Consider the following 57671-nt stretch of genomic DNA (forward strand, 5'->3'; position numbering starts at 1 on the left):
CCTTTGAGGGCGCTTCCCTCTCCGCCCGCGCCATGGCTGCGCGCCCCAAACCCTATCTGGATGGGCTGAACCCAGCCCAGCGGGACGCCGTGGAATGCCTGGACGGGCCGGTTCTGATGCTGGCGGGCGCCGGCACCGGCAAGACTAAGGCGCTGACCACCCGGATCGTGCATCTGCTGACCTTGGGACAGGCGCGCCCGAACGAGATCCTCGCCGTGACCTTTACCAACAAGGCCGCGCGCGAGATGAAAGAGCGGGTCGGCCGGATGCTGGGCCAGCCTGCCGAGGGCATGCCCTGGCTCGGCACCTTTCACTCGATCTGCGTCAAGCTGCTGCGCCGCCATGCAGAACTGGCCGGGTTGAAATCGAATTTCACCATTCTGGACACCGACGATCAGATCCGCCTCCTGAAGCAACTGATCCAAGCCGCCGGGATCGATGACAAACGCTGGCCGGCGCGGATGCTGGCCGGGATCATCGACGACTGGAAAAACCGCGCCCTGACACCGGAGAGCGTGCCAGTGGCCGCTGCCAGCGCCTATAACCATCGCGGCACCGAGTTCTATGCCCAGTATCAGGCCCGCCTGAAAGAATTGAATGCCGTCGATTTTGGCGATCTGCTGCTGCATATGGTGACGATCTTCCAAAACCATCCGGATGTGCTGTCTCAGTATCAACGCTGGTTCCGCTACATCATGGTCGACGAATATCAGGATACCAACGTCGCGCAGTATATGTGGCTGCGGCTGCTGGCGGCCGGGCACAAGAATATCTGCTGTGTCGGCGATGACGATCAGTCGATCTATGGCTGGCGCGGAGCCGAGGTGGGCAATATCTTGCGGTTCGAAAAAGACTTTCCCGGTGCCAAGGTGGTGCGGCTAGAGCAGAACTATCGCTCGACCGAACATATCCTTGCGGCGGCCTCCGGCGTGATCCGGGGCAATGCAGGGCGTCTGGGCAAAGAGCTGTGGACCGAGGCAACTGGCGGCGAAAAGGTGCGCCTGATCGGCCATTGGGATGGTGAGGAAGAAGCGCGCTGGATCGGGGAAGAGATCGAAGCCATGCAGCGCGGCACCCGTGGGCAGGATCCGGTGGATCTGAACCAGATGGCGATTCTGGTGCGCGCCAGCCACCAGATGCGCGCCTTTGAGGACCGTTTCCTGACCATCGGCTTGCCCTACCGTGTGATTGGCGGGCCGCGATTCTACGAGCGGCTCGAGATTCGCGACGCCATGGCGTACTTTCGGCTGGTGGTCTCGCCGGAGGACGATCTGGCCTTTGAGCGCATCGTCAACACGCCCAAGCGGGGCCTTGGCGACAAGGCGCAGCAGAAGATCCAGATCGCGGCGCGCGAGAATGGCGTTTCGCTGCTCGAAGGGGCACGGCTGGCCGTCGACAGCGGTGAGATCAAGGGCAAGGGCGGCGCGGCGCTGCGTCAGCTGACCGAGGATCTGCGCCGCTGGGGTCGGATGGCAGGCGATTCCGACATCAGCCATATGGAGCTGGCCGAGATTATCCTCGATGAAAGCGGCTATACCGCCATGTGGCAGATGGATAAGAACCCGGATAGCCCGGGCCGTCTGGAGAACCTCAAGGAACTGGTGAAGGCGCTGGAGAATTTCGAGAACCTGCAAGGCTTCCTCGAACACGTCAGCCTGGTGATGGACAACGATAAACAGGACGCCGAGCAGAAGGTCAGCATCATGACCCTGCACGCGGCCAAGGGTTTGGAGTTTCCGGCCGTCTTCCTGCCGGGCTGGGAGGATGGATTATTCCCTTCGCAGCGGTCGATGGATGAAAGCGGTCTCAAAGGGCTCGAGGAAGAGCGGCGCCTTGCCTATGTGGGCATCACCCGGGCGGAGAAGATCTGCACGATTTCCTTTGCGGGTAACCGCCGGGTCTTTGGACAGTGGCAGTCACAGTTGCCCTCGCGGTTCATTGATGAACTGCCCGAAGAACACGTGGAGGTGCTTACGCCGCCGGGGCTATACGGCGGCGGCTATGGCGCAGCGGCGGGCGGTACGCCAGTGCAGTCCCGAATCGACGAACGGATGGCGCAGGCGGATGGCTATAATTCGCCGGGCTGGAAGCGCATGCAGGCGCGGGCCGGGGAGCGCGGGTTGTCGCAGCCAAGGGAAAGCCGCAATCAGGTGATCGACCTGACGGCGACCTCCAGCTTTACGATTGGCGAGCGGGTGTTCCATCAGAAATTCGGCTATGGCGCGATCACCGGCATCGAAGGTGACAAGCTGGAAGTGGATTTTGAAAAGGCCGGGGTGAAAAAGGTGATCGCGAAATTCGTCACCGCCCATGACGATGTGCCGTTTTGAGCTGTGCCGGAGCCAGTCTGCTTTCTGGCTGCCCTGAGCATATTAATCTGAAAATGGAATGATGCGGTCGGATCGCGTTGCGATCCGATCCGGGCGCGGGGGCGCTGGCAGCGATGCTGCCAGCGCCCCCGCGCCATTGCCCCGTTGCAACGGCTGCGGCGCGAAAAGGGCGGGCGCGCAGCGGCTGGCGATGGTGTCGGGTGATTTCTGGGGGGCGTTAAATGCAAAAACGGCGGTGCCAGGGAGGAGGAAGGCACCGCCGTTCTTTTCAACATTCGGCCAAATGGGAGGAGAGACCGAATGTATCAGCGTCCGGGTCTGATCCCGGTATGAGGTGCGGCGACACCAGGGAGGAGGAGAGGTGCCGCCGCTCTGAACAACATCTGGCCAAATGGGAGGAGGGCCGGATGCATCAGGTCCCGGGTTTGATCCCGGTATGAGGTGCGGCAGCACCAGGGAGGAGGAGAGGCGCCGCCGCTCTGAACAACATCCGGTCAAATGGGAGGAGAGACCGAATGTATCAGCGTCCGGGTTTGAACCCGGTATGAGGTGCGGCGACACCAGGGAGGAGGAGAGGTGTCGCCGCTCTGAACAACATCTGGTCAGAAGGGAGGAGAAGACCGGATGTATCAGATCCCGGGTTTGATCCCGGTATGGGGTGCGGTGACATCAGGGAGGAGGAAGATGTCACCGCGGAACACAGGCCCTTTAGGGAGGAGGAGAAAAGAGCCTGATCTCGGTTATGCGTTTTCGTATGCGGCCTGGTAGGCCAGACGTTTGATCATCGAGCGGTTCAGCCCCAGATCCGCCAGTTCGCGGTTCGACAGGGCGGAGAGCTCATTCAGGGTTTCGCGATACAGACGGTAACGCGCGATTTTCAGTTTCATCTCGTCGATCAGGCCCAGGCCGTTTGCGGCCAGCGAGCCCTTGTGGGCGGTGATGTGATTTACTGCAGCCATTGGGCAGATCCTCAGTTCCGTAAATTTCCGTGTGCCGTTAAAGGCGTTTCTTGAACACCAATTTAGGGAAATGCTGCAACTGCACAATCCCAAGAGTCAGCATTTCTGCCATGCAGCATTTGCATGGGTCATCTGGGGGAAGTGCGGAAAATTGGTGTGGTTTTGTGCGGGGTTGGAAAAATTGCCTATTCTTGCGGCGGTTTATGTCTGGGATGCGTAAAGCTGCCGTTACGGCAATCGCGCTTGGGCTGGCGCGGACGCTCCTATATAGGGTGGGCGCCCAAAGAGGGGCGGGAAAGACAGGAGAGCGCCATGCCGGTGACCCACGATCAGATTCGCGCCGCGCTGGAGCGGCTGGCCTTGCCGGATGGGGGCACCCTGGTGTCCCGGGATATGTTGCGGGCGCTCAGTGTCGACGGTGACACCGTCCGCTTCGTGATCGAAGCGCCCAGCCCGGCGATTGCCCAGCAGATGGAACCCCTGCGCCGCGCCGCCGAAGCGGCGGTCCTCGCTCTTGATGGCGTGTCCAGCGTGACGGCGGCGCTGACCGCGCATACTCCGGTGGCATCCGCACCCGGTGGCGGGCAGGGGGCGCCCTCGCTCAAGGTCGGCGGCCACCCGAAACCGCAACAAGGGCCCATAAAGCCCGCTGGGGTGGCGCGCATTCTTGCCATCGCTTCGGGCAAGGGAGGCGTCGGTAAATCTACAGTCAGTGCCAATCTCGCGGTGGCCCTTGCGCGGCAGGGGCGGCGGGTTGGTCTGCTGGATGCAGATATATATGGTCCCAGCCAGCCGCGCATGATGGGGGTAACGGGCAGGCCTGCCAGCCCGGACGGCAAGACCATCGAGCCGCTGCACGCCCATGGCGTCACGGTGATGTCGATTGGCTTCATGGTGGATGAGGCAAAAGCCGTGGTCTGGCGCGGTCCGATGCTGATGGGCGCGTTGCAGCAGATGCTGGGGCAGGTCAATTGGGGAGAGCTGGACGTGCTGATCGTAGATCTGCCGCCCGGCACCGGTGATGTGCAACTGACGCTGTGCACCAAGGCAGAGCTGACCGGCGCCATCGTTGTCAGCACCCCGCAGGACGTGGCGCTGATCGACGCACGCAAGGCGCTGGACATGTTCAGCCAGCTGAAAACACCGGTTCTGGGACTGATCGAGAATATGTCCTTCTTCACCTGTCCCGACTGCGGCGGCGATCATCACATCTTTGGTCATGGCGGGGTGGCGGCCGAGGCTGAAAAGCTGGGCTTGCCGCTTCTGGGGGCGCTGCCCATCGATCTTGAGACCCGCCTGGCGGGGGATGGTGGCACGCCTGTTGCCGCGGGCGAGGGGGCCATGGCCGAGGCCTATGGCCGGATTGCCTCTGGTCTGGTGCAGGGCGGTATGGCCTGACCCAGTTTTCCGGTCAGTCTACATCTATCTGAATGCATAATAGGTGCCGGGCTGCGCAGGCGGTCCGGTGTCTTCATTTTGTCGTGCAGGCCTGCCTCTGCCGTGATGTCCCGCCCCGGATGGGTCGCTGTTGCGGTCCCTGTTGCCTCTGCGAGGCGTCACCGCTCTGTGCTGGTGGGATGCGATCCCTTTGTCTGGGCGCGGGGCGGGCGGGGCCTGCCGGGGTGCGGCTTGATCTGGTGCGATCAGGCTGCGGTTTTGTGCCTCTGTCCCATGTCATCCCATTAGGACATCCCAATTTTTCGCCCCGACCCTCGTGTAGTCGCGGTCGATGGGAAACCATGGGCTGCACTGCAGAGGTCGGGTCGTGGGAAATCATGGGCTCGCTGCGGTGGTTGCGGGTCCCGCCGCGAATCACATTTGCCCAATTCCATGGGGCCAAGGGGTGTTTTGCCTCTCCCTGCCCGGGTTGTTGCAGAAAAGGGTGGGGGTGTACCGTGAACATAGGTGTGCCCCGCGAGGCTCTTGAAACTTTTTCTGGGAAACTATGGGTCATTTTGGGGCGTTGTTGTGGCCACTATATGTAGTTACTTATCATTAACCTTGCCCAAATTAGGCGGAATTTGGCCGAATTGTTAATCAAGGGTTAACGGAAATTGAGGCATCTGGCCCATGCTTGCCCACGTTGCCGTGAAGAAATTAGTTGCCGTACCCTGAATTCCCATAGTATCCCTTTCTACATCGACGGAGAGCAAGGATGGGGCGCCAAACGACCCCGTAAAAATCAAAAAAAGCAGGTTTCATACAGGCCTTCGCTTTCATCGAACAAAGAGATCCGGCGCGCGGGCGAGCAGACATCCCCCCAGATGGCGTGCGCAGTCGGACACCCCCGCACAGCGGGACAGGCGGCGGGTTGATCAGTGGCAGCAGATCAGCCCGCCCCTTTTACTTTCGGGGGGCAGATATCTCGCGAGGGACGCGAAAAAGGGACGGTAAATTGGGCCGCAGGTTCAGAGGCGAAAGCCACCATAAGGTGGACAGCAAGGGGCGGGTGTCGATACCCGCCACCTTTCGCCGTGTTCTTGAGGCCAGTGATCCCAACTGGCAGCCCGGGGACAGCCCCGAACTGGTAATCGTCTACGGCGATGAACGCCGCAAATTCCTGGAATGCTACACCATCGAGGCGATCGACGAGGTCGATGCCAAGATCGCAGCCCTGCCGCGCGGCTCGCGCGAGCGCAAGATCCTGGAACGCATGTTCAACGGCCAGTCCCTGCCGACAACGGTGGACGAGACCGGGCGTCTGGTGCTTCCGGCCAAGCTGCGCAACAAGATCGGGCTGGAGGGTGAGGCCTTCTTTATCGCGGCGGGCGATACCTTCCAGATCTGGAAGCCGCAGACCTATGAAGAGGTCGAAATGGCCGAAGCTGAAAAGCTGATGGAAGATCTGCCCGAAGATTTCGACCCACTGGAATTCCTTGATGGCGCCGGAGGGGTCTGAGGCATGACGACCGAGCACACATCCGCATCTGGTCCTCATATCCCCGTCTTGCTGCGCCCGCTGTTAAAGGCAGTGGCGCCGGTGACCGGGCGTTGGCTTGATGGCACATTTGGGGCCGGGGGCTATACCCGCGCTTTGCTGGAGGCGGGCGCCGATCAGGTGATCGCGGTGGATCGCGACCCGCTGGCCTTTGAAATGGCCAAGTCTTGGGCGGGGGGGTATGGCGACCGGCTGGTGCAGCAGCAGGGCGTGTTTTCCCGTATGGATGAATACGCGCAGGATCTGGATGGCGTGGTGCTGGACCTTGGTGTTTCTTCGATGCAGCTCGATCTCGCCGAACGCGGCTTTTCCTTCATGAAGGACGGCCCACTGGATATGCGCATGTCGCAGGAAGGCCCCTCGGCCGCCGATCTGGTTGCCGAGCTGAGCGAAGCCGAGTTGGCCGACATCCTGTTCTACTATGGCGAAGAACGCGCCAGTCGCCGGATCGCCCGCGCCATCGTCAAGGCGCGCGAAGTTGAGCCGATCACCACAACGTTGCAACTGGCGAGCTTGGTGGAATCCTGCCTGCCGCGCGCCAAACCCGGACAATCCCACCCGGCGACGCGCAGCTTTCAGGCGCTGCGCATTGCGGTGAACGCTGAATATGACGAGCTGTTCGAAGGTCTTCTGGCCGCCGAACGGGCGCTGAAACCCGGAGGCCTTCTGGCAGTGGTCACCTTCCATTCGGTCGAGGACCGCATGGTCAAAAGGTTTTTCCAGCACCGTGCTGGCAAGACAGGGCGTGCGAACCGTTATGCCCCCGAAATCGAAGAGCTGCCCGCGCAGTTCGAAATTGTCACCCGCAAGGCGGTCGGCCCGGATGATCAGGAATTGGCGGAAAACCCGCGCTCTCGCTCGGCCCGCCTGCGTGTGGGGCGGCGAACCGATGCGGCACCTGCACCGATCTCGGCCCGCGATCTGGGCATGCCACAGCTAAAGGAGGCGCGGAAATGAAGACGCTTTTATACGCTGTCACCGCTCTGGCGGTCTTTGGTCTGGCCTTCTGGGCCTATCGCGAAAACTACGCCACGCAGCAGGTCCTGAAGGAAACCCGCAATCTGCAACGCGAGATCGGCGCCGCACAGGTGCGGCTGGGCGTTCTGCGCGCGGAATGGGCCTATCTCAACCGCCCCGACCGTCTGATCGGTCTTGCTGAGCTGAACTTTGACCGGCTGGGCCTTCTGCCGCTGCGCCCCGATCAGTTCGGTCGCGTGGACGAGGTGTCGTACCCGCTTGAGCAGGACTTTAGCATTGCAAACGGTGTCGATGTTTCCGGGTTGAACCGGGATCGCGGTACAGGAGAGCAGCCATGATCCGCACGCCGCTGCGCCCTCTGGCCCGTATTCTGAACGCCCGCGCTACCGGGCAGAACCCGGATGTGATCGAAGAAGAAAACATCCGCCTGCGGCATGAAGAAATGCAGGCGAAATCGCGCCAGCGTGCCGAGGGGCGGCTTCTGGTGCTTGGGGTGTTTTTCCTATGTGCCTATACTGCAGTGATCGGCCGGATGGGGGTCCTGGCCACCTCTGAGCCGAGCGAGCCGGTAGCCAGCGCCGCAGGCAGCGCCATCGCTGCGCAGCGCGCCGATATCGTCGACCGGCAGGGCCGTATTCTGGCGACCAATTTCGAGACGCACTCTCTTTACGCGCAGCCGCCGCAGATGATCGACCCTGAGGGCGCCGCTACGCGCCTGGCCGAAATTTTCCCGGATCTGGACCGCGAAGATCTAGTTGAAGATTTCACTGGCAAACGCAAGTTCCTGTGGATCAAGAAGAAAATCAGTCCCGAACAGAAGCAGGCGGTGCATGATATCGGCGATCCCGGCCTCTTGTTCGGCCCGCGCGAGATGCGGCTTTACCCCAATGGCAGCGTCGCAGCCCATGTTCTGGGCGGCGCCGGTTTCGGCAAGGAAGGCGTTTCGGCAGCCGAGGTGATCGGTGTGGCCGGGGTAGAAAAGCAGTTCGACGATTACCTGCGTGACCCCGGTAATGGCGATAAGCCGCTGCAACTCTCGCTGGATCTGACCATCCAGGCTGCCGCCGAGCGGGTGCTGGATGGCGGCATGAAGCTGATGAACGCCAAGGGGGCCACCTCGATCCTGATGGATGTGCACACGGGTGAGGTGATTTCGGTGGTGTCGCTGCCGGATTTCGATCCCAACGAACGTCCGCGTCCACCCACCTCGGGGTTCGACCCGTCGGTAAGCCCGCTGTTCAACCGTGCGGTGCAGGGCGTTTATGAACTTGGCTCGACCTTCAAGATTTTCGCAGCAGCGCAGGCGATGGATCTAGGGTTGGTGACACCGGAGACCGTGATCGACACCCGTGGGCCGCTGCGCTGGGGCAAATTCGCGATCCGGGATTTCCACAACTACGGCAACGAGTTGTCGGTGACCGAGATCATCGAGAAATCCTCGAATATCGGCACCGCACGGCTGGCGCAGCAGATTGGCGCCGAGCGGCAGAGAAGCTTCCTCGGTGAGCTGGGCATGCTGGAGCCAACACCATTCGAGATCGTCGAGGCCAGCGGCGGCACGCCATTGACCCCGAAGAACTGGTCCGAGCTTTCTGCGATGACCATTTCCTATGGTCACGGAATTTCGACCACGCCGATGCATCTGGCGGCGGGTTATGCCGCCATTGCCAATGGCGGCTATCACGTCAGCCCGACGGTTCTGAAACAGCGGGGCGCTCAGCACGGTGAGCGTGTGCTTTCTGAAGAAGCAGCGAAGGCGGCCCGCACCATGCTACGCCGCGTGGTGACCGAAGGCACCGCCAGCTTTGCCCGGGTGCCCGGCTACCAGGTGGGCGGCAAGACCGGGACCGCGGACAAGCCACGCCCGCGCGGCGGCTATTACGAGGACAAGGTGATCGCCACCTTCGCCTCGATCTTTCCGGCGCAGGATCCCAAATACGTGCTGGTCGTGACGTTGGATGAACCCTCGGTCTTCGCCTATGACGAGGAGCGCCGCACGGCAGGCTGGACCGCTGTGCCGGTGGCCGCCGAGATGATCAAGCGGGTCGCGCCTCTGCTGGGGCTGAGACCGCAAGTTGAACCCACCGAGGTGGCTGATATAACCCTCACCTCTAACTGACTCAGGTGAGGGCGCCTCATGAGCCGCAATACCCCGCAAGACAGACCGGACCCACGTCCCCTCAGCCAACTGGGGCTGACCGCCCGCGGCGGCGCGGACCCGATGATTTCCGATCTGGTGGTCGACAGTCGCCGGGTGGGCGATGGCGCGCTTTTTGCGGCTCTGCCCGGCAGTCAGGTGCATGGCGCCAATTTCATTCCCGCTGCCCTGCAGCAGGGCGCAGCGGCAATCCTGACCGATGCCGCCGGGGCCGAGATTGCAGCCCGCCCCCTGTCAGAAAGCCACGCGGCGCTGATCGTCGTCGAGGATCCCCGGCAGGTGCTGGCCTATACCGCCGCCCTGTGGTTCGGCGCCCAGCCGCAGACCATGGTTGCGGTGACCGGCACCAATGGCAAAACGTCGGTTGCGACCTTCGTGCGGCAGATCTGGATGGCGCTGGGCCATGAGGCCGTGAATCTTGGCACCACTGGGGTCGAAGGCGCTTGGAGCTACCCTCTGGCCCACACCACGCCCGAGCCTATCACTCTGCACCGCGCCCTTGCGGCAGCGGCAAAGGCCGGTGTCACCCATGCCGCGATGGAGGCGTCTTCGCACGGGCTGGATCAGCGGCGCCTTGACGGGGTGCAGCTGGCGGCAGCGGGTTTTACCAATTTCACCCAGGATCATCTGGATTATCACCACACCTTCGAAGAGTATTTCGCAGCCAAAGCGGGTCTCTTTCGCCGGGTGCTGCCGGACGAGGGCGTCGCGGTGATCAATATGGACGATGCCCGGGGCGCCGAAATGCGCGCCATCGCGGCGGGACGCGGACAAGAGGTGATTACCGTGGGGCGCGGCCTTGGCGATCTTTCGCTGGTGGGGCAGCGCTATGACGGCACCGGGCAGGACATAAGGTTCTCGTGGCACGACAGACCTTTCATGGCCCGGTTGAACCTCATTGGCGGCTTTCAGGCGGAAAACGTGCTGATGGCCTGTGGGCTGGTGATCGCCAGCGGCGAAGAGCCCGAACGCGTTTTTGAAACGCTGCACGAGCTGACGACGGTGCGCGGACGGATGCAGTTGGCGGCGACCCGTGAGAACGGCGCCTCTGTCTTTGTGGATTATGCCCATACGCCCGATGCAGTCGCTACCGCGATCAAGGCGCTGCGCCCGCATGTTTTGGGCCGTCTCGTTGCCATCGTCGGCGCCGGCGGTGACCGGGACGCGGGTAAGCGCCCTCTGATGGGGCAGGCGGCGCATGACAATGCTGATGTGGTTATCGTCACCGACGACAACCCGCGCAGCGAAGATCCCGCAGCGATCCGGGCTGCCGTCAAAGGCGGCGCACCAGAGGCGATTGAAGTGGGCGACCGCGCCGAGGCGATCCTGCGCGGCGTTGCAATGCTGGAGCCGGGTGATGCGCTGCTCATCTGCGGCAAGGGGCACGAAACCGGACAGGTTGTCGGCAGTGATGTGCTGCCCTTTGATGATGTGGAACAGGCGAGCATGGCGGTGGCCGTACTTGATGGGAAAACCGTATGAGCGCCCCGCTGTGGACCGCAGCCGAGGCCGCCGCTGCAACCGGCGGTGAGGCACGCGGCGATTGGCAGATCAATGGCGTCTCAATCGATACGCGCACCCTGCAGCCGGGTGATCTCTTCGTGGCGCTGAAGGCCGCGCGGGATGGCCATGATTTTGTTGCGCAGGCCTTGAAGGCAGGCGCAGGCGCGGCGCTGGTTTCACGCATTCCCGAAGGCCTGCCCGAGGACGCGCCGCTGCTGCTGGTCGAGGATGTGCAAAAGGGGCTGGAGGCGCTGGGCCGCGCCGGACGCGAACGCACCAATGCGCGCGTGGTGGCAGTGACCGGCTCGGTCGGGAAAACCTCGACCAAGGAAATGCTGGCGCGGATCCTGTCGGATCAAGGTCGTACCCATGCCGCCGTCGCCAGCTATAACAACCACTGGGGCGTGCCGCTGACTCTGGCGCGGATGCCACAGGATACGGATTTTGCGGTCATCGAGATCGGCATGAACCATCCGGGTGAAATCGAGCCCCTGGCCCGGCAGGCCCGCCCGCATGTGGCGATGATCACCACGGTGGCCGCCGTGCATCTGGAGGCCTTTGATGATGTCGCCGGAATCGCTCGTGAAAAGGCGGCCATTCTGGATGGGCTGGAGCCGGGCGGTATCGCCGTGCTCAACGCCGATATCGACGAGGCCCCGGTCCTGCGGCAACGGGCGGAACAGCTGGGCGTTTCGGCGCAATGGTTTGGCGCAAGGGCACCCGATGCGCGGCTGCTCGCAACGCAGGTGACAGGTGAGGAAACCGTGGCCAGGGCCGAGATCCTAGGTGCTGAGGCCGAGTTGCATATCCAGTCACTGGGCGCGCATTTTGCCATGAATGCGCTAGGGGCGCTGCTTTGCGTCAATGCGCTGGGCGTTGATCTGGCAGAGGCCATTCGCAGTCTGGCACTGTGGTCGCCGGTGACCGGGCGCGGCGCGCGCGAAATGGTGGAGCTGTCACAGGGGCAGGTTCTGCTGCTGGATGACAGTTACAATGCCAATCCAACCTCGGTGAAGGCGGCGCTGGACGTGCTGGCGGCCACCCCGGTGGCAGAGGGCGGGCGTAGGATTGCCTATCTTGGCGATATGAAAGAGCTGGGACCGGAGGAGGTCGCACTGCATGCGGATCTTGCCCGCCATCCTGCCATCGCACAAGTTGACCAGATCCATTGCATCGGGCCGCTGATGCAGCATCTGGCAGAGGCCTTGCCGGATGGAAAACGTGGCGGCTGGCACGCAGACAGCGCGGCAGCAAAGGCCGATCTTCCGGGGCAGATTGGGGCTGGCGACGTGGTTCTGGTCAAAGGCTCGCTCAGCATGAAGCTCGCCTCCATCGTTGACGGCATCCGCGATTTGGGTCATGGCAGCCGGAACTCTGATGCAAATTCTACCAAGTGAGGACTGGCTGATATGCTTTATTGGCTGACGGCGCTGTCGGATGGCGGTGATTTTTTCAACCTCTTCCGCTACATCACCTTCCGGGCCGGAGGGGCCTTCATGACGGCGCTGGTCTTTGGCTTCCTGTTCGGCAGGCCGCTGATCGATGTGCTGCGCAAGCGGCAGGGCAAGGGGCAGCCGATCCGCGACGACGGACCCGAAGGGCATTTCTCCAAGGCCGGGACCCCGACCATGGGCGGTTTGCTGATCGTCGGCGCCTTGCTGACCTCGACGTTGCTCTGGGCGCGCTGGGACAATCCCTTTGTCTGGCTGGTGCTGTTCGTGACGCTGGCCTTTGCGCTGATTGGCTTTGCCGATGATTATGCCAAGGTGTCGAAACAGAACACCGCTGGTGTGCCGGGCAAGCTGCGGCTGGGGCTTGGCATTCTGATCGCAGTGGTCGCGGCGGTCTGGGCCTCGGCCTATCACGGGGCAGAGCTGCAGAACCAGCTGGCGATGCCGGTGTTCAAGGATACGCTGATCAATCTGGGCCTGTTCTACATTCCCTTTACCGTCTGCGTTATCGTCGGCTCGGCCAATGCGGTGAATCTGACCGATGGTCTGGATGGTCTGGCGATTGTGCCGGCGATGATCGCCGGTCTGACGCTGGGGGTGATCGCCTATGTCGTGGGGAGGGCCGACTTTTCCCAGTATCTGGACGTTCACTACGTCAAGGACACCGGCGAGATCTTTATCTTCACCATGGCACTGTTCGGCGCCGGGCTTGGCTTTCTTTGGTACAATGCGCCGCCCGCAGCGGTGTTCATGGGGGATACCGGTTCATTGGCCTTGGGCGGCGCGCTGGGCGCTATCGCGGTGGCCACCAAGCATGAACTGGTGCTGGCCATCGTTGGCGGGCTTTTTGTGGTCGAGGCGCTGAGCGTGATCATTCAGGTGCTCTATTTCAAGCGCACCGGCCGCCGGGTGTTCCTGATGGCCCCGATTCACCACCACTATGAGAAAAAGGGCTGGGCGGAGCCGACCATCGTGATCCGGTTCTGGATCATCTCGCTGATCCTGGCGATGATTGGTCTGGCAACGCTGAAAGTGCGCTGAGCGGCAGCGATCCGAAGACAGGAAAAGGGGGCTGCGGCCTCCTTTTTTATGCGGGTGTCCTTGCGCTAGGCACGGGGGGCTCTCCCGCCCCCTTCGGCGGCCAGGCCCGCCTGCCAGGGTTGGGCGTGGCGCGCGCAAAATGCGCGCGCGGGGGTGGTTTGCGGCGGCTTGCAAAGGCCGTGATGGCGGTGCACTCTGCGCCGAAATTTGATCAAAGGATGAGGGTGGGCATGATCCCGGTCAGAGGGTTTGAAGGGGCGCGGGTCGCCGTTCTTGGATTGGGGCGCTCCGGCCTTGCTACGGCGCGGGCCCTCAGGGCTGGCGGCGCCGAGGCGATCTGCTGGGATGACAACCCGGAGGCGCGGGAACGGGCCGAGGCAGAGGGGTTCTCCTGCGCCGATCTGAGCCGGGCTGGTGCCTTTGACGGGATCGCCAGCCTGATCGTGTCCCCGGGTATTCCGCATCTCTACCCAAAGCCCAACCCGGTTGTGCGCGCGGCCCTGATGGCCGGGGTGCCAGTGGACAATGATATCGGGCTGTTCTTCCGCTCAGTCGCGACGGGAGAATGGGACAAGTTCGATCAGCCGCCCAAGGTGGTGGCCATCACTGGATCGAACGGCAAATCCACCACCGTGGCGCTGCTGCAGCATATTCTTGAGCAGGCGGGGCGCGACAGCCAGATGGCGGGCAATATCGGCCGCGGGGTTCTGGATATCGACCCGCCGGGCAATGGCGGCGTGATCGTGCTGGAACTGTCCAGCTATCAGACCGAACTGGCGCGGGCGCTGACCCCGGATGTGGCGGTCTTCACCAACCTCAGCCCGGATCATCTGGACCGGCATGGCGGTATGGGCGGCTATTTCGCGGCCAAGCGGCGCCTGTTCGCAGAAGGCGGCCCCGATCGTGCCATTGTCGGTGTCGATGAGGATGAAGGGCTGTTTCTGGCCGGACAACTGTCCGAGGCCGCCAGTGATGACCGGGTGATCCGCATCTCGGCAGCGCAGAAGCTGACAGGGCCGGGTTGGCAGGTGTTTGCCCGCAAAGGGTTCCTCAGCGAATATCGCAAGGGGCGGCAGGTGGCCTCGATCGATCTGCGCCCGATGCAGGGCTTGCCGGGGGCGCATAACCATCAGAATGCCTGCGCCGCCTATGCCGCAGCGCGGGCGCTAGGGCTGGCGCCGCGGATGATCGAAGGCGGGTTGGAGAGCTATCCGGGTTTGCCGCACCGCAGCCAGACCATCGCTGAGGCGGGCGGGGTGCGCTACGTCAACGACAGCAAGGCCACCAATGTGGACAGCGCAGTGAAGGCGCTGAGCGCCTTTGGCAATATCCGCTGGATCTGCGGCGGACTGGAAAAGGATGGCGGGCTGGAGGCCCTGAAAGGTCACACAGGTTCGGTGCGCCGGGCCTATGTGATCGGCCGCGAGGCGGCGACCTTTGCCATGCAGTTGGATGTGGACGCTGTGGTCTGCACCACCATGGGTGAGGCAGTGGCGCAGGCGATGGCAGAGGCCGAGCCGGGCGATACGGTTTTGCTCGCCCCGTCAGCGGCCAGTTTCGATCAATATGACAACTTCGAGCAGCGCGGTGAGGATTTCATCGCTGAGGTCACGCGCAGATTGGAAAACGGTTAAGGGCTTCGGGCTCACCCAAGCGGAAATCCGTTTCGGTTCCACCCTCGTCCTGCTTCTGCCCTGCCAAACCCGCCTTTGCGGCGCAAGCAAAATGGCCGTCTCCCCGCCGCTGGCTGGGCCCCTCGGCAATTTGACTGGCGCCCCTGCGACGGGTTTGACTGCCGGGCCGCAGGCGAGGGCGGCTCCGAAGCGGATTTCCGGGCGCTCGATCAATGGTGGCGATCAGCGGGTGGCGGCGATGGCCGTGCCTGCGGCATGGCCCGAGGCCCAGGCCCATTGGAAGTTGTAGCCGCCAAGCCAGCCGGTCACATCCACCGCCTCGCCAATCGCGTAGAGACCGGGGCGGGATTTGGCCTGCATGTTTTTTGAGGAGAGCGCATCGGTGTCGATGCCGCCCAGGGTTACCTCGGCGGTGCGGTAGCCTTCGGTGCCGCCGGGTGTCAGCTGCCATTGGCTGAGCTGATCGCAGAGGGCTTGCAAGGCGGCGTCGGATTGATCGGCGAGGCGGGCCGTCAGGTCGCAGCCGGGGGCGAGGGCCTCTTTCAGGTAATCCACCAGCCGGGCGGGCAGATAGCGGGCCAGTTCGGTGGCAATCGCTCGCTTGCCTGCGATCTGCCGCTGGCTGCGTAGCGCCGCGAAGATATCGCTTTCGGGGGCGAGGTTGACTGTGATCTCCTCTCCTTCGTGCCAGTAGGAGGAGAGCTGCAGTACCGCGGGGCCGGAAAGACCGCGGTGGGTGAAGAGCAGCGCCTCGTCGAAACTGGCGCGTGCGTTGGAAAGGCGCGCGGGCAGGGAGACACCGGCCAGGGCGGAAAAGCGTCCCTCGGGGAAGGTGAAGGGGACAAGACCGGGACGGGTGTCGGTTACCGGCAGGGCGAACTGGCGGGCGATGTCATAGGCCAGACCGGTGGCGCCCATCTTGGGGATGGATTTGCCGCCCGTCGCCAGCACCAGATTGCGGCAGGTGACGCGGTGGTCCTTGCCGTCTTTGGTCAGGGTCAGAGCAAAACCGTCATCGGTCTGCTCAACGGCACCGACGCTGGTCTGCAGCCACAAGTCAGCTCCGGCCTGTGCCATCTCGGTCGTCAGCATTGAGACGATCTGTTTCGCTGAGCCGTCGCAAAAGAGCTGCCCGAGGGTTTTCTCGTGCCAGGCGATACCGTGGCGGTCGACCAGCGAGATGAAATCCCATTGCGTGTAACGCGCCATCGCGGATTTGCAGAAATGCGGATTGCCGGAGAGGTAGTTGGACGGTTCTGCGTAAAGGTTGGTGAAGTTGCAGCGCCCACCGCCGGAGATACGGATTTTTTCGCCGGGCGCCTTGGCGTGATCCACCACCAGCGTGCTACCGCCACTGTGGGCTGCGCACATCATACCGGCGGCGCCGGCGCCAAGAATCACGGTGTTTACCTGCATGAGGGCATCGACCACGGAATGATGCCTCGCGCAAGGGCGGGGGGAGGGCGCAAAATCCTGCCGCGCCAGGATCAAGACTCTGGTCTGATCACGCGTTTCGCGTTACTGTTGTGCTACAGACCCCGAAAAACGGGGCGTATCACGAGGCAAAGAGCGGCGGTGTTTCCATGACTGAGATGGTCTATGGTGCGGTTCCTGTACAATCAGGTGAACCTATTCTTCCCAAGTGGTGGCGGACTTTGGACAAATGGACCATGTCCTGCGTCCTGATGCTGTTCGTGCTGGGCCTGCTTCTGGGGCTTGCCGCCTCGGTGCCGCTGGCCGAGCGCAACGGGTTTGGCAATTTCCACTACGTGCAACGACAAGCGGTGTTTGGCGGAGCGGCTTTGGTGGCCATGGTGCTGACCTCGATGATGTCTCCGACGCTGGTGCGGCGGCTAGCAATCGTCGGCTTTGCTCTCGCATTTGTGGCGCTGGCGCTGCTGCCCATTTTCGGTACCGATTTCGGCAAAGGCGCGGTGCGCTGGTATTCGCTGGGCTTTGCGTCGCTACAGCCCTCGGAATTCCTGAAGCCCGGGTTCGTGGTGGTTGCGGCCTGGATGATCGCTTCGAGCCAGCAGATCAACGGACCGCCGGGCACGCTGATTTCCTTTGGCCTGTGCATGAGCGTGGTGCTGATGCTGGTGATGCAGCCCGATTTCGGTCAGGCCTCGCTGACGTTGTTCGGATGGGGTGTGATGTATTTTGTGGCAGGGGCGCCGATGCTGCTTTTGGTTGGCATGGCAGCGGTTGTGGTCATGGGCGGTGTGCTGGCCTATTCCAGCTCTGAACACTTTGCCCGCCGCATTGACGGCTTTCTGAACCCGGATATCGATCCCACCACCCAGCTGGGCTATGCCACCAACGCCATCCGCGAAGGCGGGCTGTTTGGGGTTGGTGTCGGTGAGGGGCAGGTGAAATGGTCGCTGCCTGATGCCCATACCGATTTCATCGTCGCGGTTGCTGCCGAGGAATACGGGCTGGTTCTGGTCACGGTGCTGATCGGGCTTTACGCCACGGTGGTTGTGCGCTCGCTGTTCCGTCTGATGCGCGAGCGCGATACTTTCGTGCGGCTCGCGGGGACAGGCTTGGTCTGCATGTTCGGGGTGCAGGCCATGATCAACATGGGGGTTGCGGTGCGGCTGTTGCCGGCCAAGGGCATGACCCTGCCGTTTGTCAGCTATGGTGGCTCTTCGCTGATCGCGACGGGCATTGCCATGGGAATGCTGCTGGCCTTTACCCGTTCGCGCCCGCAGGGTGAGATTGCAGATTATCTGCGTGGCCGCGGTCGCGGCTGACGCATTAGGTACGAAACGACGCGGGTTTATGACACAGAAACTGCTATTGATGGCGGCAGGCGGCACCGGGGGGCACATGTTCCCGGCGCAGGCCCTGGCCGAAGAGATGCTACGCAAGGGCTGGCGGGTGAAACTGTCGACCGATGCGCGCGGCGCCCGCTATACCGGCGGCTTTCCTCATACGGTGGAAATCACCGAGGTGTCCTCGGCCACCTTTGCCCGCGGCGGACTATTGGCCAAGGCGCTGGTAGGACCGAAGATCGCCGGGGGCATTGCCAGCATGGCCCTGCAGATGCGGCGTGACCGCCCCGACGCGGTGGTGGGCTTTGGCGGCTATCCGTCGATCCCGGCGCTGGGCGCGGCGACGCTGCTGGGGCTGCCCCGGATGATCCATGAACAGAACGGCATTCTGGGCCGGGTCAATCAGCTTTTTGCCAAACGCGTGGCACAGGTGGCCTGCGGCGTATGGCCGACCGAATTGCCTGAGGGCGCCACGGGCGTGCACGTGGGCAACCCGGTGCGCCGCGCCGTGCTGGAGCGCGCGGGCGCGGCCTATATTCCACCGGGCGATTATCCGATGTCGGTGCTGGTGATGGGCGGCAGCCAAGGCGCGCGCATCCTGTCCGATGTGGTGCCCGGCGCGATTGCAGCCCTGCCCGAAGGGATCCGTCGCCATCTGCGCGTGGCCCATCAGGCGCGCGATGAGGATGGCGAACGCGTCAGCGCCTTCTACGCCGAACATGGCATTGCTGCCGATGTTCAGCCTTTCTTTCACGATGTGCCCGCACGGATGAGCGAGGCGCAGCTTGTGATCTCGCGCTCCGGGGCCTCGTCGGTTGCCGATATCTCGGTCATTGGCCGCCCGTCGATCCTGATCCCATTCGCCGCCGCGGCGGGAGACCACCAGAGCGCTAATGCGCGTGGGCTGGTTGATGCGGGCGGGGCGGTGCTGATCCCCGAAAGCGCCCTTGACGTTCAGTCATTGTCAGAGCAGATCTCTGCCGTTCTGAGCGCCCCCGACGCGGCCGCCCAGATGGCCCAAGCAGCATTAAGTGTCGGCGTTCCCGATGCCACCAATCGTCTGGTGGCGCTGGTCGAACAGCTGGCGGAGGAAGGATAGACCATGACGCCCGCAACCAAATTGCCCGGAGATGTTGGCCCGATCCATTTTGTCGGCATCGGCGGCATCGGCATGTCCGGCATCGCCGAGGTGCTGCTCAACCTTGGCTATGTGGTGCAGGGGTCTGACCTCAAGTCGTCAAAGATCACCCAGCGGCTGGAGAGCCTTGGTGCGCTGGTTTTTGAAGGTCAGCGGGCTGAGAATCTGGAAGACGCCGAAGTCGTCGTGATTTCCTCGGCGATCAAGCCGGGCAACCCGGAACTGGACGAGGCGCGCCGCCGGGGGCTGCCCATCGTGCGCCGGGCCGAGATGCTGGCCGAGCTCATGCGGTTGAAATCCAACATCGCCATTGCCGGCACCCATGGCAAAACCACCACGACCACGATGATGGCCGAGCTGATGGTGGCCGGGAATTTCGATCCCACCGTGGTTAATGGCGGCATCATTCACGCCTATGGATCGAACGCCCGCATGGGGCAGGGCGAATGGATGGTGGTCGAGGCGGACGAAAGCGACGGCACCTTCAACCGTCTGCCAGCCACCATTGCGGTGGTGACCAATATCGACCCGGAACACATGGAGCACTGGGGCGACTTTGATACCCTGCGCGACGGGTTTTACAACTTCGTCTCGAACATTCCTTTTTATGGTGTCGCGGTCTGCTGTACCGACCACCCCGAGGTGCAGGCGCTGGTGGGGCGCATCACCGACCGCCGCGTCGTCACCTATGGTTTTAATGCACAGGCGGATGTTCGTGCCGTGAACCTGACCTACAAGGCGGGCGTTGCCCATTTCGACATCCTATTGCAGGCGGAAGGTCAGAAGATCGAAGGCTGCACTCTGCCGATGCCGGGGGATCACAATGTCTCCAACGCCCTGTCGGCAGTGGCCGTGGCGCGCCATCTGGGCATGAAAGGCGAGGAAATCCGCGCTGCGCTGGCTGCATTCGGCGGGGTCAACCGCCGTTTCACCAAGGTGGGCGAAGTGAACGGTGTTACCGTGATCGACGATTATGGCCACCACCCGGTGGAAATCGCCGCCGTGCTGAAGGCCGCGCGTCAGGCCGTTGGCGCTGATAGCAATGCTCGTGTCATCGCCGTGCATCAACCGCACCGCTATTCACGCCTGTCTTCCCTGTTTGATGATTTCTGCGCCTGCTTCAACGATGCCGATGTGGTCGCCATCGCCGAGGTCTTTGCCGCCGGTGAGGACCCGATTGAGGGCGCCAGCCGCGACGATCTGGTGGCGGGGCTGATCCGTCATGGCCATCGCCACGCCCGCGCGCTGCTGAACGAGGACGATCTGGAGCGTTTGGTGCGTGAACAGGCGCGCCCCGGTGACATGGTCGTCTGCCTCGGCGCAGGTACTATCAGCGCCTGGGCCAACGGGCTGCCTGAGCGGCTAAGCAAAAGCCAATAGCCCCCGCGAAAGGACACTGCCATGGCTGAGCCGCTGAAACGCCGTATTGGCCTTGGTCTTCTGACCGCCTACGGCGTCGGCGTCATGGTCGGGGCCGGGATCTATGTGCTGGTCGGAGCGGTTGTCGCCGACGCCGGGATCTGGGCGCCGCTATCCTTTGTTTTGGCAGGGCTGATCGCCGCGCCCACTGCGCTCAGCTATGCGGAGTTTTCCTCACGCCTGCCCGAAGCTGCCGGAGAGGCTGCCTTTGTCGGGCAGGGCTTCGGATCGCAGTCCCTTGCCTTGCTGGTGGGGCTGGCCGTGGTTGTGGCCGGAACTGTCTCTGCCGGCGCGGTGCTACGCGGCGGCGCCGGGTATCTGACGGCGGCAACCGGCGTGAATGGAACCCTTGCGATCATCGCCATGGGGTTGGCGCTGGTGGCGGTGGCCGTGATTGGCGTTCTGGAAAGCCTGTCGTTGGCGGCGGTTTTTACCGCGATTGAGCTGACCGGGCTGGCGCTGGTGATCTGGGCCGGGGGTACGGGCGATGTGTCGCCGGATTGGGCCCTGCCGCAGGACCTGCCGGGCATTACCGTCTGGGCGGGCCTTGGCCTTGGTGCGGTTCTGGCCTTCTTTGCCTTCATCGGGTTTGAAGACATCGTCAACATGGCCGAGGAGGTCTCGGAACCGACCCGCACCATGCCGAAGGCGATCCTTTTGTCGCTGACCATCACATCGATCATCTATGCGCTGGTCTGCTGGGCTGCGGTTCGTACTGTCCCAGTGGCCGACCTTTCGCAATCCAGCAGCCCGCTGGCACTGGTCTGGCAGACAGCGCGCGGATCGAACCCCGATTTCCTGTCCTATATCGCGGTCTTTGCTGCGCTAAATGGGATCCTGGCGCAGATCGTCATGGCCTCGCGGGTGCTGTTCGGATTGGGTAAACGCAGTCCGGCGCTGGCCCTGTTCCATCACGCCCACCCCCGGTTCGGAACGCCGGTGCTGGCCACGCTGGTATTGGGTGCGGCGGTGATCCTGACGGCCCTGTTCTTCTCGGTGGATCGGCTGGCCGAGGTCACGTCCTCGGTGTTGCTCTCGGTCTTTGTGTTGGTGAACCTCGCGCTGATCTTGCAGAAACGCCACGCGCCTGGCGCGCCCTTTCAGGTGCCGATGACGGTGCCGATTGTGGGGCTTGTTCTGTCCACCATCGCCCTGATTACAGCCGTGGGAGGTATGTTGTGAGCCTGTCCCTGATCCTTGCCGCGCTTTGGGCGCTGACGGCCAATGTCCTTGCCATGATACCCAGCCGCGACAATCACTGGCGCCGCGCCTATGCACTGATCGCCGTCGGCATCCCGATCCTTGGCTATGTCACCTATGAAAACGGTCCATGGTGGGGGCTGGCGGTGCTGGCCGCAGGGATGAGTGTGTTGCGCTATCCGGTGGTCTATCTGGGCCGCTGGCTGCGCCGGGTGGTCCTGCGCGGCTGATGGCGGGTTCTACGCGGGGTATGCGTGAGCTCGGCGGTCCTTTCTTCCCATTCGGGTTTGCCTTAAACCCTGCAGGAAACCGAACGAGTGGCACATCATGACCGAAATCACTAAATCCCTTCCTGCCGTGCGTGGACGCCTGACCGAGGGGCGCAGCCTGTCGGAGCTGACCTGGCTGCGTGTGGGCGGGCCTGCGGATGTGTTGTTTCAGCCTGCTGATCGTGATGATCTTCAGGACTTCCTGCGGGCCCTGCCAGCGGATGTCGAGGTCTTTCCCATGGGCGTCGGCTCGAACCTGATCGTGCGGGATGGGGGTATCCGCGCGGTGGTGATCCGGCTGGGGCGTGGCTTCAACCAGATTGAAATCGACGGCGACGCCGTGACCGCAGGCGCGGCGGCGCTGGATGCCCATGTGGCGCGCAAGGCGGCTGATGCGGGGCTGGATCTGACCTTCCTGCGCACCATCCCCGGTTCCATCGGCGGTGCGGTGCGGATGAACGCGGGCTGCTATGGCTCTTATACCGCCGATGTGTTCCACACCGCCACCGTGGTGACGCGGGCAGGGGAGCTGCAGATACTTGGTCCGGAAGACCTGAATTTTGCCTATCGCCAGACCACTTTCCCCGAAGGCGGGGTTCTGGTCTCGGCGACCTTCAAGGCACCAAAAGGCGCGCCCGAGGCGCTTCATGCCCGGATGGAAGAGCAACTGAAGAAGCGCGATGAGACACAGCCGGTCAAGGATCGTTCGGCTGGCTCCACCTTTCGCAATCCGGCGGGGTTTTCCTCGACCGGGCAGGCGGGGGATGTGCACGATCTAAAAGCCTGGAAAGTGATCGAGGATGCCGGTCTACGCGGTGCCCGCCTTGGCGGTGCGCAGATGAGCGAGAAACACCCGAATTTCCTGATCAATACCGGGGATGCCACCGCCGCCGATCTGGAGGCGTTGGGAGAAGAGGTGCGTCGCAAGGTGCTGGAGAATTCCGGCATTACCCTGCAGTGGGAAATCATGCGGATCGGCGAAAACCTGCCGGACTAAAGTGGCGCCAGCCCTGTCAGTGTCACCCGTAATCCACGCCGCGCTGGGCGAGTGTGGGTAATTCGCAATCATTCGCCCCGGCATGATTGTTTTGGCTGGAACGGCGTGTGAAATTCGGGCAAGAAAGAGACATCCATTAAGGTTGGTAAAGAGGACGTTAAGGTCCCGGTAACTCTTTGGGCAGTATGATGACCTATGGGACGTGATTTGCCGCGCCCCACGGCATGATTGCCTTCTGATGCAAGCAAAAGGATCTCTGTCGCCGATGCGGTGATGATCCCAGAATAATGAACGCGGCCGAATAACGGACGCGAGAAACAGGGGCGTTAAGCCCGATGAATTGAGGCACTTGTGGTGAGTGAGTCGAGCAGGACACTCCCGACAGTGGCGGTATTGATGGGCGGCCCCTCGGCTGAGCGTGAGGTGTCCCTGTCCTCCGGGCGTGAATGCGCCGCCGCGCTAAGGGGCGAAGGCTATCAGGTGATCGAACTGGACGCGGGTCCGGATCTGTGTGCGCAGCTTGAGGCTGCGGCACCTGACGTCGTGTTCAATGCGCTGCACGGTCGCTGGGGCGAAGACGGCTGCGTGCAGGGCCTTCTGGAATGGATGCGTATTCCCTATACCCACTCTGGTGTGCTGGCCTCGGCGCTAGCGATGGACAAACAGCGCAGCAAATCCCTGTTCCGCAGCGTTGGCCTGCCGGTGGTCGCCAGCGAAATCTTTGCCCGCTCCGAGGTCGAGGCGTCCCATGTGATGGCGCCTCCCTATGTGGTCAAACCCAATAATGAAGGCTCCAGCGTTGGAATCTACCTGGTGCATGAGGCCGCCAATGCGCCGCCGAAACTCTCGGACGACATGCCCGATCAGGTGATGGTTGAAACCTATGCCCCGGGGCGCGAGCTGACCGCGACCGTGATGGGCGACAAGGCACTGACAGTGACCGACATTCTGACCGATGGCTGGTACGATTATGATGCGAAATATCAGCCGGGCGGATCGCGCCATGTGCTGCCTGCGGATCTGCCGCAGGAGATTTTCGATCTGTGCCTAGAATACGCCAAACGCGCCCATGATGCACTGGGCTGCCGGGGCGTGAGCCGCACCGATTTCCGCTGGGACGAAAGCCGCGGCGCTGAGGGGCTGATAATCCTGGAAACCAACACTCAGCCCGGCATGACGCCGACTTCGCTGGCGCCCGAGCAAGCCGAACATTTCGGCATCACCTTTGGGCAGCTTTGCGCATGGATGGTGGAGGACGCCTCATGCGGTCGCTGATCCGGCGCAAGAGCAAGGAGCACAGCGGAGCGTCCGATCCGGCGCCTTCGCGCCTGAAATACCGGTTGCAGCGCTGGATGCTGACGCCAGGGATCCGGTTCGGTCTGCGTGTCGGGGTGCCGATCTGCCTGCTGGCTGCGGCGGGAACCGCGTTTCTGGCGGATGAAGGGCGGCGCGACGCCTTGCAGGGCACGATCAATTCGATCCGCGCCTCGATCGAGGAGCGTCCTGAATTCATGGTCAACGTCATGGCCATCGACGGGGCAGGGACCAGCGTCTCCGAAGACATCCGCGAGGTGGTGCCGCTCGATTTTCCGATCAGCTCCTTCGATCTGGATCTGGGCCAGATCCGCGATGTGATCGAAGGACTTGATCCGGTCCGCACCGCCAGCGTGCGGATCCGCCCGGGCGGCATTCTTCAGGTCAATGTGGAAGAACGTAAACCGGCGCTGATCTGGCGTAGCCGCGACGGGCTGGCGCTGCTGGATGAAACCGGCGCCCATGTGGCCGAGTTGGGACAGCGGAGGCTGCATCCTGATCTGCCGCTCATTGCCGGGCGTGGGGCCAATCGCGAGGCCGAGGAGGCGATGCGGCTTCTGGCGGCAGCCAGCCCGCTTGGCGACCGGCTGCGGGGGTTGGTACGGGTTGGCGAACGGCGTTGGGACGTGGTTCTGGATCGCGGTCAGCGGATCCTGCTGCCCGAGGACAACCCGGTGCAGGCGCTGGAGCGGGTGATCGTCGTCAGCGAGGTCAAGGATCTGCTGGAACGTGATGTCGCCGCCGTGGATATGCGGATCGCGGCGCGGCCGACGGTCCGGATGACAGAAAATGCAGTGGAAAACTGGTGGCGGATCAGGGAAATGAACGGGGGTGGGCTGTAAGATGACGGATCTTTATCAATCGCAGCGTGCCATGCGGCAGATGCGGCGGCAGGCATTGCAGCGCGGTGTCGTGGCCATTCTGGATGTAGGCAGCTCCAAGATTGCCTGTCTTGTCCTGCGATTTGATGGCTCTGCCCAACCTAATGAAGACAGCGCCATTGGATCGCTTGCCGGTCAATCCGGCTTCCGGGTTATCGGCGCCGCGACCACCCGCTCGCGCGGGGTGCAGTTCGGCGAAATCTCCGCCATGCAGGAAACCGAACGGGCCATCCGCACCGCCGTTCAGGCCGCGCAGAAGATGGCAGGTGTGCGTGTCGACCACGTGATCGCCTGCTTCGCCGGGGCCAACCCGCGATCTTACGGGCTGGATGCAAAGGTCGAACTTCAGGCGCAGGAAGTGTCGGAGAACGAGATCGCCCGCGTCCTGGCTGCCTGCGAGGTGCCGGATTACGGCGCCGGGCGTGAAGTGGTCCATGCTCAGCCGGTGAATTTCGCGCTGGATAACCGCTCGGGCCTGTCGGATCCGCGCGGTCAGATGGGGCAGACCCTGTCGGTGGACATGCATATGCTGACGGTGGATTCTGCCACCGTGCAGAACCTGATGCGCTGCATTCAGCGCTGCGACCTTGAACTGGCGGGCATTGCCTCGTCGGCCTATGCCTCGGGCTATGCGGCCCTGGTTGAGGATGAGCAGGAACTCGGCGCGGCCTGTATCGACATGGGCGGCGGGTCGACCTCGATCTCGGTCTTCATGAAGAAACATATGATCTATGCCGATGCGGTGCGCATGGGCGGCGATCACATCACCAGCGACATTTCCATGGGGCTGGGTGTTCCGATGGCGAATGCTGAGCGGATCAAGACCTTTTGCGGCGGCGTTCATGCCACCGGCGCCGATGATCGCGACATGATCGATATCGGCGGGGATACCGGTGACTGGGAGCACGACCGGCGCACCGTCAGCCGGGCCGAACTGATCGGTATTATGCGTCCCCGGGTCGAGGAGATCCTGGAAGAGGTGCGGGTCCGTCTGGATGCGGCCGGGTTTGAATATCTGCCCAGCCAGCAGATCGTGCTGACCGGTGGCTCCAGCCAGATCATGGGGCTTGATGCCCTGGCCAGTCGTATCCTTGGCCAGCAGGTGCGCCTTGGACGTCCACTTCGCGTGCACGGTCTGCCGCAATCGGCGACCGGGCCGGGCTTTGCCTCGGCTGTGGGGCTCAGCCTCTTTGCTGCGCATCCGCAGGACGAATGGTGGGATTTCGAAATGCCGGTGGACCGCTATCCGGCCCGCTCTCTGCGCCGCGCGGTGAAGTGGTTCAAAGACAATTGGTAAGGCCTGCGCCCACCCCGGTTGAATTTTGGTGACCTGCACCGCACGCGAGGCGATATTGAGCCTGAAAAAAGTCGCCTTTGTGGGCCTTGCCCCCCGTGACAGCGCCGCCCGAAACCGTTAGTTTCGGGTTAACGGACGCATTAAGCGACGAGTCTGAAGGCCGGGCAGTGGCCAGACCGCGATAACTCAGAATAGGAATTCGGTGCCTATGGGCGTCGGGGTTTTCTGGTGTTTGTGGGGGAGCTGCTAATTAACCGCTAGATCTGTCGTCTTAGGCGAAATACCGCAGATTTCCATGGATCAGGGGCCATATTTTGTAGCCGCCGACGCTTTTTGGGATGACGCGACTCCGAGGCTGCGGTACAATTTCCGCAGAAAAGTCAGGAAAAGGCCCTTGCGGGAGGGCTATCAACACAGGCGGAAAGAGCATGACATTGAACCTTTCGTTGCCCGGACAGGAAGAGCTGAAGCCAAAGATCACCGTATTCGGTGTCGGTGGCGCGGGTGGAAACGCGGTCAACAATATGATCGAGAAGGCGCTGGAAGGGGTCGATTTCGTCGTCGCCAATACGGATGCGCAGGCCTTGCAGCAAAGCGCCTCGAAAAGCCGGATCCAGCTGGGTATCAAAGTCACCGAAGGTCTGGGCGCAGGTGCCCGTCCGCAGGTCGGCTCGGCCGCGGCTGAAGAAAGCATCGAACAGATCGTCGATCATCTGGCCGGGGCGCATATGTGCTTCATCACTGCCGGGATGGGGGGTGGCACCGGTACCGGCGCCGCGCCGATCATTGCGCAGGCCGCCCGTGAGCTGGGTGTTCTGACCGTGGGTGTCGTGACCAAACCGTTCCAGTTCGAAGGCGCCAAGCGTATGCGCCAGGCCGAGGACGGCGTTGAGGCGCTGCAGAAGGTCGTCGACACGCTTATCATCATCCCGAACCAGAACCTGTTCCGCCTGGCCAATGAGAAAACCACCTTCACCGAGGCCTTCTCGATGGCGGACGATGTCTTGTACCAGGGCGTCAAAGGCGTGACCGACCTGATGGTCCGTCCGGGCCTTATCAACCTCGACTTTGCTGACGTTCGTGCCGTGATGGACGAAATGGGCAAGGCGATGATGGGCACAGGCGAGGGCGAAGGCGAAGATCGCGCCATTCAGGCCGCAGAAAAGGCCATCGCCAACCCGCTGCTGGACGAAATCAGCCTACGCGGTGCGCGCGGCGTTCTGATCAACATCACCGGCGCTCACGACCTGACCCTGTTCGAACTGGACGAGGCTGCCAATCGGATCCGCGAAGAGGTGGACCCGGATGCGAATATCATCGTCGGTTCGACCCTGGACACCGAAATGGAAGGCAAGATGCGCGTGTCCGTCGTGGCCACCGGTATCGATGCTTCCGACGTGAACACCGACATGCCGGTTGCACGCCGTCCGATGTCGGCGCCGTTGAAGAAAACCGTCAGCGTTGAAGAAACCCGTGCCGCGCCGCTGGAACTGGACGAGCCGGTTGAACAGCCTGCCGTCGCAGCCACGGAAGCCTCGCACGAGGAGCCGACCCTGTTCGAAGGTCTGGACGCCACCGCAGCGCAGGCCGAAGCAGCTCCGGCTGAGACCGAAGCCTATGACGACGACGGCCTGCCGCCGCCTGCCTATCAGCCGCAGGTTCCGGAATTCCAGCCGCAGGCCGATGCCGCCGAAGGCGGGGCCGACAGTTTTGTCGCGCCCAAAGCTCCGGCGCCGGGCACGCCGTCGCCCGAGGCTATCGTGCGTCTGCAGGCCGCCGCGCAACGGGCTCAGCCGCAGCAAGCGGCACCACAGCCCGCGCCGCAACCGCAACAGCGCCCGGCCGCCGCGGCTCCGCAACAGCAGCAGGCGCCCGCACCGCAGCAGGAACAGCGTCGCTTTGGCCTGAATTCGCTTATCCACCGGATGACCGGCAGCGCTGCCGAAGGCGGTGAGGCGAAGCCTCAGCCGGTGCGTCAGCAGCCGCAGGCCCCGCAGCACGCGCCGCAGCAATCCGCCGCGCCGCAACCGCAGCAGCAGGCTGATCCGGATCAGGAACGGATCGAAATTCCGGCCTTCCTACGCCGTCAGGCCAACTGATTTTTCAGAATATCTCGTGAAGAGGGTCGCCATCCGGCGGCCCTTTTTCCTTTTTTTCCAGAAGGTTGCGCGCATCTAGGCAGTGTTTTGCCTATTCGTTACAGGGATGTTTCAATCCGTTACAAAGATTGAGTTGAGCCCGCGCGCCCGTTTCCTTACCTATCATCGGCAACACGGCCCCAGATGGCCGGACCCAGAACAAAGAGGCACAAGGTGCAGAATACCCTGAAAGCATCGGTGACATTTGAAGGCGCAGGCCTGCATTCCGGCCAGCCCGCGCGGATGGTTCTGAAACCGGCTGCGGCGGATCATGGCATCCGTTTCAAACGGACCGATATCGCTTTGGGCAATTCTGTCATCCCGGCCCGCTGGGACTATGTGGAGCGCACTGCCCTGTGCACCCGTCTGGTCAACGCCGCCGGTGTGTCGGTATCTACCGTTGAGCACGTGATGGCCGCACTGGCTGGTTGTGGTGTGCACAACGCCCTGATTGAAATCGATGGACCCGAAGTGCCGATCCTTGATGGCTCCTCGGCGCTGTTTGTGCGCGGGATCATGCAGAAAGGCGTGCGTCGCCTGTCTGCTCCGGTGCAGGTTCTGCAGGTTCTGAAAGAGGTCAGCGTCGAAAAAGATGGCGCAAAGGCGACCATTCTGCCCTGCGACCGGCTGATGATCGAATTCCACATCGATTTCGCCGAACAGGCGATTGGACGCCAGAGCAAGACGCTGGACCTGCGCAATGGGGCCTTTGCCCGCGAGCTGTGCGATAGCCGTACATTCTGCCGCCGCGCTGATGTCGAGGCGATGCAGGCCAATGGCCTGGCTCTTGGCGGTGTGCCGGGCGAGAACGCTGTTGTTTTCGATGGTGAAGAGGTCGAAAGCGGCGAAGGTCTGCGCCATTCGGATGAGCCGGTCCGTCACAAGATGCTGGACGCGCTGGGTGACCTGGCGCTGGCCGGTGCGCCGCTGATGGGGCGCTATATCGGCGAGCGTGCAGGTCATGCCCTGACCAACACCCTGCTGCGGGCGCTGTTCGCAACCCCCGGCGCGGTGCGTCTGGTAGAGTGTGATGCGGCCATGGTGGCCCGCCTGCCGGGGCAGGGGCTGGTTTGGGGGGAAATCCCCGCAGCCATCCGCAAGGTCGCCTGATCCCTGCAGGGATCAGCGCAATCATCAGGACACCGATGGAAGACGGACAGGGGCACTTAGGTGCCCTTTTTCATTTGTCCCTGTGGTCAGGCACCCACCGCTGGGGCGCCGCAGGCTTGACCCGGGCCGACAATCTCTGCCAAGTGAGGGCGAAGTGGGTTAAAGGCGTTTTGCACGCCAATTGAATGTGCTAGACCGGGCATAACCGGGGTGGACACCCGCGAGTCAAATGCGGTGAGGTAAGGCAAAGATGATCGGCATCAGGGCAGGAGCCAAATGGATCGGTGCGGTTGTTCTGATGGCTGCATTGTCGGGCTGCGGCGGCGACGGTGGCGCGGCAGAAAAGGCAGGCGCGCTGGACGGCTATACCCCCAAACAGATCTTTGAACGCGGCGAGTTCGAACTGGAACGCCGCCGGTCCAAGGACGCGGCCTTTTACTTCTCCGAGATCGAGCGCCTCTATCCCTATTCTGAATGGGCGAAACAAGCGCTGATCATGCAGGCCTTTTCCTATCACCGTGCCAAGGATTACGAAAACAGCCGCGCCGCCGCGCAGCGGTTCATCGATTTCTACCCGACCGACGAAGACGCCGCCTATGCGCAATACCTGCTGGCGCTCAGTTTCTATGACCAGATCGACGAAGTTGGTCGCGATCAGGGGCTGACCTTTCAGGCGCTGCAGGCGCTGCGCACCGTGATCGAGGTTTACCCTGACAGCGAATATGCCAACTCGGCAATCCTGAAGTTCGATCTTGCTTTCGACCATCTGGCGGGGAAGGAAATGGAAATCGGGCGCTACTACCTGCGCCACAAACACTACACGTCGGCGATCAACCGCTTCCGTGTGGTGGTGGAGGATTTCCAGACCACCAGTCACACCCCCGAGGCGCTGCACCGTCTGGTCGAGGCCTATCTGTCGCTGGGTCTGGTCGATGAGGCGCAGACCGCCGGCGCGATCCTGGGGCACAACTATCAATCGACAGAGTGGTACCAGGACAGCTATAAACTGCTGACGTCGCAGGGTCTGAAGATGCGTGACCGGGGGAACAACTGGCTGAGCCAGATCTATCGGCAGTCGATCAAGGGCCAGTGGCTGTAACAGCGTTTGCAACGGAGCAAAGTAATGCTGCGCGCGCTTGATATCCGCGATATTCTGATCATCGACCATCTGGAGCTGAACTTTCAGCCCGGTCTCAACGTGCTGACCGGCGAAACCGGCGCCGGTAAATCGATCCTTCTCGACTCCCTTGGCTTTGTACTGGGCTGGCGCGGGCGCGCCGAACTGGTGCGTCAGGGCGCCTCGCAGGGCGAGGTGGTGGCGGAATTCGAACTGTCCGAGGGCCATCCGGCCCACGCGGTTCTGGAAGAGGCAGGCCTGCCTGCCGGGCGCGAACTGATCCTGCGCCGCGTCAATACTGCCGAGGGCCGCAAGACGGCTTGGGTGAATGACCGGCGCTGTTCGGGCGAGGTGCTGCGCGCGTTGTCGGAAACTCTGGTGGAACTGCATGGCCAGCACGATGATCGAGGCCTTCTGAACCCCAAGGGCCACCGCAGCCTGCTGGATGCCTTTGCCGCGGTGCCGGACCTGCTGTTGCAGACCCGTGCGGCCTGGACGACGGCCGCCAAGGCCCGCAAGACGGTGGAGGCCACCCGCGCTGCACTGGATGCGGTGCGCGCCGAAGAGGAATTCCTGCGTCACGCAGTTGAGGAACTGGACAAGCTGAACCCGGAGCCAGGCGAGGACGAGACGCTGGATGCGCGCCGCCGCCAGATGCAGGGGGCAGAGCGGGTCCGAGGCGATATCGCCCGTGCTTATGCGCTGCTGAGCGAGGGGGCCGATCCGTCGCTGGGCGAGGCGCAGCGCTGGCTGGAAGGTGTTGAGGGCGCCGAGGAGATCGGGCTGACAGAGCCGCTGGCGGCGCTCAGCCGGGCGATGATTGAACTGGGCGATGCGCAAGATGGCGTCGAACGGGTTCTCTCGGCGCTCGATTTCAATCCCGGCGATCTGGAAGATTGCGAAGAGCGACTGTTTGCGATCCGTGCCTTGGCGCGCAAGCATGACGTTCTGCCTGATGATCTGGCCGCCTATGCCGATACCCTGCGCGAAAAACTGGCGGCACTGGATGCAGGCGATAAGGATCTGGCCGATCAGGAGGCCGCACTGCGCGACGCCGAGGCGGCTTATGCAGCGGCTGCGGAGACGCTGAGTGCCGCGCGCCGTGACAGCGCGCTGGCGCTGGACACAGCGGTGATGGCTGAACTGGCGCCCCTCAAGATGGAGCGCGCGGTTTTTGAAACCCGGATCACCGCAGGCGCCCCGGGCCCGGAGGGCCACGACGATGTTGCCTTTACCGTGGCGACCAATCCCGGCGCCCCGGCGGGTCCGCTCAATAAGATCGCCTCGGGCGGGGAACTGAGCCGCTTCCTGCTGGCCCTGAAGGTCTGCTTGCGCGGTGAGGATCGCGACAAGACGCTGATCTTTGACGAAATCGACCGCGGGGTCGGTGGTGCCACTGCTGATGCGGTGGGGCGGCGCCTTAAATCCCTTGCCTCGGGCGGGCAGGTGCTGGTCGTCACCCATTCGCCGCAGGTCGCCGCCCAGGGCGCGCATCACTGGCGGGTGCAGAAACGCGTCACCGATGGCATGACCCTGTCGGAGGTGGTGCCGCTGAGCGAGACGGAACGGGTGGATGAAATCGCCCGGATGGTGTCTGGCGATACCATCACCAAAGAAGCGCGCGCCGCCGCCGGAGCCTTGCTGACCGGCTGACGCACGGGTCACGGTCCTGTGTGCTCAGTGTTGGTGGTTTGGCAACTTTTCTCTGCTTTGAGGGGGGGCAGGAAACTGAAGGCGAACAATGAAGCATAATTCCCGGACCGGGGCAAAGGTGCTGGCGATGCAGGGTCTTGCATGGCTGCGCGATGTCTGGCGTATTCTTTTGCATCGCGGGCCAAGCCAGTTTCAATTCTGGATGATAGCCCTGCTGTTCGGTATCTTTGCCGGTTTTGCGGCCTTGCTGTTCCGAAAGGGGATTACCGCCTTTCAGGCTTGGATCTATGGCGCCGAGGATATTCATTTTCTGCACAGTTTCGCGCAGGATCTGCCGTGGTACATGCTGCTGGTGATCCCCACCGTGGGTGGGCTGGTCGTCGGAATCATCCTGCACAATTTCACCCCCGATGGGCGGGTGCGTTCGGTTGCCGATGTGATCGAAGGGGCGGCAATGCGCAATGGTCGCGTCGAAATCCGCGCCGGGCTTGGGTCGGCCATGGCGTCCTTCCTGACGCTGTCGACCGGCGGATCGGCCGGCCGTGAAGGGCCAGTGGTGCACCTTGCAGGCGTCATTTCCAGCTGGGTCAGCGACCGGATCAAGGCCGATGGCATCACCGGGCGCGATCTTTTGGGCTGTGCGGTGGCAGCGGCGGTTTCTGCCAGCTTTAACGCGCCTATCGCCGGTGCGCTGTTCGCGCTTGAGGTGGTGTTGCGGCATTTTGCTGTGCATGCCTTTGCGCCCATCGCCATCGCCTCGGTCGCGGGCACGGTGATCAACCGGTTGGAATATGGCGATGTCACGGAATTCACGCTGACCACGCCGGGCGCCTTGCAGTTCTATGTGGAGCTACCTGCCTTTTTGATGCTCGGGCTGATTTGTGGACTGGTGGCCGTGGTGCTCATGCGCTCGATTTTTTGGGCAGATCGAGTGGGAACCGATATCCAGACAGCTCTATCGATCCCGCGCTGGCTGCGCCCGGCGGTCTCTGGCTTTCTTCTGGGGGCGATTGCGATCTGGTTTCCGCATATCATCGGGGTTGGCTATGAGACGACGGTGCTGGCGCTTACCGGTGGGTTGGTGTTGTCGCAGGCCATCCTGTTCACCGTGGTGAAAACAGCTGCCGTGGCCATCACCATGGGTGGACGCATGGGGGGCGGGGTGTTTTCACCGTCGCTGATGATCGGGGCGATGACCGGCCTGTCCTTTGGGCTGATCGCGACCTCGGTCCTGCCGGAAGTGTCAGGGACGCATACGCTTTATGCCTTTGCGGGCATGGGGGCGGTCGCGGCAGCCGTTCTAGGGGCGCCGATCTCGACCACGCTGATCGTGTTCGAGCTGACCGGAGACTGGCAGATCGGCCTTGCGGTCATGGTGTCGGTCTCCCTGTCGACGGCGCTGGCCTCGCGGCTGGTGGACCGGTCGTTCTTCCTGACCCAGCTGGAGCGGCGCAATCTGCATTGCGCGGCCGGGCCGCAGGCCTATCTGCTGGCGCTGCTGCAGGTGGGGGGATTGATGCGGCCGCTGGGGGATCCGCGCTGCGCCACGCCAGAGGACTGCGCGCCGCTGGTTGATCAGGGACTGATGCTGCGCCCCGATCAGTCGCTGGAGGCGGTGCTGCCTGTGTTCGACCGGGCGGATGTGCCGTTCTTGCCGGTGGTTGCTCCGGATGACGTGCCCGCGCCGAGCGATGCTGAGCAGCAGGGCCGCCTTCTTGGGGTGCTCTACCACGTGGATGCGCTGAAGGCCTATAACCGCGCCCTAGTGGCAACGGCTGCAGAGGAACACAGCTAAGACCCGGGGGCGGTTCTGATGTGCCTCAGTTGGCGGGCTGTTTCAGGGTTTCGGTGAGAATCTCACGCAGCCATGCCAATCTGGATGATCCATCGAACCGGCGATGCCAGACCAGATCAAATTCTGCATCCGGAACGCTCAGCGGTAGCGGAGAACTGCTGAACCCCCGGAACGCAGAATTTATTAGCATGGCCGGCAGGGTGGCAACCGTGTCGGTGCCACGGATCACTTCGGCCAGCAGCCAGACATTCGGCACGCTGACGGCAATGTCGCGTGACAGGTTGAGGGCCTCCAGCGCGCTCTGCACGGTGCTTTTGTAGGGGCCGCCGAAATCCAGCGTGGCATGGCTGGCGCCAGAGTAGTCGTAGACGTCCTTTATCGGTCCGCGCACCTCAGGATCGTAAAAGACCCGGAAGCCCTCGGAGAAAAGATGCGCATGGCACAGGGTCGCGGGATAGACTTCGGGGCGGGGGGCAATGGCAAAATCGGCAATCCCACGCTCCAGAAGGTTTTCGGCATTCGCGCTGGGGCCTAGCTCGCGGAACACCATGCGTTTTCTGGGAACTTCCTGCCAGATGCGCGTGCACGTTCGGTTGACCTCGGGGACAAGAACGCCACCGTTTGTGGCGATCACAAAAGGATCGGGGTCATTGGCGGGGACGTATTCCCCATGGTCCACCAGCGCATCCATCTGGGCCAACAGGCGTCGGACCTTGGGCACCAGGCGTTCCGCGCGTGGGCTGGGAACGATCCCGCGCCCGGCCTGCACGAACAACTTGTCGCCTATGATGCAGCGCAGTTTTTCCAGGTTGTGACTGACGGTGGATTGGCTGATGTTCAGTCGCTCAGCGGCCTTGCTGACGGACATTTCATCGTAAACTGTTAAAAAGACCCGAAGCAGGCGACCACTCAACTGAGATGTATCTACGTCACGCATTTATTAATTTTTTCTTTCGCTGGATTGGATGAACCGCTTTTTTAAGTAAAGTTAACGGCAACGGGCGTAAATGGGGTGCGGAAGGGAAAATATGCGTACTTATAAATTCGACCCGAAAGAGGTCGAAGTACAAAACAAAACGAGCGAGCAGGACAAAGAACAGGCGGCCCTCGAAGCGTTGGTCAACTACGCAATCGAATGCGCCAGAGACGCAAATGTCTTTGGGTCGGGGGAAGCTCTGGAACAGGCAAAACGGCATTTGGTCCGTTCTGTACTGTTGTAGGGGTGATCTGCTTTCAGGCTGTTGGGCCACTTTGAAATCCTGATATCGGGGCGGTCCTGATGGGCCGCTTTGACCGGCCGTGGGCGCCGGAATAGGTGCCGACCGTGATCTAGCTTCGAGCCCCTCATTGGCAAGGGCACGGAAGTATAGGCGGTCCAAAATTTTGTATAATTGTTAATGATACGCGCAGGTCGCGCGGTACCGCTGTCGGTCAGTTTAAATTTAATGATTGCAATCGGTTCTTAGTGGCTTTGAAAACGGCACAGCGCCGGTAAAACGCTGTGCCGCCTAGAAGCTGTGCCGTAAAAGGCGGCCCTGCTGACCCGGCAGATTCAAATCTGTTCGATCTTCACCGAGTCACTGGGATAAAACGCCAAATAGCCTTTTATTTCGCCCACGTCACTGATTGGGTCCTCATAGCTCCAGACAGCGTCTTCGGTCACCGAGGATTTGTTTACGATGGAAAAATAGGTGGCATCGCCCTTGTGCGGGCAATGCGTCGTCTTGCTGCTCGGATCGAGAAAGGCCATGGCGATGTCTTCGCGTGGGAAATAGATGACCGGCGCATGACCCTCTTCGCTCAGCTCTAGTGCGCGGCTGGTTTCGCCCAGAACGGCCCCGCCCGAGCGCACCACCCAGGTGCCATCTGCCTTGCGAATTCGGATCTTGCTCATGTTATTTTCCCCATCTCGTCATTGGTATGCATGTCTTGCCCCGGCAATGTAACAGCCGGGTATCAGATCGCCGCAGTCGCCACGTCCAGCCAGGCCTGTGCGGCAGGGCTGATCATTGGGCGGATTTTCTGGGCGACCTGCGCATGATAAGCATTCAGCCAGTCGCGTTCTTCCCTTGATAGCATATCTGCGTCAATCAGCCGCCGGTCGATCGGGACAAAGGTCAGGGTGCGCCAGTCCAGCATGTCCCGCTCTGCGTCGCCGCCGGGCAGGGCAGGGGCCTTTTGCGCGACGATCAGGTTCTCGATCCGGATGCCAAAGGCACCTTCGCGGTAATACCCCGGTTCATTGGACAGGATCATACCTGGCTGCAGCGGCACCGCAGAGGCGCGGCTGAGGCGCTGCGGGCCTTCGTGCACGCTGAGGTAGGCGCCGACGCCATGGCCCAGACCATGATTGAAATCCTGCCCGGCCAACCACAGCGGCATCCGCCCGATGGCCTCGATGTCGCGCCCGGCCAGTCCCTGTGGCCAGCGCAGGCGCGAGATTGCGATCATGCCCTGCAGCACGCGGGTAAAGGCGGCGCGCTCCTCGGCTCCCGGGGCGCCAATAGCAATGGTGCGGGTGATGTCAGTGGTGCCATCCAGATACTGCCCGCCGCTGTCCAGAACCAGCAGATCGCCGTCCTGCAGTACCGTGTCAGTCTCGACCGTGACGCGGTAGTGGATCACGGCGCCATTGGCGCCGGTGCCCGAAATGGTGTCAAAACTGATATCGCGCAGCCTGTCGTCCCGGCGGCGCAGCGTTTCCAGCTGTTTGACCACGTCGATTTCGGTGATGCTGCCCGGGGCCTGGTCGTCGAGCCAAGCCAACAGCTCCACCACAGCGGCGCCATCGCGCAGGTGGGCGGCGGCGCTGCCTTCGATCTCTGCCGCGTTCTTGCAGGCCTTGGGTAGGGCGCAGGGGTCGCCTGTCGGCTGAAGACGGTCGCCCAGAGTCTCGGCAACGATCTGCGGCAGGCTGTCCCGGTCCACCGCCACAGCGCCATTGAGCGCGCCCACGGCATTCAGGAAACCGGCAGGTGGATGTACGGTTACGCCTGCGCCCAGATGATCCGCCAGCCCCTCCAGTTTCGACGGGTCCATGAACAGGTCCACACGCGCATCACTGTGCAGGATGGCAAAGCCATGGGCGACCGGATTGCGTGGAATGTCCGACCCGCGGATGTTCAGCAGCCACATGATGCTGTCGGGTAGGGTGATCAGGGCGGCCTCTTGTCCGGCCTCGCGCAGGCCCTTGGCCAGCCGTCCGCATTTGTCGGCGGCGCTTTCCCCAGCGTAGGCCTCGGGGTGGGCGATGACGCGCTCTGCGGGCGGTGCGGGCTGGTCCTCCCAGATCCGGTCCACCAGGTTTTCGCAATCCACAAGCATGATGCCGCTGCCGTCCAGCTTCCTGCGCAGGTCGGCGATCTGACCGGTGGCATGCAGCCAGGGATCAAACCCGACCCGCCCGCCGTCCGGCAGTTGGTCCTTCAGCCAGTCGTGCAGCTGGACCTCGGGCCAGGGCACCGGGGTATAGACATCGGCAACCTGCTGTTTCACCTGCGTGCGGTAGCGCCCGTCGATGAAAACGCCCGCGACATGGGACAAGGCCGCGCAGAACCCCGCAGAGCCGGTAAAGCCGGTCAACCAGGCAAGCCGGTCGTCCCGCGGGGCGACGTATTCACCCTGATGCGCATCGGCGCGGGGCACGAGGAATCCATCCAGCGCCTCTCGATCCAGCTCTGCGCGCAGCGCCTGCAGCCGGGGTGGCCCCTGATCCGGGCGGGCGGTGACGTCGAATGACTGAAACATGGGGAGCCTCCTGCGTTGGCGGGTGTCAACCGCGCCAGAGAACAGCGAAGCGGGGCCGGGTGCAACCCGGGAAATTCAGGCCGCGCCGACAGGTGGGTTCTGAAAGGTGGTGTCGGGGAAGGGCTGGCGCAGGCCGAATTCCAGCAGTTCCAGATGGTCCTGTCCGTAATAGGGATCCCCATCCAGCACATAGGTCGGTGATCCGAACAGATGCATCCGCAGGGCTGCATCTGTATTTGCCTGTAGAACCGCCTGCACATCGGGCGCCATCGCACCTTCAAGCAGCGGTTCGGGGTTAAGCCCGGCGTTTCGTGCAGCCTGTGACAGCTGCTCGGGGTTCATCAGGTCGATGTCATCGCGCCAATGCGCCTCAAGCAACCCATGGGCAAGGGCATCGACGTCCTGCCCCAGACGTTCGGCCATGATCACCATGCCGCTGGAAAGGGTCAGGGCGTTGTCATGGTAGGTCGGGCGGTAGGTAATGATCGGAACGCTGCGATAGGCGGCCCAGCGTTCGATCTCGCGTCCGAAGAAGTAATCGACATGCGCCTGGTTGCGCCCGGCAAAGGGACGCCCGCCTGCCTGCTCCACCACCGGCGACAACAGAAAGGGACGATGGATCAGTTGGCAGTCATGGGCCGCGCAGATTTCTGCCAGCCGTCTGGAGCCAAGATAGGCATAGGCGGAATGGGTGGAGTAGAAATATTCGATCTTGCGCTGCGCCATGCCGGGGGCTCTCTTAACTGGCCTTCTTGATGCCCATGACACGGGCGCGGGCGCGCGGGTCGCTGTCAAACAGCGCCGCCAGCTGTTCGGTCATGGCACCGGCGAGTTGTTCGACATCCGTGATGGTCACCGCGCGGTCATAGTAGCGGGTGACGTCATGGCCGATGCCGATGGCCAGAAGCTCCACCTGCTTTTTCTTCTCCACCATGGCGATCACATCGCGCAGGTGTTTTTCCAGGAAGTTCGCCGGGTTCACCGAGAGGGTAGAATCATCTACCGGCGCGCCGTCGGAAATCACCATCAGGATCTTGCGCGCCTCGGGACGGCCGACCATCCGGCGGTGCGCCCATTCCAGTGCCTCACCGTCGATGTTCTCTTTCAACAGGCCCTCTTTCATCATCAGGCCAAGGTTCGGGTGCGCGCGGCGCCATGGTACATCGGCACCCTTGTAGATGATGTGGCGCAGATCGTTCAGACGACCAGGCTGCTGCGGGCGGCCTTCGTTCAGCCAGGCCTCGCGCGCCATGCCGCCCTTCCAGGCGCGGGTGGTAAAGCCGAGGATCTCGACCTTCACGTTGCAGCGCTCCAGTGTGCGCGCCAGCACGTCGGCGCAGATCGCCGCGATCGAGATCGGGCGCCCCCGCATCGAGCCGGAGTTGTCGAGAAGCAGCGTCACCACGGTGTCGCGGAACTCGGTATCCTTTTCGCGTTTGAACGACAGCGGGGTGGTCGGGTTGGCGACAACGCGCGCGAGACGTCCTGCGTCCAGAATGCCTTCCTCCAGGTCGAACTCCCAGGAGCGGTTCTGCTGCGCCTGAAGACGGCGCTGCAGCTTGTTGGCAAGGCGGGAAACGGCGCCCTTCAGCGGTTCCAGCTGCTGATCGAGATAGGCGCGCAGGCGCTCCAGCTCGGCTGGTTCGGCCAGATCTTCTGCGGCGATTTCCTCGTCGTGGGTGTCCAGGAACACCTTGTAGTCGGGATCCGCTTCTGAGGCAGGCGGCGGCGGGGGCGGGTCCAGCGGCGCCTCGCCATCGGGCATTTCGGTTTCTTCCGACAGCTCGTCCTCAGCCATCTCGTCCATCGAGACCTGGGCCTGGCTTTCGTCTTGCTGCTGCTCCTGCGCCTGTTCTGCATCCGCATCGGCCTGTTCGTCGTCGGAATCATCTTCGCCGGAGCTGTCGGGATCCTGCTGCTCTTCGGCGTCCTCTTCGGCCTGGTCTTCCTGATCCTCATCCGGCTGATCGGGGTCATCGCCCAGCTGGTCGCCATAGCCGAGATCGGTGATAATCTGGCGGGCAAAGCGGGCGAATTCCGCCTGATCGGCAATCTTCTCTTCGAGGTCGCCGAGCGTTTCACCGGCTTCGGCCTCGATATAACCGCGCCACAGCTCGGCCACGTTGGCGGCACCTTCGGGCAGCGGGCGGCCCGTGGCCATCTGCCGGACCAGATAGCCCGCAGCAGCAGCCAGCGGCGCCTCGGTCGAGGATTTCATCTGATCATAGCCGCGCCGGATCGCCTCGTTGCGGATCTTGACGTCGATGTTCGATGCGGTGCCCGGCATGTGGCGTGCGCCCATCGCCTCGCAGCGGGCGGTTTCCATCGCCTCGTACAGATCACGGGCCATCTCGCCTTGCGGTGCGTATTTCGCGTGGACGGCATCGTCGTGGAACTTGTGGCGCAAAGCGAGCGCATCCGCAGTGCCGCGGGCCAACAGCACTTCCTCGCGCGTCATCCGGCGGGAGACCTGCGGCAGGCGCATGGAATCGCCCGAAAGCCCGGCCGGGTCGACCGTGTAGCTGACCGACAGTTCGGAATCGTCGGCCATCACCTTGGTCGCTTCGGCCAGCGCCTTTTTGAACGGATCTGCCGGGTTGTCGGTCGGTTTGCTCATATTTTCGCTCTCACTTCATCGAGGTCGGCTTCATCGGCCGCCAGCCGCGCCAGCAGGTACACATGCACATCCAGCGCATCTACCACCCTATAGCCCGGATCCTGCCCGTCAAACGCCAGGTTGAGATCGGTGCCCGCCAGCACGATGGCATCGGCGCCCAGACCATCGACCATCCGCTGTCCTGCATCGAGGAACAGCGCCCGCTTTTGCGGCGTGCAGACTCCGGCGACGGCCATGTCCTGATAGCTTTGGCCCAGATCCTCGATCTCATCCTCCAGCGCCACGGCGCGGGTTTTCTTCAATTGCCCATAAAGGCCCGTCTTCATCACCACGCGGGTGCCCAGCAGACCGACGGTGTTCAGCCCCTGTGCCGCAAAATAATCGTCCAGCGGCGTGACGGCCGAGACCAGCGGCAGGGAAGACAGCGCCACCGTTTCGTCGAAACAGAAATGCCCACCCAAAGAGGTGATGGCAACGCAATCGGCCCCGGCGCCGCGCAGACGGTCGATCAGCCCGGCGTAGATTTCGGCCTGAGCCGCGCGGTTGTCCGACAGGTTGTTGCGGATCAGCTCCTGCACATCGGCATGGACGATGGTCAGCTCCAGCGGCAGGCCCCGTGCGGTCATCGCCGCCGTCAGCCGCTGGTAATAGACCACCGTGGCTGCAACGCCGATTCCACCGATCAGGCCGATATGCATGGGAGTGTCCTTACCGGGTTCAGGCGACGTTTGCCGCGCTTTCGGGCAGTTCCTCGTCAAAGCAACGCTGATAGAACTCGGCCACGGTCTGACGTTCCAGCTCGTCGCATTTGTTCAGGAACGACAGGCGGAAGGCATAGCCCACATCGCGGAAGATCTCGGCGTTCTGCGACCAGTTGATCACGGTCCGCGGCGACATCACGGTGGACAGGTCGCCGTTCATGAAGGCGGTCCGGGTCAGATCCGCAACGGTGACCATCTGGCTGACGATCTTGCGGCCCTTCTCGGTGTTGTAATGCGGTGCCTTGGACAGGACGATGGCGGTTTCGGCATCGTGGCTGAGGTAGTTCAGCGTGGAGACCAGCGACCAGCGGTCCATCTGGGCCTGGTTGATCTGCTGAGTACCGTGGTAAAGGCCCGTGGTATCGCCCAGACCGACGGTGTTCGCGGTGGCAAACAGGCGGAAGAAGGGGTTCGGGGTGATGATCTCGTTCTGGTCGAGCAGGGTCAGCTTGCCGTCATGCTCCAGAACCCGCTGGATCACGAACATCACGTCGGCACGGCCCGCATCGTATTCGTCGAATACGATGGCAACCGGATTGCGCAGCGCCCAGGGCAAGATGCCTTCGTGGAATTCGGTTACCTGCTTGCCGTCGCGCAGTTTGATCGCATCCTTACCGATCAGGTCGATCCGGGAGATGTGGCTGTCGAGATTGACGCGCACCGAGGGCCAGTTGAGGCGGGAAGCGACCTGTTCGATGTGGGTCGATTTACCCGTGCCGTGATAGCCTTGGATCATCACGCGGCGGTTGTGGCTAAAGCCCGCAAGGATGGCCAGCGTAGTGTCGGGGTCGAACTTGTAGGTCGGATCCAGCGCCGGCACCCGGTCAGAGCCTTCGGCAAAGCCCTTGACGGTCATGTCGGTGTCAATCCCGAACACATCACGGACCGAAATGGTCTCGGTCGGTTTCGCATTCATATCCAGCATGCCGTCGCTCATAGCAGTCGATCCTTATCTCTGTGCCCCGGCGGTCTGGGGGCGTAATTCGGGGGATTGGTGCCCGATCTGGCGGAGAAGGGCAAGCGAAAGGTATGTGAGCGGTACAATTGCGCGACGTCTCACCGCGGTGGATGCGTGTTTGGCGGGCTGTGGCAGAGGATATGAGCGTATACGGGGAGCGCTGAAAGGGGCTTAGAGCGAAGAATGTACGACGGCCAGATCCTGCACGAAAAAGGGCCCCGGTGGGGCCCTGATCACAAAATGCGCAGATCGGTTATTTGAAGCTGCGGCTCTCTTTCAGCTGGTCCCAGGCCCAGACAACCTCTTGCAGCTGTTCTTCCTGACTGCGGTCGCCGCCGTTCATATCCGGGTGCAGAACCTTGATCAGTTTCTTGTAGGCCTTGCGGATCTCAGCCTTGGACCAGTCGTCGCGGGCTTCCAGGATCTCAAGTGCGCGGCGCTCGGTGGCGGGCAGGCGGCGGCCGGATTTCGCGTTCTTGCCGGGGTTGCGGGTGGCATTGGCCCCCAGCACCTGATGCGGGTCCTCAATGCCCAGGCGCGCCCAGGCGCGGGCCTCGGGATCGCCCATCGGGCGGGTCTGACGTTCCCAGACCTTGTCTTTGGAGGCCTGTGCGTTCAATTCAGCCTCGGTCGTGCCCTGGAAGAAGTTCCATTTCTGGTTGTATTCCCGGATATGCTCCTGACAGAACCAGACGTATTCATCCAGCACATCGGGGGCTTTGGGGGCGCGGAACTTGCCGGCTTCCTCGCAGCCGTCCTTGGCGCAGGTTCGCACCGATGTTTCTGAGGCTCCGGATACGGCACGTCGCCCGCGTGGGTTTTTCTTTTTCGCGGAGCGGACGGACATATCGAAACCAAAGGGATCTGATTTGCTCATGGGGCGCACCTTCTAGACGGATCTGCTCGACTCGGAGCAAGCAGTTTAGTCTAAGGGGCAGAAGATAGAAGGGGGGAGGGGAAATTTTTATGAGAGTGAGCGGAAAATGAGCGTGAAGAGCGAAATGGAAATGCGCCTGCAAGAGGCGTTTCAGCCCAGCCATCTGGAGGTCGTCGACGACAGCGACAGCCATATCGGACATGCCGGTCATGACGGCGCGGGTGAAAGTCACTTTAATGTGAAAATCCGCGCTGCGGCCTTCGCCGGGATGAACCGGGTTCAGCAGCACCGCGCGGTCCACAGGGCATTGGGCGATATCGTGCCGCGTATTCACGCGCTGGCGCTGGATATCGGCAGTTAAGCACGGCTTATTGCGCCCCAGGCGGGCGCGGTATCCTCAGCGGGTTCCGGAGTTGTCTTCGGGATCGCCTGTCGGTTTTTCAGGCAGATCGCGCGTCGCTGACAGGCTGGCCCGGGTTTTGAGCGCGGTCGTCACGCCCGAAACCGGGCTGAGTTCTTCGACACCATCGTCGCCCTGCATCTGCGCTGCGCCGGGACCGGGGACTGGGGTTGCGCCTGTGGGGGCTTCGGGATCACCAGCCGTGGCCGTCAGCGGCGGGGCGGCCGCGGCTGTGTCCTCTGCCGGGGCCTGCTGCATGGGGGCAGGGGCCAGCGCACGGCGGAAGATCAGCACATTGCGCCAGTTGGTTGTCGATCCGGTCAGCCCGGAACGTTCGTCCGAGGGCAGCAGTTCTGCGCGCTGGTATTCCCAGCCTTCAGCGGCCATCTGGTTAAGGGTGATCTCGACCGAGTGGGCAAAGCGATCCTCGGGGGTTTTCACGCCCTTAGCCTTGGTGCCCTTATGCGGGGCGGGAACCACTTTGTATTCATAAGGCTGCATGCCGGACTCCTGACGACTAGCCCGAAGGTTTAGCGGATGCAGGCGAGGGGTCAAGCTGCGCCGCCGGAACGCGGCGCAGGCCGTGACATTCTCTCTACATCTGCGGCGGCGACAGGGCGCCGCGCGGTGGGGCCGGTTACTTCTTCGCAGCCAGCTGCGACAGAGTCAGGCAGACGTTCGTCGCCGCGGCCATATCCTGCACCGAAACCCATTCCAGCGGTCCGTGCACGCATTGCATGCCGCAGAAGATATTCGGCGTCGGCACGCCAAGCTCGGTCAGGCGCGATCCATCGGTGCCGCCGCGGATCGGGATGGAAATCGGCTTGATCCCATTCGCCTTGCAAGCCTCCAGCGCCAGATCCACCGGGGTCATGTCATCCTCCAGCCAGTAACGCATGTTGCGATACTGCGGGTAAATCTCGCAGGTGATCTCCGCGCGCGGCTCGCTTGCCTGCACGGCGTCGCAGACCTTGCGCAATAGATCGCCCTTGGCGGCCAGCCCGTCCCGCTCGAAATCGCGCAGGATCAGCTTGATCTCCATCTCGGAGGAACCACCGTTCATGTCGGTCACATGCAGGAAACCCTCGCGCTCATCGGTCGTTTCCGGCGTCATCGTGGCCTGGGGCAGGGTCTGGATGATCTTGGAGGCCAGATGCGCTGCGTTGACCATCTTCTCCTTGGCCCAGCCGGGGTGGATCGACACGCCCTTGATCGTCACCACGGCGCGGTCAGCCGAGAAGCTTTCATAAATGATCTCACCCACATCGCTGCCATCCAGCGTATAGGCGAAATCAACGCCCAGATCCTTGGGCAGTTGCGGATCGACGCCGCGGCCGATCTCTTCGTCCGGGGTAAAGGCGATGCGGATGGGGCCATGGGGGATGTCTGGATTGTCGATCAGGTGCTGCGCCAGCGTCATCACCACGGCAACGCCCGCCTTGTCATCGGCGCCGAGCAGGGTGGTGCCCGAGGCGGTGATCAGGTCATGCCCTTCCTTGCCCGCCAGATAGGGGTGGTCCTTGGGCGAGAGCACCAGATCGGGATTGTCGGGATATGTGATGTCGCCGCCATTATAACCCTTGATCACGCGTGGCTTGACCCCTGTGGCGTTGAACTGCGGCGCGGTGTCCACATGGGCGAGGAACCCCACGGTCGGCCCCTCTGCCGTGCCGGGCACGGTGGCGAGTACCGTGCCGTATTCGGTCAGCTCCACATCCTGCGCGCCGATCTCTTTCAACTCCTCGACCATCAGGTTCAGCATATCGAATTGGATCGCGGTGCTGGGGGAGGAGGGCGAGGTCTCATCGCTTTGACTGTCGATGGCGGCATAGCGCACCAAGCGGTCCTGAAGGGCCTGATCGAATTGGGTTTTCATGGGGTGCTCCGTTGAGAGGTGTTCGTTGGGCGGCAGGCTGGGCCAGAGCGCAGCAAGGGTCAAGGGCAGGCTTGTTACCTAAGGGGAGTGCGGGTGGCGCGAGTTGGGAGCGGCGGGAGACCTGGGGCGCGCCAATGTGATAGCCTGCAGTCCGCCATTGCAGGGAAATTGCAGGACCGCGTCAGAGTCCTGAACAGCCGCGGACCTAGGCCACTTGCTTGGCCAAAGGGGAAAGCAGTTGGAAAAAAAGCCTGTTGATGTCCGGCTATCAAACAAGAAGGGCAGTGCCCGACCGGGGGGCGGGCGGGGGCTGCCCGGTCTGGCGACCGGGCGTAAGGGTACAACGAAAAAGGCGCCCCGGATGGAGCGCCTTTCATAGTCGATGTACTTTGGCTTAGCCCAGTTTCTTGGCGACCAGCTCGTTCACCGCCTTGGGGTTGGCCTTGCCGCCGGTGGCCTTCATCACCTGACCAACGAACCAGCCCGCCAGTTTCGGGTTCACTTTGGCCTTTTCCACCTGCGCGGGGTTGGCGGCGATGATCTCGTCCAGGGCGGTCTCAATCGCACCTGTGTCGGTCACCTGCTTCATGCCGCGCTCTTCGACGATCTTCGCAGGGTCGCCACCTTCGGTGTAGACGATCTCGAACAGGTCCTTGGCGATCTTGCCGGAAATCGCATCCGAGGAAATCAGGTCAATGATTCCGCCCAGTTGCGCCGGGGAGACCGGGCTGTCGGTGATGTCGTGGTCTTCTTTTTTCAGGCGGCCGAACAGCTCGTTGATCACCCAGTTGGCGGCCAGCTTGCCGTTACGGCCCTTGGCGACCTCGTCGAAATAGGCGGCCGATTCCACGTCTGCGGTCAGAACCGAGGCGTCATAATCGGTGAGGCCGAAGTCCGCGATGAAACGCGCTTTCTTCTCGTCCGGGAGCTCGGGCAGGTTGGCGGCGATACCGTCTACCCAGTCCTGTTCGATCTCCAGCGGTAGCAGGTCGGGATCGGGGAAGTAGCGGTAATCATGCGCTTCTTCCTTGGAACGCATGGAGCGCGTCTCTCCCTTGTCCGGATCGTAAAGACGGGTTTCCTGCTCGACCTCTCCGCCAGCTTCGACGATGGCGATCTGACGGCGGGCTTCCACCTCGATTGCTTGCTGGATGAAGCGCATGGAGTTCATGTTCTTGATCTCGCAGCGGGTGCCGAGATGCGAGAAATCCTGGGTTTCCTGGTATTTCTCATAGGCGCCCGGCAGGCAGATCGACACGTTGACGTCGGCGCGCAGGTTGCCGTTCTGCATGTTGCCATCGCAGGTGCCGAGGTAACGCATGATCTGGCGCAGCTTGGTGATATAGGCGGCGGCTTCCTCGGGGCCACGGATGTCGGGGCGCGAGACGATCTCCATCAGGCAGACGCCGGTGCGGTTGAGGTCGACAAAAGACATGTTGGGGTCCATGTCGTGGATCGATTTACCCGCGTCCTGCTCCATGTGGATACGTTCGATGCGCACCATGCGCGCGGTGCCATCGCCCAGTTCCACCAGAACTTCGCCTTCGCCGACGATGGGGTGGTAGAGCTGCGAAATCTGATAGCCCTGCGGCAGGTCGGGGTAGAAGTAGTTCTTGCGGTCAAAGGCGGACCATAGGTTGATATCCGCCTTGAGGCCCAGCCCGGTGCGCACCGCCTGTTCGACGCAATATTCGTTGATCACCGGCAGCATGCCGGGCATCGCCGCATCCACGAAGGACACGTTGGAGTTCGGCTCGGCGCCGAATTGGGTCGAGGCACCGGAGAATAGCTTGGCATTGGAGCTGACCTGGGCATGCACCTCCATGCCGATGACCAGTTCCCAGTCATGCTTGGCGCCCGAGATCACCTTGGGCTTGGGGAGTTCATATGTCAGGTCGAGCATGGGTGCCGGCTCCTAATATCTGGTTTGCCCAGCGTTCTAGGGCTGCCGGGCGCGAGGAGCAAGAGGCAATGGCGGCAGCGCCCCTGTGGCCTGCAGTTTAGTTTAAAGTGTCGATTTATTGCGGCGACCCGGATCGGCCTAAGTCGCGCCGTCTGCATCAGGCTTCGGCTCTCCTGACTGTACAAGAAAACTGGGGTCTTTCGACGTCTGGGCGATGTCTCTGTCCAGAATAGCGGCTCAACGCAAGCGGGAGTGCTAACCCAGGTGGTCTCGATATAGTTGTTGATATGTATGCAAGTGCATCTTATGCGGGTTTTTGCCGACACATGGCAAAAACCATATACTTCAGAGGATACAAGCCGATATGGCGAATATTAAAACTGGAACAGACGCAGACGATATCCTTTTCGGAACCGCTTACGATGATGTGATCGATGGCGGTCTTGGCAACGACACCCTCTACGCGGGAAGTGGCTCTGACAGGCTGACTGGCGGTGCTGGTGCTAACCATTTTGCCTTCCGCTCCGGCGATGGGATGGACACCATCACCGATTTTGTCGACGGACAGGATACGCTGGAAATTCGCGGTGCGGCCTGGTCTGACGTCGCGATTGCCTCGGTCGAGGGCGGTACCCTTGTGACCTATGGCGAAGGTGACAGTGTCTTCCTGCAAAACGTCGATGCCGCCAATATCGACCAATCGGACTTTACCCTGGTGGACGCCGATAGCGCTGACGTGATCGAATACAACACGCTTTACGGGCCTCTGAACACCGTCGTGATCGGCGGTGCCGGGATCGACACGCTGAGGTTCGCTGGCCCCTACAGTGCCTCCATCGGTGCGAATGCGCAGCTGATCGACATCGAGCAGATCCAGCTGGGCGATGCAGAGACCCCAGGCCATTTGCGGCTTGAGTCCGGAGGCTCCTACAATTTCAGCGCAATTACATTCCTCGACAGCACCGGCGATATCTTTGTCGATGGCACGTTGGCGACCAAGGTCACCGGCAGTGCCCAGAACGACAGTATCATCAGCAGCTACGGTGACGACACGTTGGATGGCGGCCTTGGCGATGACTACATCTGGGGTGATGCTGGCGATGATCGCATCTTTGGACGCGATGGCGATGATCACCTGGTTGGCAGCTCTGGCGACGACCTTCTCTCCGGCAGCAATGGCAGTGACACTCTGGATGGTGGCGAGGGCCGCGATTCCCTGTACGGGGGCGGCGGCGATGATCTCATCCTGCACGAGACGGCGGACGGGCGCCTGGATGGCGTCGTGAGCGGTGGCTCCGGGATCGACACGCTGAAATTCACCGGCAGCGACAACAACCGCATCAGCGCGGAGGCAGAGCTGCGCGGTATCGAGCAGATCCAGCTGGGGGTTGCCGGGCAAGACGAAGGCCTGCGCCTGGAGGCCGGCGGCAGCTATGATTTCAGCGAGATGACATTCCTCTACAGCAACCGCTTCATCACCATCGACGGTATCGAGGCGAGCAACCTTATCGGCAGCGCCCAGGACGATATCATCTCCAGCAACTATGGCGCTGACACGCTGGATGGCGGACTTGGCAATGACTACATTTGGGCCGATGGCGGCAACGATGTTGTTTATGGCCGATCGGGGAGTGACGAACTTCTGGGCAACTTTGGCGAGGATGCGCTGTTTGGTGGCGCGGGTCATGACAGCCTTGACGGGGGTGTTGGACACGACACGCTGGATGGCGGGGCTGGCGATGACAATCTGCTTGGCGGGGATGGTAACGACGTTCTCACTGGTGGTGATGGCTTTGACTACCTGATTGGCGGTGACGGCGACGATGTGATCAGCGGCGGTGCCGACTTTGACTATTTGGCTGGCGGTACCGGAAATGACATCCTGAGCGGCGGCGTCGGGTTCGATGTCTTCGCCTTTGAGCAAGGCGGCAACGCCGACGTCATCACTGATTTCGAAGTGGGTGTCGACTTGCTGGAAATGCAGGTTGTGACCCAGGGGGACATCACCATCACCTCGGTGGTCGATGGCACGCTGGTTGGCTATGGCGCGGGCGATACGGTGCTGCTTGAAAATGTCAGTGCCTCTGAGCTCAGCTGGGATGACTTCATCTACTTCTGAGCGCCCTGACGGCTGAAAAATGGCGGATGCGCGCAGGTGCATTCGTCACCCCCTTGGCGGCTCCTGTCGCCAAGGCTAAGAAGGGTCTCCCCGCGCCATGACCGCGCCAAGGAAGAGGACCCCGCCCGTGGATACATCGCCCGAGATCAGCGCCCGCATCGCCCAGACCATCGCAACCGAAATTGGCGCTGCCGCCAAACAGGTCAGCGCCGCCGTGCAGTTGTTGGATGAGGGTGCGACGGTGCCCTTTGTCGCCCGCTACCGCAAAGAGGTGACTGGTGGGCTGGACGATACCCAGCTGCGGACCCTGGACGAGCGCCTGTCCTACCTGCGCGAACTCGAAGCGCGCCGGGGAACCATCCTCGAGTCGATCCGCAGTCAGGACAAGCTGACCGACGATCTGGCTGCCAAGATTGCCAAGGCCGAGACCAAGGCGCAGCTTGAAGATATCTATCTGCCCTACAAGCCCAAGCGTCGTACCAAGGCGATGATCGCGCGGGAAAACGGGCTGGAACCATTGGCCGAGGCGATCCTTGCCGACCGCAACCTTGAGCCCGAGGCGTTGGCCGAAAGCTATATCACCGAGGCGGTGGCGACGGTGAAGGATGCCCTGAACGGTGCGCGCGATATCCTGACCGAGCGCCTGACGGAAAACGCCGACCTTCTGGGTCGGCTCCGCGAGTTCTTGCAGCGCGACGCCTTGCTGACCGCACGGGTGGTCGAAGGCAAGGAGCAGGAAGGCGCCAAATTCTCTGATTACTTCGATCATCGCGAATGCTGGGCCGATGTACCCTCGCACCGGGCGCTGGCGATGCTGCGCGGCTCGAACGAAGGCGTGCTGACGCTGGATATCGGCCCCGACCCGGAAGAGGGCGTGGCAAAGGCCGAGGCCATGGTGGCCGCGGTTCTGGGGGCTGGCGGCGATGGGCCCGGCGACAAATGGCTGCGCAAGGTCGCAGGCTGGACCTGGAGGGTGAAACTGTCGCTGTCGATGATGCTGGAACTGATGGGCGATCTGCGCGCCCGGGCGCAGGAGGATGCGATCCAGGTCTTTGCCCGCAACCTCAAGGATCTCCTTTTTGCAGCGCCAGCCGGTGCGCGACCGACCCTCGGGCTGGACCCGGGCATTCGCACCGGCGTCAAGGCGGCAGTGGTTGATGCGACCGGGAAGTTGGTGGCCACAGAGACGCTGTATCCGTTTCAGCCCAAGAACGATCTGCGCGGGGCGCAGGTATCGATCCTGAAGCTGATCGCGGAGCACGGCGTCGAGCTGATCGCCATCGGCAATGGTACCGCCTCTCGCGAGACCGAGCGGATGGTGGCCGAGGTGCTGAAGAATCTGCCGGCCAAGATCAAGGCGCCGACCAAGGTGGTGGTCTCCGAAGCGGGCGCCTCAGTCTACTCGGCTTCTGAACTGGCGGCGCGGGAATTTCCCGATCTCGATGTTTCCTTGCGCGGCGCGGTTTCCATTGCCCGCCGTCTGCAGGACCCGTTGGCCGAATTGGTGAAGATCGAGCCCAAGAGCATCGGCGTTGGCCAGTACCAGCACGATGTCGATCAGCACAAACTGTCGAAATCACTGGAGGCGGTGATCGAGGATGTGGTGAACGCCGTCGGCGTCGACCTCAACATGGCTTCGGCGCCGCTTCTGGCGCATGTCTCGGGGCTTGGCCCCGGGCTGGCCGAGGCGATCGTGGCGCATCGGGATGCCGCCGGGGCGTTCCAGTCCCGCAAGGAGCTGTTGAAAGTTTCGCGGCTTGGTCCCAAGGCGTTTGAGCAATGCGCGGGCTTCCTGCGTATCCGCGACGGCAAGGAGCCGCTGGATGCGTCCTCTGTGCACCCGGAGGCCTATGGCGTGGCGCGCAAGATCGTGGCGGCCTGCGGGCGGGATATCCGCCAGATCATGGGGGATAACACGGCTCTTCGCGGCATCCGCGCCGAAGACTTCGTCGACGACAGCTTCGGCCTGCCCACGGTCCGCGACATCCTGAGCGAGCTGGAAAAACCCGGCCGCGATCCGCGTCCCAGCTTTGTCACCGCTTCCTTTACCGACGGGGTCGAAGAGATCACCGATCTGAAACCGGGCATGGTGCTGGAAGGCACGGTGACCAATGTAGCAGCCTTTGGCGCCTTCGTGGATATCGGCGTGCATCAGGACGGCCTGGTGCATGTCAGCCAGCTGGCTGACCGGTTCGTGAAGGACCCGCATGAGGTGGTGAAAGCCGGGCAGGTGGTGAAGGTCACCGTGACCGAGGTGGACGTGCCGCGTAAACGGATCGCCCTGACGATGAAAAAGGACGGCGGCGCGTCGGCCCGGGAAAACCGCAAGGAACGCAGCGCCGGTCCGGGGCAGGGGCCGGGCAACCGTCGCGGTGGCAAACCGCCTGCGCGGGGGAAGATGACGGCAGGCCCCAAGGGGAAACCGGCGCAGGAGAAAGGTGGCGCCACCGGCGCGCTGGGCGCAGCACTGATGGATGCCTTCAAGAAAACCTGAACGCCGGGTGAAGCCGCAACGCAAAAGGCCGGGCATGTCCCGGCCTTTTCTGTGTCTGTTGACAGTGCTGCGTTGCCCGAGGGCGCGCGCCTAGCCGGTGGTCACATGCAGCCCGTCCGGTGTGATGGCGATCTTCTGGCCATGGGCGATCTCATCCCGGAAAATCTGCGCGATAAAGCTCATAGCCTGTGCCTGCCCGCGGGCCGAGAAGCGGCGCAGCGAGGTAACTCGGGCGCTGTTGTCAAACCCGTTCGCCGCATGGGCCCAGATCAGCGGATGCACCTCGCGCAGGTGGTCGCGGATCAGCCAGCTGGCGGCGCTTGCGATTTCCTGCCGGGGCGTCTGCGGCGTCGTGCCATCCATCTGCGCGCCGCCCAGTGCCACCGCGCAATAGGCGCTGAGAAGGTTCGCCATATCCTGCGAGGGATGGGCGGCCAGGATGTCCTTCAGCCCGTCGATGAAAAACTGCGGATCGACCAGGGCCCCGGCTGCCGAGTCGGTAGCAAGGGCGTCGAAATAGACCCAAGTGTAGCCACCGGAGCCCCAGATATCCTGCGTGCGCGAAGCGGTGCGGCGGGCCTCCAGCTCCAGCGCCGGATAGGAACCGGAGCAGCGTGGCAGCATCTGAAGCCCAAGGGCGCGCATGGGGCGGTGGTTCTGCGGTGCCAGATCGATCAGCCGGGCATAGGCATCGGCCACATGCAGCGTTTCGGCGCGGCGGGCGGCAAAGAGCGCGCAGTCCGCCGCTGCAAGGAAGGCGCTGCCGGGCAGACCGGGCGCGATGCCCGATAGCAGCGTGGCAGCGCGTTCAAAATGGGCGGCGCAGCGCCGCAGGTGTACCTTGGAGACGGTTTCCTCAAGCCCCGGACCTCGCCAAACCCAGCCGATATCGATATGGGCCAGCGCGATCAGCGCGGTCAGATAGGGGTCTTTGCGGTGATCCTTGCGGATGGCCTCTAGTGCCATCACCCCGTCGATAAGCTGCCGTTGATCGCGGGGCTGCCCATCGTTCAGGGCATGCTCCACCGCGTTGACCACATCGGCGCGTGCGCCATAGGCCAGAAGCTCGGCCTCGGGCATGCCGCCGGGAGTGGTGAATCGTGCCTGATCGGCCTCTGCGATCCGGTCCGAGAGCTCCTGCCAGCGCTCTTGCCGGGCAAGGAACTGCCCCTCCTTCTGCAAGGCACAGCAGGCGGTATCCTCGTCGCTCTCAGTGCAGATCGAGATCGACAGGCTATCCTCCGGACGCGCATAGTGAGCCGCTGGCTCAGCGCGCACTGAGGCCGGTGCCGCAACGGCGGTCGAGGCGTCGCGTCGTTTCAGCCGGTCAGGCAGGGAAACGGGGAGGCGGGACAGGATATCCGAAAGTTGAAAGGGGGGTCTTGGCATTCTCGTTTCCGGCGAATTGGTACTGCTTCGTCCCCCGCAAACTGATGGCGCATTGCGGCGCAAAAATGGCAGCTCTGGGGAACTGGAGGTGCCGATCCGGAAAAACGGGAGAGGTCCTTTCGAAAAGGTATAATGAACAGGGTAAACCTGTAAAATAATACTAAAAAAGTGAGAAATGATGCCGCTCATGGGCGATGCCGCGCTGATCCAGCGCGTGGGTCAGTTCGGCCACAGGCGGCACGACGGGCTGCGGCAGTCGCAGCTTGTTGCCCGTTGTCAGGATCAGAGTTGCGCGGATCGAAAGATCCAGCCGGGTATCAAGCCGCAGCTGCGCGATGCGTGACAGCGGCAGGTCCGTACGCTCGCCGCCTGTGAACCAGACGATCTGCTCCGCCGTCACATCAAGGCCGGAGCCCGGGTTCTTTACCAGATCGAACAGGCCGGGAATGACCGGCAGGAACAACAGCGCAATCAGCCATGGCGTTGCCTGCGCATAGAAATACAGCCCGGCCAGCGCCGCAAGCCAGGCCGCGAGCGCCAGAACCAGTGCGGGAGACCGCCCCTGCCGACGGAAGTGATAGTCTTCCACAGGGGCGGTTTTCGGCATGGGAGGAGTGTTCTCCTTAGGCATCCAGGATCCGGGTCACCATTTCGGTGGTGTCACGGCTCAGCCCCTCGGTGCCCGCGATCCGCTCCAGCTCCGTCCGGATCAGCGCCTGACGGTCTGCGTCGTAGCGTTTCCAGGTCTGGAAGGCGGCGCACATGCGGGCGGTGGTCTGCGGGTTCAGCTTATCAAGGGCGATCAGGTTCTCGGCCAGCAACCGATAACCCGCGCCCGAGGCATGGTGGAACCCGGCGTGATGGCCTGCCAGTGCCCCCATCACCGCGCGGAACCGGTTGGGGTTCTTCAGGGTGAACAATTCATGCTGGGTGAGATCGCGCGCAACGGACGCAGCGGTTTCCGGCGCTGCAGAGGCGATCTGCAAGGCAAACCATTTGTCCATCACCAGCCGGTCGCCTTTCCATTGCTCAAAGAAGGCCTGCGATTGCGCATCACCTTTTTCAGCCTTCAGCAGGCAGGTGAGGGCTGCGTATTGCTGGGTCATGTTGTCGGCGTCTTCATACTGGCGCGCCGCTTGCTGACCGCCGTCAAGCCGGGTCAGAAGCGACAGGATGCGCCCGTTGAGATCACGCTTGCCGCTGCTTATCGCATCCGGGGAATAGGCGCCTGAAACGGTGGTGTCCGCATAAAGCCTGGGCAGGCTGTCGGCGAGCTGCTGTGCCAACGTCTGAGCAAAGGTTTCCGCCGCATCAAAGATCTTTTGCGGATCCGGCACATGGCCGCGCTCAAACAGGGTCTGGGCGATGTCGGACTGGCTGGGTGGCGACAGTACCAGCGCGCGAAATGCCGGATCCTGGCTGTCGTCGCGCAGCAGTTTCTGTAGCGCATCCAGGTAATCGGCATCCGGCGCGGCGCCTTCGAGCACCATGGCAACCCGCGCTTCGCGGGCAAGCGCATTGCCGGCCTCCCAGCGGTTGAAGGGATCGGTGTCATGGGCCAGCAAAAAGGCGCGTTCGGCGTTGGATGTCTCGCGTTCCAGGATCACCGGCGCAGAGAATTCGCGCAGGATCGAAGGAACCGGCTTTGCGGCCAACCCGTCGAAGGTAAAGCTTTGCTTTGCCTCGGTCATTTCCAGCACCCGTGTGGCGCAGACTTCATCGCCGTTCGGACCGAGCAGGCCGACCGCGATGGGGATCACACGGGGATCCTTGTCCGGCTGACCTGGGGTGGGGGGCGTGCTTTGCTCAAAGGTCAGCGTGTAGGTGCCATCGGCATAGTCTTCCGACACTTTCAGATGCGGCGTGCCTGCCTGGCTGTACCAGCGTTTGAATTGCGACAGATCGCGTCCGGTGGCGTCCTCAAAAACTTTCAGCCAGTCTTCGATGGTGCAGGCCTGCCCGTCGTGGCGGTCGAAATACAGCGTCACCGCCTTGGCGTAATCTTCATCGCCCACCAGACGTTTCAGCATGCCGATCACCTCGGCGCCTTTTTCGTAGATGGTGGCGGTGTAGAAGTTGTTGATTTCCTGGAACTGTTCGGGGCGCACCGGGTGGGCGAGAGGACCGCCGTCCTCGGGGAACTGGCGGGCGCGCAGGTCGATCACGTCCGAAATCCGCTTGACCGGAGCGGAGCGCATATCGGCGGTGAACTGGGCGTCGCGGAAGACGGTCAGACCTTCTTTCAGGCAGAGCTGGAACCAGTCGCGGCAGGTGATGCGGTTGCCGGTCCAGTTGTGGAAATACTCATGCGCGATGATCGCCTCGATGCGTTCGAAATTGGCATCGGTCGAGGTCTCGGGCGAGGCCAGCACACAGGAGGAGTTGAAGATATTGAGGCCCTTGTTCTCCATCGCACCCATGTTGAAGTCATCCACGGCCACGATGTTGAAGATATCTAGGTCATATTCGCGGCCATAGGCATCCTCGTCCCATTTCATGGACTTCTTCAGCGCCTCCATGCCAAAGGCGCATTTGCCCTCGTCCCCCGGGCGCACCCAGATGTTGAGTTCGACCTCCTTGCCGGACATGGTGGTGAAACTGTCGGGATGGTTGACCAGATCGCCGGCCACCAGAGCAAAGAGATAGGCAGGTTTGGGCCAGGGGTCGTGCCATTCGGCCCAGCCCGCACCGCTGGCGGTCGGGTTGCCGTTGGAAAGTTTTACCGGCTCATCCCCTTCGATGCGGACCTTGAAGGTGGACATCACATCCGGGCGGTCGGGGTAATAGGTAATCTTGCGAAATCCCTCGGCCTCGCACTGGGTGCAATACATGCCGTTCGACATATAAAGCCCTTCGAGCGCGGTGTTCCCCTGTGGGTCGATCTCGACCTCCGCCTCCCAGACAAAGGGCTGGTCTGGCACATTGCAGGTCAGACCGCCCTCGGTAAGTGTGGGGGTCACGGGGGCGCCATCCACTGCTGCGCTGATCAGGCTCAGCTGTTCGCCGTGCAGGAAGAATTCGGGGTTTGCCGCGCCGGGCTTCGGGGCAAAGTGGATCCGGCTCTGAACCCGTGTTGCCCCGGGCGCCAGCCTGAAGGTCAGCTCGACGCTCTGCACCTCGAACCCGAAGGGCGTGTAGTCCTTCAGATAGAATGTCTCGGGCGCGGTTTCGGGTGCGGCATCTTTCATGGCGGGCTCCTGTGGATCTGTGGCGCGGCGCGTTTCCTGCCCGGATTGTTTTGAACCGGCAGGCAGGGGCGCGCGTATCTTGAGCATAGTGGTATGCAATGCAGCCCGGAGCAGCAAGCGCAGAGCGCGCAAATCGCGCCCGGCCCTTGGCGCGGGGCAGCAGACAAGGAGGCGCCGCCCGGCAATGACGACAATCCTGTGGTTCAAGCGCGACCTGCGCATCGAGGATCATCCGGCGCTGGCACATGCGGTCACCTTGGGCGGGCCGGTCCTGTGCCTATATGTTGTCGAACCGGAATTGTGGCGGCAGCAGGATGCCTCTGCCCGACAGTATGATTTCCTGCGACAAAGCCTGCCCGGCCTGCGTGAGGCGCTGCGCCGCCGGGGCGCGGATCTGGTTCTTCGTGTCGGAGATGCAGTTGAGGTGCTGGAAGGGCTGGCGGGGCAGTACGCTGTCGACCATCTGGTCAGCCATGAGGAAACCGGAAACGGTTGGACCTATTCGCGTGATAAGCGTGTCGCGGGGTGGGCGCGGGCGCGCGGCATCCGCTGGACCGAGTTGCGGCAATGCGGAGTGGTGCGCGGTCTGACGGCGCGGGAAGGCTGGCAGCGGGCGCGGAACGGTTTCATGGGGCAGGCACCGGTCATTGCGCCCGATCACGTCGAGGGGATACGCTGCGACAGCGATCCGATGCCTGCGGCCGCAGACCTTGGGCTGATGCCTGACGGGATTGTCGATGCGCAGCCGGGCGGACGCCGGGCGGGGTTGCGCTGCCTTGACAGTTTTTTGGACCATCGCGGCCAGCACTATCGCCGCGCCATGTCATCGCCTCTGGAGGGGGCGACGGCCTGTTCCCGCCTGTCGCCGCATTTCGCCTTTGGCACGCTCTCCGTGCGCGAGGTGGTGCAGGCCACGAAAGCCCGGCAAGAGGTGGGGCGCAAGGCCGGTTGGTCCGGGTCGTTGAAATCCTTTCAGGCGCGTCTGGCCTGGCGCGATCACTTCATGCAGAAGCTGGAGGACCAGCCTGATATCGAACACCGCTGCCTGCATCCGGCGTTTGAAGGGCTCAGGCCCATGGAGCCGGATGCCGCTCGATTGGCGGCCTGGCAGAGGGGCGAAACCGGGCTGCCCTTTGTTGATGCCTGCATGCGCAGCCTGACCGCCACCGGATGGCTCAATTTCCGTATGCGGGCGATGGTGATGTCGGTAGCCTCTTACCATCTGTGGCTCGATTGGCGGGCAACCGG

At 62.6% G+C, this 57671-nt stretch carries 45 protein-coding genes (2 of these 45 running past the window's edge); 29 read left to right on the top strand and 16 right to left on the bottom strand.

Going from position 1 to position 57671, the window contains the following annotated elements; all coding sequences use genetic code 11:
• Nucleotides 1–2330, top strand: partial view of an ATP-dependent helicase gene (locus tag JL2886_RS16775; RefSeq protein ID WP_065273037.1) — the 3' portion only. It extends 25 nt beyond the left edge of the window; only the last 2330 of its 2355 coding nucleotides appear in the window; the start codon falls outside the window, past its left edge; its stop codon occupies nucleotides 2328–2330.
• Between the two features lie 740 nt (nucleotides 2331–3070).
• Here the strand turns inward: JL2886_RS16775 and JL2886_RS16780 are convergent.
• On the bottom strand, nucleotides 3071–3289 hold the full coding sequence (locus JL2886_RS16780; RefSeq protein ID WP_065273038.1) for a DUF1127 domain-containing protein: 219 nt from the start codon (nucleotides 3287–3289) through the stop codon (nucleotides 3071–3073).
• 312 nt (nucleotides 3290–3601) lie between these two features.
• Here JL2886_RS16780 and JL2886_RS16785 point away from each other — a divergent pair, with 312 nt between their 5' ends.
• From JL2886_RS16785 to murD, 9 genes are all read left to right on the top strand, one after another.
• Nucleotides 3602–4687 (top strand): Mrp/NBP35 family ATP-binding protein, encoded by a 1086-nt coding sequence (locus JL2886_RS16785; RefSeq protein WP_065273039.1) that lies wholly within the window; start codon nucleotides 3602–3604, stop codon nucleotides 4685–4687.
• 997 nt (nucleotides 4688–5684) lie between these two features.
• Nucleotides 5685–6188 (top strand): division/cell wall cluster transcriptional repressor MraZ, encoded by a 504-nt coding sequence (mraZ, locus tag JL2886_RS16790; RefSeq protein ID WP_082996115.1) that lies wholly within the window; start codon nucleotides 5685–5687, stop codon nucleotides 6186–6188.
• A 3-nt stretch (nucleotides 6189–6191) separates the two neighbouring features.
• Nucleotides 6192–7184 carry a 16S rRNA (cytosine(1402)-N(4))-methyltransferase RsmH gene (gene rsmH, locus JL2886_RS16795; RefSeq protein ID WP_065273040.1) on the top strand — a complete coding sequence of 331 codons (993 nt, stop codon included), beginning with the start codon at nucleotides 6192–6194 and terminating at the stop codon, nucleotides 7182–7184.
• A complete protein-coding gene (gene ftsL / locus JL2886_RS16800; protein WP_065273041.1) occupies nucleotides 7181–7543 on the top strand; it encodes a cell division protein FtsL in 363 nt (120 codons plus the stop codon). Before rsmH ends, ftsL begins: the two co-directional genes overlap by 4 nt.
• A complete protein-coding gene (locus JL2886_RS16805) occupies nucleotides 7540–9324 on the top strand; it encodes a peptidoglycan D,D-transpeptidase FtsI family protein (protein WP_065273042.1) in 1785 nt (594 codons plus the stop codon). Before ftsL ends, JL2886_RS16805 begins: the two co-directional genes overlap by 4 nt.
• An 18-nt stretch (nucleotides 9325–9342) precedes the next feature.
• Nucleotides 9343–10845 (top strand): UDP-N-acetylmuramoyl-L-alanyl-D-glutamate--2,6-diaminopimelate ligase, encoded by a 1503-nt coding sequence (locus JL2886_RS16810; RefSeq protein WP_065273043.1) that lies wholly within the window; start codon nucleotides 9343–9345, stop codon nucleotides 10843–10845.
• Nucleotides 10842–12263: a UDP-N-acetylmuramoyl-tripeptide--D-alanyl-D-alanine ligase gene (locus tag JL2886_RS16815; RefSeq protein WP_065273044.1), complete on the top strand. Its 1422-nt coding sequence runs from the start codon at nucleotides 10842–10844 to the stop codon at nucleotides 12261–12263. Before JL2886_RS16810 ends, JL2886_RS16815 begins: the two co-directional genes overlap by 4 nt.
• A gap of 12 nt (nucleotides 12264–12275) precedes the next feature.
• Complete coding sequence (gene mraY, locus JL2886_RS16820; protein WP_065273045.1) at nucleotides 12276–13358, top strand: phospho-N-acetylmuramoyl-pentapeptide-transferase; 1083 nt, start codon at nucleotides 12276–12278, stop codon at nucleotides 13356–13358.
• A 230-nt stretch (nucleotides 13359–13588) separates the two neighbouring features.
• Nucleotides 13589–14992, top strand: coding sequence for a UDP-N-acetylmuramoyl-L-alanine--D-glutamate ligase (murD, locus tag JL2886_RS16825; RefSeq protein ID WP_065273046.1), 1404 nt, complete (start codon nucleotides 13589–13591; stop codon nucleotides 14990–14992).
• Between the two features lie 222 nt (nucleotides 14993–15214).
• Here murD and JL2886_RS16830 read toward each other — a convergent pair whose 3' ends face one another.
• Nucleotides 15215–16408, bottom strand: coding sequence for an NAD(P)/FAD-dependent oxidoreductase (locus tag JL2886_RS16830; protein ID WP_065273788.1), 1194 nt, complete (start codon nucleotides 16406–16408; stop codon nucleotides 15215–15217).
• Between the two features lie 167 nt (nucleotides 16409–16575).
• Here JL2886_RS16830 and ftsW point away from each other — a divergent pair, with 167 nt between their 5' ends.
• The 14 genes from ftsW (at nucleotide 16576) to JL2886_RS16900 (ending at nucleotide 34094) form a co-directional block, all read left to right on the top strand.
• On the top strand, nucleotides 16576–17745 hold the full coding sequence (ftsW, locus tag JL2886_RS16835; protein ID WP_065273047.1) for a putative lipid II flippase FtsW: 1170 nt from the start codon (nucleotides 16576–16578) through the stop codon (nucleotides 17743–17745).
• 28 nt (nucleotides 17746–17773) lie between these two features.
• The gene (locus JL2886_RS16840) at nucleotides 17774–18865 is read left to right on the top strand and encodes a UDP-N-acetylglucosamine--N-acetylmuramyl-(pentapeptide) pyrophosphoryl-undecaprenol N-acetylglucosamine transferase (protein ID WP_065273048.1); all 1092 of its coding nucleotides are present in this window, start codon (nucleotides 17774–17776) and stop codon (nucleotides 18863–18865) included.
• 3 nt (nucleotides 18866–18868) lie between these two features.
• On the top strand, nucleotides 18869–20284 hold the full coding sequence (murC, locus tag JL2886_RS16845; RefSeq protein ID WP_065273049.1) for a UDP-N-acetylmuramate--L-alanine ligase: 1416 nt from the start codon (nucleotides 18869–18871) through the stop codon (nucleotides 20282–20284).
• Nucleotides 20285–20305: 21 nt separating this feature from the next.
• A complete protein-coding gene (locus JL2886_RS16850; protein WP_065273050.1) occupies nucleotides 20306–21505 on the top strand; it encodes an APC family permease in 1200 nt (399 codons plus the stop codon).
• Nucleotides 21502–21753 carry a DUF2484 family protein gene (locus JL2886_RS16855; RefSeq protein WP_065273051.1) on the top strand — a complete coding sequence of 84 codons (252 nt, stop codon included), beginning with the start codon at nucleotides 21502–21504 and terminating at the stop codon, nucleotides 21751–21753. Before JL2886_RS16850 ends, JL2886_RS16855 begins: the two co-directional genes overlap by 4 nt.
• A gap of 97 nt (nucleotides 21754–21850) precedes the next feature.
• Nucleotides 21851–22789 (top strand): UDP-N-acetylmuramate dehydrogenase, encoded by a 939-nt coding sequence (murB, locus tag JL2886_RS16860; RefSeq protein WP_065273052.1) that lies wholly within the window; start codon nucleotides 21851–21853, stop codon nucleotides 22787–22789.
• 354 nt (nucleotides 22790–23143) lie between these two features.
• Nucleotides 23144–24064, top strand: a complete 921-nt coding sequence (locus JL2886_RS16865; RefSeq protein ID WP_065273053.1) for a D-alanine--D-alanine ligase — start codon at nucleotides 23144–23146, stop codon at nucleotides 24062–24064.
• Entirely contained in the window at nucleotides 24052–24945 is an 894-nt protein-coding gene (locus JL2886_RS16870; RefSeq protein WP_065273054.1) for a cell division protein FtsQ/DivIB, read from the top strand. The genes JL2886_RS16865 and JL2886_RS16870 overlap by 13 nt, the downstream gene beginning before the upstream one ends.
• A 1-nt stretch (nucleotide 24946) precedes the next feature.
• Nucleotides 24947–26281 (top strand): cell division protein FtsA, encoded by a 1335-nt coding sequence (gene ftsA / locus JL2886_RS16875; protein ID WP_065273055.1) that lies wholly within the window; start codon nucleotides 24947–24949, stop codon nucleotides 26279–26281.
• Between the two features lie 428 nt (nucleotides 26282–26709).
• Complete coding sequence (ftsZ, locus tag JL2886_RS16880) at nucleotides 26710–28380, top strand: cell division protein FtsZ (protein WP_065273056.1); 1671 nt, start codon at nucleotides 26710–26712, stop codon at nucleotides 28378–28380.
• Between the two features lie 183 nt (nucleotides 28381–28563).
• Nucleotides 28564–29529, top strand: a complete 966-nt coding sequence (gene lpxC, locus JL2886_RS16885) for a UDP-3-O-acyl-N-acetylglucosamine deacetylase (protein ID WP_065273057.1) — start codon at nucleotides 28564–28566, stop codon at nucleotides 29527–29529.
• Between the two features lie 250 nt (nucleotides 29530–29779).
• Entirely contained in the window at nucleotides 29780–30628 is an 849-nt protein-coding gene (locus tag JL2886_RS16890; RefSeq protein ID WP_065273058.1) for an outer membrane protein assembly factor BamD, read from the top strand.
• Between the two features lie 24 nt (nucleotides 30629–30652).
• A complete protein-coding gene (gene recN / locus JL2886_RS16895; protein WP_065273059.1) occupies nucleotides 30653–32299 on the top strand; it encodes a DNA repair protein RecN in 1647 nt (548 codons plus the stop codon).
• Between the two features lie 88 nt (nucleotides 32300–32387).
• On the top strand, nucleotides 32388–34094 hold the full coding sequence (locus tag JL2886_RS16900; protein ID WP_065273060.1) for a chloride channel protein: 1707 nt from the start codon (nucleotides 32388–32390) through the stop codon (nucleotides 34092–34094).
• Between the two features lie 25 nt (nucleotides 34095–34119).
• Here the strand turns inward: JL2886_RS16900 and JL2886_RS16905 are convergent, their stop codons facing one another.
• A complete protein-coding gene (locus JL2886_RS16905) occupies nucleotides 34120–35031 on the bottom strand; it encodes a LysR family transcriptional regulator (protein WP_065273061.1) in 912 nt (303 codons plus the stop codon).
• Between the two features lie 91 nt (nucleotides 35032–35122).
• On the opposite strand from JL2886_RS16905, the gene JL2886_RS16910 reads away from it, so the two are divergent.
• Nucleotides 35123–35314, top strand: coding sequence for a hypothetical protein (locus tag JL2886_RS16910; RefSeq protein ID WP_065273789.1), 192 nt, complete (start codon nucleotides 35123–35125; stop codon nucleotides 35312–35314).
• A 332-nt stretch (nucleotides 35315–35646) separates the two neighbouring features.
• Here JL2886_RS16910 and JL2886_RS16915 read toward each other — a convergent pair whose 3' ends face one another.
• From JL2886_RS16915 to JL2886_RS16945, 7 genes are all read right to left on the bottom strand, one after another.
• Entirely contained in the window at nucleotides 35647–35988 is a 342-nt protein-coding gene (locus JL2886_RS16915; protein WP_065273062.1) for a DUF427 domain-containing protein, read from the bottom strand.
• A 62-nt stretch (nucleotides 35989–36050) separates the two neighbouring features.
• On the bottom strand, nucleotides 36051–37841 hold the full coding sequence (locus JL2886_RS16920; RefSeq protein ID WP_065273063.1) for an aminopeptidase P family protein: 1791 nt from the start codon (nucleotides 37839–37841) through the stop codon (nucleotides 36051–36053).
• Nucleotides 37842–37916: 75 nt separating this feature from the next.
• On the bottom strand, nucleotides 37917–38567 hold the full coding sequence (locus JL2886_RS16925) for a 2-hydroxychromene-2-carboxylate isomerase (protein ID WP_065273064.1): 651 nt from the start codon (nucleotides 38565–38567) through the stop codon (nucleotides 37917–37919).
• 13 nt (nucleotides 38568–38580) lie between these two features.
• A complete protein-coding gene (gene cobT / locus JL2886_RS16930; protein WP_065273065.1) occupies nucleotides 38581–40458 on the bottom strand; it encodes a cobaltochelatase subunit CobT in 1878 nt (625 codons plus the stop codon).
• Nucleotides 40455–41156, bottom strand: coding sequence for an aspartate/glutamate racemase family protein (locus tag JL2886_RS16935; RefSeq protein ID WP_065273066.1), 702 nt, complete (start codon nucleotides 41154–41156; stop codon nucleotides 40455–40457). Before JL2886_RS16935 ends, cobT begins: the two co-directional genes overlap by 4 nt.
• Before the next feature lie 19 nt (nucleotides 41157–41175).
• A complete protein-coding gene (gene cobS / locus JL2886_RS16940; protein ID WP_065273067.1) occupies nucleotides 41176–42156 on the bottom strand; it encodes a cobaltochelatase subunit CobS in 981 nt (326 codons plus the stop codon).
• Between the two features lie 274 nt (nucleotides 42157–42430).
• Nucleotides 42431–43054 carry a J domain-containing protein gene (locus JL2886_RS16945; RefSeq protein WP_065273068.1) on the bottom strand — a complete coding sequence of 208 codons (624 nt, stop codon included), beginning with the start codon at nucleotides 43052–43054 and terminating at the stop codon, nucleotides 42431–42433.
• A 106-nt stretch (nucleotides 43055–43160) separates the two neighbouring features.
• On the opposite strand from JL2886_RS16945, the gene JL2886_RS16950 reads away from it, so the two are divergent.
• Complete coding sequence (locus JL2886_RS16950) at nucleotides 43161–43415, top strand: BolA family protein (protein ID WP_065273069.1); 255 nt, start codon at nucleotides 43161–43163, stop codon at nucleotides 43413–43415.
• A gap of 36 nt (nucleotides 43416–43451) precedes the next feature.
• On the opposite strand, the gene JL2886_RS16955 is transcribed toward JL2886_RS16950, so the two are convergent.
• The 3 genes from JL2886_RS16955 to gatB all read right to left on the bottom strand — a co-directional run bounded on the left by JL2886_RS16955 (nucleotide 43452) and on the right by gatB (nucleotide 47233).
• Nucleotides 43452–43955, bottom strand: coding sequence for a DUF4177 domain-containing protein (locus JL2886_RS16955; protein ID WP_065273070.1), 504 nt, complete (start codon nucleotides 43953–43955; stop codon nucleotides 43452–43454).
• 136 nt (nucleotides 43956–44091) lie between these two features.
• Nucleotides 44092–45330, bottom strand: coding sequence for a peptidase T (gene pepT, locus JL2886_RS16960; protein ID WP_065273071.1), 1239 nt, complete (start codon nucleotides 45328–45330; stop codon nucleotides 44092–44094).
• A gap of 394 nt (nucleotides 45331–45724) precedes the next feature.
• Nucleotides 45725–47233, bottom strand: a complete 1509-nt coding sequence (gene gatB / locus JL2886_RS16965) for an Asp-tRNA(Asn)/Glu-tRNA(Gln) amidotransferase subunit GatB (RefSeq protein ID WP_065273072.1) — start codon at nucleotides 47231–47233, stop codon at nucleotides 45725–45727.
• A 364-nt stretch (nucleotides 47234–47597) separates the two neighbouring features.
• Between gatB and JL2886_RS16970 the strand changes: the two genes are divergently transcribed.
• Nucleotides 47598–49352 (top strand): calcium-binding protein, encoded by a 1755-nt coding sequence (locus tag JL2886_RS16970; RefSeq protein ID WP_065273073.1) that lies wholly within the window; start codon nucleotides 47598–47600, stop codon nucleotides 49350–49352.
• A 127-nt stretch (nucleotides 49353–49479) separates the two neighbouring features.
• Nucleotides 49480–51846 carry a Tex family protein gene (locus JL2886_RS16975; RefSeq protein WP_237028394.1) on the top strand — a complete coding sequence of 789 codons (2367 nt, stop codon included), beginning with the start codon at nucleotides 49480–49482 and terminating at the stop codon, nucleotides 51844–51846.
• Nucleotides 51847–51936: 90 nt separating this feature from the next.
• Here JL2886_RS16975 and JL2886_RS16980 read toward each other — a convergent pair whose 3' ends face one another.
• From JL2886_RS16980 to pepN, 3 genes are all read right to left on the bottom strand, one after another.
• On the bottom strand, nucleotides 51937–53235 hold the full coding sequence (locus JL2886_RS16980) for a hypothetical protein (RefSeq protein ID WP_065273075.1): 1299 nt from the start codon (nucleotides 53233–53235) through the stop codon (nucleotides 51937–51939).
• Between the two features lie 160 nt (nucleotides 53236–53395).
• A complete protein-coding gene (locus JL2886_RS16985; protein ID WP_065273076.1) occupies nucleotides 53396–53842 on the bottom strand; it encodes a hypothetical protein in 447 nt (148 codons plus the stop codon).
• A gap of 16 nt (nucleotides 53843–53858) precedes the next feature.
• Nucleotides 53859–56423, bottom strand: coding sequence for an aminopeptidase N (gene pepN, locus JL2886_RS16990; RefSeq protein WP_065273790.1), 2565 nt, complete (start codon nucleotides 56421–56423; stop codon nucleotides 53859–53861).
• 184 nt (nucleotides 56424–56607) lie between these two features.
• Here pepN and JL2886_RS16995 point away from each other — a divergent pair, with 184 nt between their 5' ends.
• Nucleotides 56608–57671 carry the 5' portion of an FAD-binding domain-containing protein gene (locus JL2886_RS16995; protein ID WP_065273077.1) on the top strand. 445 nt of this gene lie beyond the right edge of the window, so 1064 of the gene's 1509 nt are visible here — the first part of the coding sequence; the start codon lies at nucleotides 56608–56610; the stop codon falls past the right edge of the window.

This window comes from Phaeobacter gallaeciensis, from assembly GCF_001678945.1.
Lineage (GTDB): Bacteria > Pseudomonadota > Alphaproteobacteria > Rhodobacterales > Rhodobacteraceae > Phycobacter > Phycobacter gallaeciensis_A.

Bases quoted from the DNA above. Each gene is read 5' to 3' on its own strand.
- JL2886_RS16945 (WP_065273068.1), bottom strand. From the start codon at position 43,054: ATGAGCAAATCAGATCCCTTTGGTTTCGATATGTCCGTCCGCTCCGCG.
- JL2886_RS16900 (WP_065273060.1), top strand. From the start codon at position 32,388: ATGAAGCATAATTCCCGGACCGGGGCAAAGGTGCTGGCGATGCAGGGT.
- cobT (WP_065273065.1), bottom strand. From the start codon at position 40,458: ATGAGCAAACCGACCGACAACCCGGCAGATCCGTTCAAAAAGGCGCTG.
- JL2886_RS16970 (WP_065273073.1), top strand. From the start codon at position 47,598: ATGGCGAATATTAAAACTGGAACAGACGCAGACGATATCCTTTTCGGA.
- recN (WP_065273059.1), top strand. From the start codon at position 30,653: ATGCTGCGCGCGCTTGATATCCGCGATATTCTGATCATCGACCATCTG.
- JL2886_RS16890 (WP_065273058.1), top strand. From the start codon at position 29,780: ATGATCGGCATCAGGGCAGGAGCCAAATGGATCGGTGCGGTTGTTCTG.
- JL2886_RS16910 (WP_065273789.1), top strand. From the start codon at position 35,123: ATGCGTACTTATAAATTCGACCCGAAAGAGGTCGAAGTACAAAACAAA.
- JL2886_RS16935 (WP_065273066.1), bottom strand. From the start codon at position 41,156: ATGCATATCGGCCTGATCGGTGGAATCGGCGTTGCAGCCACGGTGGTC.
- JL2886_RS16925 (WP_065273064.1), bottom strand. From the start codon at position 38,567: ATGGCGCAGCGCAAGATCGAATATTTCTACTCCACCCATTCCGCCTAT.
- JL2886_RS16950 (WP_065273069.1), top strand. From the start codon at position 43,161: ATGAGCGTGAAGAGCGAAATGGAAATGCGCCTGCAAGAGGCGTTTCAG.
- rsmH (WP_065273040.1), top strand. From the start codon at position 6,192: ATGACGACCGAGCACACATCCGCATCTGGTCCTCATATCCCCGTCTTG.
- gatB (WP_065273072.1), bottom strand. From the start codon at position 47,233: ATGCTCGACCTGACATATGAACTCCCCAAGCCCAAGGTGATCTCGGGC.
- JL2886_RS16830 (WP_065273788.1), bottom strand. From the start codon at position 16,408: ATGCAGGTAAACACCGTGATTCTTGGCGCCGGCGCCGCCGGTATGATG.
- JL2886_RS16905 (WP_065273061.1), bottom strand. From the start codon at position 35,031: ATGCGTGACGTAGATACATCTCAGTTGAGTGGTCGCCTGCTTCGGGTC.
- JL2886_RS16780 (WP_065273038.1), bottom strand. From the start codon at position 3,289: ATGGCTGCAGTAAATCACATCACCGCCCACAAGGGCTCGCTGGCCGCA.
- cobS (WP_065273067.1), bottom strand. From the start codon at position 42,156: ATGAGCGACGGCATGCTGGATATGAATGCGAAACCGACCGAGACCATT.
- JL2886_RS16920 (WP_065273063.1), bottom strand. From the start codon at position 37,841: ATGTTTCAGTCATTCGACGTCACCGCCCGCCCGGATCAGGGGCCACCC.
- JL2886_RS16840 (WP_065273048.1), top strand. From the start codon at position 17,774: ATGACACAGAAACTGCTATTGATGGCGGCAGGCGGCACCGGGGGGCAC.
- JL2886_RS16870 (WP_065273054.1), top strand. From the start codon at position 24,052: ATGCGGTCGCTGATCCGGCGCAAGAGCAAGGAGCACAGCGGAGCGTCC.
- JL2886_RS16915 (WP_065273062.1), bottom strand. From the start codon at position 35,988: ATGAGCAAGATCCGAATTCGCAAGGCAGATGGCACCTGGGTGGTGCGC.
- JL2886_RS16955 (WP_065273070.1), bottom strand. From the start codon at position 43,955: ATGCAGCCTTATGAATACAAAGTGGTTCCCGCCCCGCATAAGGGCACC.
- lpxC (WP_065273057.1), top strand. From the start codon at position 28,564: ATGGCCGGACCCAGAACAAAGAGGCACAAGGTGCAGAATACCCTGAAA.
- murD (WP_065273046.1), top strand. From the start codon at position 13,589: ATGATCCCGGTCAGAGGGTTTGAAGGGGCGCGGGTCGCCGTTCTTGGA.
- JL2886_RS16985 (WP_065273076.1), bottom strand. From the start codon at position 53,842: ATGCCGAAAACCGCCCCTGTGGAAGACTATCACTTCCGTCGGCAGGGG.
- murB (WP_065273052.1), top strand. From the start codon at position 21,851: ATGACCGAAATCACTAAATCCCTTCCTGCCGTGCGTGGACGCCTGACC.
- ftsA (WP_065273055.1), top strand. From the start codon at position 24,947: ATGACGGATCTTTATCAATCGCAGCGTGCCATGCGGCAGATGCGGCGG.
- pepT (WP_065273071.1), bottom strand. From the start codon at position 45,330: ATGAAAACCCAATTCGATCAGGCCCTTCAGGACCGCTTGGTGCGCTAT.
- JL2886_RS16815 (WP_065273044.1), top strand. From the start codon at position 10,842: ATGAGCGCCCCGCTGTGGACCGCAGCCGAGGCCGCCGCTGCAACCGGC.
- JL2886_RS16980 (WP_065273075.1), bottom strand. From the start codon at position 53,235: ATGCCAAGACCCCCCTTTCAACTTTCGGATATCCTGTCCCGCCTCCCC.
- ftsZ (WP_065273056.1), top strand. From the start codon at position 26,710: ATGACATTGAACCTTTCGTTGCCCGGACAGGAAGAGCTGAAGCCAAAG.
- JL2886_RS16810 (WP_065273043.1), top strand. From the start codon at position 9,343: ATGAGCCGCAATACCCCGCAAGACAGACCGGACCCACGTCCCCTCAGC.
- JL2886_RS16805 (WP_065273042.1), top strand. From the start codon at position 7,540: ATGATCCGCACGCCGCTGCGCCCTCTGGCCCGTATTCTGAACGCCCGC.
- pepN (WP_065273790.1), bottom strand. From the start codon at position 56,423: ATGAAAGATGCCGCACCCGAAACCGCGCCCGAGACATTCTATCTGAAG.
- murC (WP_065273049.1), top strand. From the start codon at position 18,869: ATGACGCCCGCAACCAAATTGCCCGGAGATGTTGGCCCGATCCATTTT.
- JL2886_RS16785 (WP_065273039.1), top strand. From the start codon at position 3,602: ATGCCGGTGACCCACGATCAGATTCGCGCCGCGCTGGAGCGGCTGGCC.
- JL2886_RS16850 (WP_065273050.1), top strand. From the start codon at position 20,306: ATGGCTGAGCCGCTGAAACGCCGTATTGGCCTTGGTCTTCTGACCGCC.
- mraY (WP_065273045.1), top strand. From the start codon at position 12,276: ATGCTTTATTGGCTGACGGCGCTGTCGGATGGCGGTGATTTTTTCAAC.
- ftsW (WP_065273047.1), top strand. From the start codon at position 16,576: ATGACTGAGATGGTCTATGGTGCGGTTCCTGTACAATCAGGTGAACCT.
- ftsL (WP_065273041.1), top strand. From the start codon at position 7,181: ATGAAGACGCTTTTATACGCTGTCACCGCTCTGGCGGTCTTTGGTCTG.